The organism is Microlunatus aurantiacus, from assembly GCF_039536605.1.
GTDB classification, from domain to species: Bacteria; Actinomycetota; Actinomycetes; order Propionibacteriales; family Propionibacteriaceae; genus Microlunatus; species Microlunatus aurantiacus.
Map to the genome: position 1 here is coordinate 1 of NZ_BAAAYX010000023.1, position 46155 is coordinate 46155.

56 protein-coding genes are annotated in these 46155 nt (G+C 69.1%); 29 read left to right on the plus strand and 27 right to left on the minus strand.

The window, feature by feature from the left end; translation table 11 throughout:
• Positions 1-261 (plus strand): TOBE domain-containing protein (locus ABD714_RS20670; protein ID WP_344814351.1); only part of this gene is annotated, 261 nt, incomplete at its 5' end.
• Between the two features lie 542 nt (positions 262-803).
• On the opposite strand, the gene ABD714_RS20675 is transcribed toward ABD714_RS20670, so the two are convergent.
• On the minus strand, positions 804-1565 hold the full coding sequence (locus tag ABD714_RS20675; RefSeq protein ID WP_344814352.1) for a DUF3105 domain-containing protein: 762 nt from the start codon (positions 1563-1565) through the stop codon (positions 804-806).
• A gap of 34 nt (positions 1566-1599) precedes the next feature.
• Here ABD714_RS20675 and ABD714_RS20680 point away from each other — a divergent pair, with 34 nt between their 5' ends.
• Entirely contained in the window at positions 1600-2025 is a 426-nt protein-coding gene (locus tag ABD714_RS20680) for an STAS domain-containing protein (RefSeq protein WP_344814353.1), read from the plus strand.
• Between the two features lie 47 nt (positions 2026-2072).
• On the opposite strand, the gene ABD714_RS20685 is transcribed toward ABD714_RS20680, so the two are convergent.
• The 3 genes from ABD714_RS20685 to ABD714_RS20695 are packed head-to-tail and all read right to left on the minus strand — an operon-like array spanning position 2073 to position 4053.
• Positions 2073-2996: a cation diffusion facilitator family transporter gene (locus ABD714_RS20685; RefSeq protein WP_344814354.1), complete on the minus strand. Its 924-nt coding sequence runs from the start codon at positions 2994-2996 to the stop codon at positions 2073-2075.
• Positions 2993-3652 carry a methyltransferase family protein gene (locus ABD714_RS20690; protein ID WP_344814355.1) on the minus strand — a complete coding sequence of 220 codons (660 nt, stop codon included), beginning with the start codon at positions 3650-3652 and terminating at the stop codon, positions 2993-2995. Before ABD714_RS20690 ends, ABD714_RS20685 begins: the two co-directional genes overlap by 4 nt.
• Positions 3649-4053 carry an ArsR/SmtB family transcription factor gene (locus tag ABD714_RS20695; protein ID WP_344814398.1) on the minus strand — a complete coding sequence of 135 codons (405 nt, stop codon included), beginning with the start codon at positions 4051-4053 and terminating at the stop codon, positions 3649-3651. Before ABD714_RS20695 ends, ABD714_RS20690 begins: the two co-directional genes overlap by 4 nt.
• A gap of 197 nt (positions 4054-4250) precedes the next feature.
• Here ABD714_RS20695 and ABD714_RS20700 point away from each other — a divergent pair, with 197 nt between their 5' ends.
• From ABD714_RS20700 to ABD714_RS20720, 5 genes are all read left to right on the plus strand, one after another.
• On the plus strand, positions 4251-4994 hold the full coding sequence (locus tag ABD714_RS20700; RefSeq protein WP_344814356.1) for a DsbA family protein: 744 nt from the start codon (positions 4251-4253) through the stop codon (positions 4992-4994).
• Complete coding sequence (locus tag ABD714_RS20705) at positions 4991-5635, plus strand: vitamin K epoxide reductase family protein (protein WP_344814357.1); 645 nt, start codon at positions 4991-4993, stop codon at positions 5633-5635. Before ABD714_RS20700 ends, ABD714_RS20705 begins: the two co-directional genes overlap by 4 nt.
• Before the next feature lies 1 nt (position 5636).
• Entirely contained in the window at positions 5637-6266 is a 630-nt protein-coding gene (locus tag ABD714_RS20710; RefSeq protein WP_344814358.1) for a TlpA family protein disulfide reductase, read from the plus strand.
• A gap of 9 nt (positions 6267-6275) precedes the next feature.
• Positions 6276-7037, plus strand: coding sequence for a cytochrome c biogenesis CcdA family protein (locus ABD714_RS20715; RefSeq protein WP_425562428.1), 762 nt, complete (start codon positions 6276-6278; stop codon positions 7035-7037).
• A 408-nt stretch (positions 7038-7445) separates the two neighbouring features.
• The gene (locus ABD714_RS20720; RefSeq protein ID WP_344814359.1) at positions 7446-7805 is read left to right on the plus strand and encodes a hypothetical protein; all 360 of its coding nucleotides are present in this window, start codon (positions 7446-7448) and stop codon (positions 7803-7805) included.
• A 194-nt stretch (positions 7806-7999) separates the two neighbouring features.
• Here the strand turns inward: ABD714_RS20720 and ABD714_RS20725 are convergent, their stop codons facing one another.
• The 3 genes from ABD714_RS20725 to ABD714_RS20735 all read right to left on the minus strand — a co-directional run bounded on the left by ABD714_RS20725 (position 8000) and on the right by ABD714_RS20735 (position 9183).
• On the minus strand, positions 8000-8170 hold the full coding sequence (locus tag ABD714_RS20725) for a hypothetical protein (protein ID WP_344814360.1): 171 nt from the start codon (positions 8168-8170) through the stop codon (positions 8000-8002).
• A 90-nt stretch (positions 8171-8260) separates the two neighbouring features.
• The gene (locus tag ABD714_RS20730; RefSeq protein WP_344814361.1) at positions 8261-8860 is read right to left on the minus strand and encodes a hypothetical protein; all 600 of its coding nucleotides are present in this window, start codon (positions 8858-8860) and stop codon (positions 8261-8263) included.
• Positions 8842-9183: a PadR family transcriptional regulator gene (locus ABD714_RS20735; RefSeq protein ID WP_344814362.1), complete on the minus strand. Its 342-nt coding sequence runs from the start codon at positions 9181-9183 to the stop codon at positions 8842-8844. The genes ABD714_RS20730 and ABD714_RS20735 overlap by 19 nt, the downstream gene beginning before the upstream one ends.
• Before the next feature lie 88 nt (positions 9184-9271).
• Here ABD714_RS20735 and ABD714_RS20740 point away from each other — a divergent pair, with 88 nt between their 5' ends.
• Together ABD714_RS20740 and ABD714_RS20745 are read left to right on the plus strand one after the other, a co-directional pair.
• A complete protein-coding gene (locus ABD714_RS20740; protein ID WP_344814363.1) occupies positions 9272-11458 on the plus strand; it encodes a PEP/pyruvate-binding domain-containing protein in 2187 nt (728 codons plus the stop codon).
• Positions 11459-11662: 204 nt separating this feature from the next.
• Entirely contained in the window at positions 11663-11989 is a 327-nt protein-coding gene (locus tag ABD714_RS20745; RefSeq protein ID WP_344814364.1) for a thioredoxin family protein, read from the plus strand.
• Positions 11990-12118: 129 nt separating this feature from the next.
• On the opposite strand, the gene ABD714_RS20750 is transcribed toward ABD714_RS20745, so the two are convergent.
• A complete protein-coding gene (locus ABD714_RS20750) occupies positions 12119-12295 on the minus strand; it encodes a type 2 periplasmic-binding domain-containing protein (RefSeq protein ID WP_344814365.1) in 177 nt (58 codons plus the stop codon).
• Between the two features lie 246 nt (positions 12296-12541).
• Between ABD714_RS20750 and ABD714_RS20755 the strand changes: the two genes are divergently transcribed.
• Both ABD714_RS20755 and ABD714_RS20760 read left to right on the plus strand, forming a co-directional pair.
• On the plus strand, positions 12542-14029 hold the full coding sequence (locus ABD714_RS20755; RefSeq protein ID WP_344814366.1) for an alkaline phosphatase: 1488 nt from the start codon (positions 12542-12544) through the stop codon (positions 14027-14029).
• A gap of 73 nt (positions 14030-14102) precedes the next feature.
• On the plus strand, positions 14103-14651 hold the full coding sequence (locus tag ABD714_RS20760) for a hypothetical protein (RefSeq protein ID WP_344814367.1): 549 nt from the start codon (positions 14103-14105) through the stop codon (positions 14649-14651).
• A gap of 108 nt (positions 14652-14759) precedes the next feature.
• Here the strand turns inward: ABD714_RS20760 and ABD714_RS20765 are convergent, their stop codons facing one another.
• The 3 genes from ABD714_RS20765 to ABD714_RS20775 form a co-directional block, all read right to left on the minus strand.
• Complete coding sequence (locus ABD714_RS20765; RefSeq protein ID WP_344814368.1) at positions 14760-14963, minus strand: hypothetical protein; 204 nt, start codon at positions 14961-14963, stop codon at positions 14760-14762.
• Between the two features lie 300 nt (positions 14964-15263).
• Positions 15264-16652 carry a phenylacetate--CoA ligase family protein gene (locus ABD714_RS20770; protein WP_344814369.1) on the minus strand — a complete coding sequence of 463 codons (1389 nt, stop codon included), beginning with the start codon at positions 16650-16652 and terminating at the stop codon, positions 15264-15266.
• Entirely contained in the window at positions 16645-17289 is a 645-nt protein-coding gene (locus tag ABD714_RS20775) for a class I SAM-dependent methyltransferase (RefSeq protein ID WP_344814370.1), read from the minus strand. The genes ABD714_RS20770 and ABD714_RS20775 overlap by 8 nt, the downstream gene beginning before the upstream one ends.
• Positions 17290-17341: 52 nt before the next feature.
• Here ABD714_RS20775 and ABD714_RS20780 point away from each other — a divergent pair, with 52 nt between their 5' ends.
• The 10 genes from ABD714_RS20780 to ABD714_RS20825 all read left to right on the plus strand — a co-directional run bounded on the left by ABD714_RS20780 (position 17342) and on the right by ABD714_RS20825 (position 26236).
• The gene (locus tag ABD714_RS20780; RefSeq protein ID WP_344814400.1) at positions 17342-17719 is read left to right on the plus strand and encodes an ArsR/SmtB family transcription factor; all 378 of its coding nucleotides are present in this window, start codon (positions 17342-17344) and stop codon (positions 17717-17719) included.
• The gene (locus ABD714_RS20785) at positions 17716-19719 is read left to right on the plus strand and encodes a heavy metal translocating P-type ATPase (RefSeq protein ID WP_344814371.1); all 2004 of its coding nucleotides are present in this window, start codon (positions 17716-17718) and stop codon (positions 19717-19719) included. The genes ABD714_RS20780 and ABD714_RS20785 overlap by 4 nt, the downstream gene beginning before the upstream one ends.
• Entirely contained in the window at positions 19716-20225 is a 510-nt protein-coding gene (lspA, locus tag ABD714_RS20790; RefSeq protein ID WP_344814372.1) for a signal peptidase II, read from the plus strand. Before ABD714_RS20785 ends, lspA begins: the two co-directional genes overlap by 4 nt.
• A complete protein-coding gene (locus tag ABD714_RS20795; RefSeq protein ID WP_344814373.1) occupies positions 20222-20911 on the plus strand; it encodes a hypothetical protein in 690 nt (229 codons plus the stop codon). Before lspA ends, ABD714_RS20795 begins: the two co-directional genes overlap by 4 nt.
• 56 nt (positions 20912-20967) lie before the next feature.
• Complete coding sequence (locus ABD714_RS20800; RefSeq protein WP_344814374.1) at positions 20968-21528, plus strand: TlpA family protein disulfide reductase; 561 nt, start codon at positions 20968-20970, stop codon at positions 21526-21528.
• On the plus strand, positions 21525-22289 hold the full coding sequence (locus tag ABD714_RS20805) for a cytochrome c biogenesis CcdA family protein (RefSeq protein ID WP_425562429.1): 765 nt from the start codon (positions 21525-21527) through the stop codon (positions 22287-22289). Before ABD714_RS20800 ends, ABD714_RS20805 begins: the two co-directional genes overlap by 4 nt.
• Positions 22290-22312: 23 nt before the next feature.
• On the plus strand, positions 22313-22654 hold the full coding sequence (locus ABD714_RS20810; protein WP_344814375.1) for a hypothetical protein: 342 nt from the start codon (positions 22313-22315) through the stop codon (positions 22652-22654).
• A gap of 131 nt (positions 22655-22785) precedes the next feature.
• Positions 22786-23886: a tyrosine-type recombinase/integrase gene (locus tag ABD714_RS20815; RefSeq protein ID WP_344814376.1), complete on the plus strand. Its 1101-nt coding sequence runs from the start codon at positions 22786-22788 to the stop codon at positions 23884-23886.
• Positions 23883-24167, plus strand: coding sequence for a helix-turn-helix domain-containing protein (locus ABD714_RS20820; RefSeq protein ID WP_344814377.1), 285 nt, complete (start codon positions 23883-23885; stop codon positions 24165-24167). The genes ABD714_RS20815 and ABD714_RS20820 overlap by 4 nt, the downstream gene beginning before the upstream one ends.
• A 917-nt stretch (positions 24168-25084) precedes the next feature.
• Entirely contained in the window at positions 25085-26236 is a 1152-nt protein-coding gene (locus ABD714_RS20825) for a hypothetical protein (RefSeq protein WP_344814378.1), read from the plus strand.
• A gap of 61 nt (positions 26237-26297) precedes the next feature.
• On the opposite strand, the gene ABD714_RS20830 is transcribed toward ABD714_RS20825, so the two are convergent.
• Positions 26298-26564 carry a metal-sensitive transcriptional regulator gene (locus tag ABD714_RS20830; RefSeq protein WP_344814379.1) on the minus strand — a complete coding sequence of 89 codons (267 nt, stop codon included), beginning with the start codon at positions 26562-26564 and terminating at the stop codon, positions 26298-26300.
• Entirely contained in the window at positions 26564-26974 is a 411-nt protein-coding gene (locus tag ABD714_RS20835) for a DUF302 domain-containing protein (RefSeq protein WP_344814380.1), read from the minus strand. Before ABD714_RS20835 ends, ABD714_RS20830 begins: the two co-directional genes overlap by 1 nt.
• Positions 26975-27123: 149 nt before the next feature.
• Here ABD714_RS20835 and ABD714_RS20840 point away from each other — a divergent pair, with 149 nt between their 5' ends.
• The 6 genes from ABD714_RS20840 to ABD714_RS20865 all read left to right on the plus strand — a co-directional run bounded on the left by ABD714_RS20840 (position 27124) and on the right by ABD714_RS20865 (position 31778).
• A complete protein-coding gene (locus ABD714_RS20840) occupies positions 27124-27447 on the plus strand; it encodes a rhodanese-like domain-containing protein (RefSeq protein WP_344814381.1) in 324 nt (107 codons plus the stop codon).
• A 5-nt stretch (positions 27448-27452) separates the two neighbouring features.
• Entirely contained in the window at positions 27453-28964 is a 1512-nt protein-coding gene (locus tag ABD714_RS20845) for a rhodanese-like domain-containing protein (protein ID WP_344814382.1), read from the plus strand.
• Positions 28961-29323, plus strand: a complete 363-nt coding sequence (locus ABD714_RS20850; protein WP_344814383.1) for a rhodanese-like domain-containing protein — start codon at positions 28961-28963, stop codon at positions 29321-29323. The genes ABD714_RS20845 and ABD714_RS20850 overlap by 4 nt, the downstream gene beginning before the upstream one ends.
• A gap of 50 nt (positions 29324-29373) precedes the next feature.
• Positions 29374-29973, plus strand: a complete 600-nt coding sequence (locus tag ABD714_RS20855; RefSeq protein ID WP_344814384.1) for a rhodanese-like domain-containing protein — start codon at positions 29374-29376, stop codon at positions 29971-29973.
• Positions 29970-30755 carry a sulfite exporter TauE/SafE family protein gene (locus ABD714_RS20860; RefSeq protein ID WP_344814385.1) on the plus strand — a complete coding sequence of 262 codons (786 nt, stop codon included), beginning with the start codon at positions 29970-29972 and terminating at the stop codon, positions 30753-30755. The genes ABD714_RS20855 and ABD714_RS20860 overlap by 4 nt, the downstream gene beginning before the upstream one ends.
• Positions 30756-31229: 474 nt before the next feature.
• Positions 31230-31778 (plus strand): protein-S-isoprenylcysteine O-methyltransferase, encoded by a 549-nt coding sequence (locus tag ABD714_RS20865; protein WP_344814402.1) that lies wholly within the window; start codon positions 31230-31232, stop codon positions 31776-31778.
• A 165-nt stretch (positions 31779-31943) separates the two neighbouring features.
• On the opposite strand, the gene ABD714_RS23105 is transcribed toward ABD714_RS20865, so the two are convergent.
• The 6 genes from ABD714_RS23105 to ABD714_RS20890 form a co-directional block, all read right to left on the minus strand.
• On the minus strand, positions 31944-32324 hold the full coding sequence (locus tag ABD714_RS23105) for an ATP-binding cassette domain-containing protein (protein WP_425562430.1): 381 nt from the start codon (positions 32322-32324) through the stop codon (positions 31944-31946).
• On the minus strand, positions 32321-32617 hold the full coding sequence (locus ABD714_RS20870; RefSeq protein WP_425562431.1) for an ArsR/SmtB family transcription factor: 297 nt from the start codon (positions 32615-32617) through the stop codon (positions 32321-32323). The genes ABD714_RS23105 and ABD714_RS20870 overlap by 4 nt, the downstream gene beginning before the upstream one ends.
• A 100-nt stretch (positions 32618-32717) precedes the next feature.
• Entirely contained in the window at positions 32718-34121 is a 1404-nt protein-coding gene (lnt, locus tag ABD714_RS20875) for an apolipoprotein N-acyltransferase (protein WP_344814403.1), read from the minus strand.
• Between the two features lie 9 nt (positions 34122-34130).
• A complete protein-coding gene (locus ABD714_RS20880) occupies positions 34131-34253 on the minus strand; it encodes a hypothetical protein (RefSeq protein WP_344814386.1) in 123 nt (40 codons plus the stop codon).
• 155 nt (positions 34254-34408) lie between these two features.
• A complete protein-coding gene (locus tag ABD714_RS20885; RefSeq protein WP_344814387.1) occupies positions 34409-34753 on the minus strand; it encodes a hypothetical protein in 345 nt (114 codons plus the stop codon).
• On the minus strand, positions 34746-35132 hold the full coding sequence (locus tag ABD714_RS20890; RefSeq protein WP_344814388.1) for an ArsR/SmtB family transcription factor: 387 nt from the start codon (positions 35130-35132) through the stop codon (positions 34746-34748). The genes ABD714_RS20885 and ABD714_RS20890 overlap by 8 nt, the downstream gene beginning before the upstream one ends.
• Before the next feature lie 229 nt (positions 35133-35361).
• Here ABD714_RS20890 and ABD714_RS20895 point away from each other — a divergent pair, with 229 nt between their 5' ends.
• A complete protein-coding gene (locus tag ABD714_RS20895) occupies positions 35362-35964 on the plus strand; it encodes a cadmium resistance transporter (RefSeq protein ID WP_344814389.1) in 603 nt (200 codons plus the stop codon).
• A gap of 638 nt (positions 35965-36602) precedes the next feature.
• Here ABD714_RS20895 and ABD714_RS20900 read toward each other — a convergent pair.
• Entirely contained in the window at positions 36603-37298 is a 696-nt protein-coding gene (locus ABD714_RS20900; protein WP_344814390.1) for a DedA family protein, read from the minus strand.
• A 1631-nt stretch (positions 37299-38929) separates the two neighbouring features.
• Entirely contained in the window at positions 38930-39391 is a 462-nt protein-coding gene (locus ABD714_RS20905) for a cupin domain-containing protein (protein ID WP_344814391.1), read from the minus strand.
• 64 nt (positions 39392-39455) lie between these two features.
• Between ABD714_RS20905 and ABD714_RS20910 the strand changes: the two genes are divergently transcribed.
• Complete coding sequence (locus ABD714_RS20910) at positions 39456-40055, plus strand: TetR/AcrR family transcriptional regulator (RefSeq protein ID WP_344814392.1); 600 nt, start codon at positions 39456-39458, stop codon at positions 40053-40055.
• A 252-nt stretch (positions 40056-40307) separates the two neighbouring features.
• On the opposite strand, the gene ABD714_RS20915 is transcribed toward ABD714_RS20910, so the two are convergent.
• The 6 genes from ABD714_RS20915 to ABD714_RS20935 all read right to left on the minus strand — a co-directional run.
• Positions 40308-40529 (minus strand): DUF2188 domain-containing protein, encoded by a 222-nt coding sequence (locus ABD714_RS20915; protein ID WP_344814393.1) that lies wholly within the window; start codon positions 40527-40529, stop codon positions 40308-40310.
• A 547-nt stretch (positions 40530-41076) separates the two neighbouring features.
• On the minus strand, positions 41077-41436 hold the full coding sequence (locus ABD714_RS20920; RefSeq protein WP_344814394.1) for an EAL domain-containing protein: 360 nt from the start codon (positions 41434-41436) through the stop codon (positions 41077-41079).
• A gap of 399 nt (positions 41437-41835) precedes the next feature.
• Positions 41836-43158 carry a hypothetical protein gene (locus ABD714_RS20925; protein ID WP_344814395.1) on the minus strand — a complete coding sequence of 441 codons (1323 nt, stop codon included), beginning with the start codon at positions 43156-43158 and terminating at the stop codon, positions 41836-41838.
• A complete protein-coding gene (locus ABD714_RS20930) occupies positions 43155-43802 on the minus strand; it encodes an alpha/beta fold hydrolase (RefSeq protein ID WP_344814396.1) in 648 nt (215 codons plus the stop codon). The genes ABD714_RS20925 and ABD714_RS20930 overlap by 4 nt, the downstream gene beginning before the upstream one ends.
• A 435-nt stretch (positions 43803-44237) precedes the next feature.
• Complete coding sequence (locus ABD714_RS23110; RefSeq protein ID WP_425562433.1) at positions 44238-44678, minus strand: DUF6247 family protein; 441 nt, start codon at positions 44676-44678, stop codon at positions 44238-44240.
• A gap of 712 nt (positions 44679-45390) precedes the next feature.
• Positions 45391-46155: hypothetical protein (locus ABD714_RS20935; RefSeq protein WP_344814397.1), on the minus strand; the 765-nt coding region annotated here is incomplete at its 5' end.

Genomic DNA, 46155 nt, shown 5'->3' on the forward strand with positions numbered 1-46155 from the left:
ATCACGATCATCCTCCGCCCCGAGCAGATCCGGCTCACACCACCCGAACTCGACGGCACGGCGACTGGCTCCCCCGCCACCGGTGTCGTCCGCTCCGTCGACTACTACGGCCACGATGCGCTGATCGAGCTCGAGCTCCTCCCGACCTCCGACAGGGTCCAAGCCCGACTCACGGGGACACCCGTCCCCGCAACCGGCACCCGAGCCGCTCTCCACGTGCACGGCCCAGCCCAACCGTTCCCTCACCTCAGCCAGAGCTGAGGCCGCTGCCCCCCGAGCCCGCAGTTGAGCTACAGGCGGGTTCGTGGTCCGACCGTTCAGCGAGCACGGCGGCCTAGCCTCCGCCCCTCTTGCGAGGTCGGCGGCCGTCGATCACCTAGATGCGCGGCAGGGTCGGATCCGGCTCGGGCGAAGGGCGCTGAGTTCAAAGCCGGCTGCGAGGCGCTGCTGGCGGGCGGGGAACGCGTTCGTCGGCGCCCAACCTGTCAGAGTCCCTCTGGCCTTGGTGGCCGTCCACCGAGACTGTGCTGGACTGTGGAAGTGGGTAGGGCGCGGACCTGGATCCGTGACGTCCCTACGCATCGCGGACGACCAAGGCTTGCCCGATGAGTATCGGTTCGACGGACGACTGACTTCGAATCTGACAGCCCTGATGTTCACTTCCTCGGAGGTGTTTGGTGCGGTGTCAGTTGGTGATTCGTTCGCCTGCACTTCTCCGCCGGACCTTCTGAGGGGAAAAGACTTTTGCGAGATCGCGCTGGGGCCCAAACCTGGTCGGGCGGGACGGCGCCGAGCTCGGTGGCTCAGGCGCCGTTGGGTTCGGGTGAGCTGGTGGCGGGGTAGGTCTGCAGGAAGGAGCCGACGGCTGCGCCGCTGACGGTGGCGCAGGCCTGCTGCACGCCTTGTTGGAGGGTCGTGTCAGCGGGTTGGGCGGGGTCGGCGGTCCAGTGGGCGAGGACGAGATTCTTCCCGGCGGGGAAGGCGCCGTCGGCGGTGGTCCAGGGGGCGGCGATGAACTTCTGGGTGGGGTCGTAGTCGGAGGCGGTGAACGTCTTGGCCACGGCCTGCAGGGCGTCGACGTCGCCTTGGGGGGCGTCGGGGCGGTACCAGGCCACCGTGTAGCCGTGTTCGAGGTTGTGGACCAGGGTCGCCACGGCGGGTCGGTCGTCGACGGTGTAGAAGCGCTTGCTGAACGGGGCGGGTGAGGCGTAGTGCGGTCCGGAGGCGGGTGGGGCCGGGTCGTAGGTGACGGGGGTGCCGTCGGCGACGTGATTCTGGTTGCCGGAGGCTGGGCTGGTGGCGACCGGGTCACAGCCGGCGTCGGACTGAGCGACGCCGAGGTCGGCCAGGGCGGTGTTGCTGGCCCGGCTGTCTTGGATCACCAGATACACCGGGTAGGACAGCAGCGCCGTCGCCAACACGACGCAGATGGCCACCAGGGCGGCGGTCCGGCGGCGCTGCCCGGCCCGGTTGGCGACGTCGGCGGCGGCCAGTTGATGGCGGCGGCTGTTCGGGGCGGCACCGCCGGGTGTGCGGCGAGATGTCGGCTTGTCCGGTGGGGCCACGGGTTTCCTCTCCTGGGCGGGCTGCACTTCACCAATGGATGAGCGGCCCGCAGTCTATTCCTGGGGCACGGTGGGGTTGACGGCGTTAAGACAGGTGGGGAGTGCATTGGATGATGCCCACCCGGCGTGTTTGTTTCGGCTGGGGTTGGGAGGATCGGCGGGCACATCGGCGGCTGTTCAGGTGGTGAGGATCGATGTCGACGGCCTGGACGTGATTGATTTCTTCGGTGTCCGGGCCCTGGCCGACATCGCGGAGATGGCCCGGCTCCGCGGCGCCCCGGCAACTGTGATCGGCATCCAGCCTGATGTCGCCCTGGCCGTGGTCGAGCTCGGTCTGGGTGCCGCCTCGCTGAACACCGCCGTCGATCTCGACGATGCACTGAGCAGCTCATCACTCAAGCCCGAATCGCTGGATAGCAAGCGACAAAGGTCAACTCCACCGCAGTGGAGCGGGACGTGAGCTGCGGTGGCCGAACTAATCGGGAATTAGCCGGAGGTTCGTTGAAGTCAGTCGTGGTGGGCGGGTTCGTGGGCTTTGTGGCTTTCGGGTTCGAGTTGGAAGGTGCAGTGGTCGACGTCGAAGTGCTCGCCGAGGCATTCGCCGAGTCGGTCGAGGATTTCGCCGGTGCGGCCTTCGGCCAGCCAGGTGGCGTCGACGACGACGTGGGCGGACAGGACGGGTACGCCGCTGGTGATGGTCCAGGCGTGCAGGTCGTGGACGTCGGTGACGCCCTCGATGTCGAGGATGTGCTGGCGGATCTGGTCGAGGTCGATGCCGCGGGGAGTGGCTTCCAGGAGCACGTCGATGACGTCGCGGAGCAGCGAGAACGCGCGCGGGATGATCATGACGAAGATCAGCACGGAGGCGATCGAGTCGGCACGGGTGTAGCCGGTGACGATGATGGCCAGGGCGGCGACGATGACGGCCAAGGAGCCGAGCAGGTCGCCGAGGACCTCCAGGTAGGCGCCGCGGAGGTTCAGGCTCTCGTCCTTGCCGCCCCGCAGGATCAGCAGCCCGGCGGTGTTGGCGATGGCGCCGATCACGGCGACGGTCAGCATCAGGCCGCTGGAGATCTCCACGGGCTGGTTCCAGCGTTCGATGGCGCGGGCTAGCACCCAGACCGCGATCCCGGCCAGGAGCAGGCCGTTGATCATCGCGGCCAGCACCTCGACCCGCTGCAGCCCGTAGGTGCGGGCCGGGGTGGCGGGCCGGGCGGCCAGGGTGGCGGCGATCAAGGCGATGACCAGGCCGGTGGAGTCGGTCAGCATGTGTCCGGCGTCGGCCAGCAGCGCCAGCGACCCCGAGGCCAGGCCGCCGATCACCTGCGCGACGAACACCGCGGCGGTGATGGCCACCACCAGGACCAGACGGCGGCGGTGCCGGCCGGTCGCGGTGACGGGGGCGTGGGAGTGGCTGTGGCCGCCGGTCATGACCGCCCCCGGGAGGAGTGCGGTGTGGATGCAGCCGTGACGTCGCGGAGGCGACCCGCACCGGGCACGAACCGGCCGGCCTCGGCCGCGTACGCCGGGTAGGCGGTGTCGTGGCGGCGCAGCAGGTAGGGCTCTTCGACCAGCCGGGTCTGGATCTGGCAGGCAGCGGTCATCAGTACTGCGCCGAGCAGGGACAGCCAGGTCGGGGCCATGGTCGCGGTGCCGGCTTGGATCATCATCAACGCGGTGAAGATCGGGTTGCGGACCAGCCGGAACGGGCCGTCGGTGACCAGCGCGGTGGTCTCGGCCTGGTCGACGCCGATCCGCCACGACCGGCCCATCGCCTGCTGCGCGGTGACGCCCAGCTGCACGCCCGCGGCGGCGGCCAGGGCGCCGAGTCCGGCCACCAGGAGCGGGATATTCCAGACGGGCAGCAGCCCGGCGGTGGCCAGCCAGGGCGCCACCAGCCCGATCACCACGGCCGCGGCGAACCCGATCCCACCGACTCGGGCGGACGGGTCCTGGGCCGCGCCGCGGAAGCCGTTGAACCCGGTCGATCCGGTCAGCCGGTACTGCCGCCAGCTCCGCCGGATCAGCAGCAACACAACCGCGGCCGCGTACAGCAGGCCGGCGGCGGGAGCGGCCCACTCGTTCATCGTGAGGTCGCTATCGCGTCCGCTGGCTCGGGCAGCGTCGCCTCGCCGGCGGCGGCCGGGTGGTGGTTGCTGGGGCACAAAGTGACCGCGTCACCGGTGACGGCCAGCAGCCGCTCGGCGGCCGCGAGCAGCCCCATCAGCTCGTCTTCGACGGCCAGGGAGTACATCGAGGCTCGTCCGACGGTGCGGGAGGCGATGAGTCCGCAGTCGCGCAGGCAGGCTAGGTGGGCTGAGGTGGTGCTCTGCGCCAGACCGAGGTGCGCGGTGAGATCGACGACCCGGTGCTCGCCGAGGGCGAGATGCCGCAGGATGGCAAGCCTCGCGGGGTCGGCCAGGCTGCGGAACAGGTCGACCGCAGCGGCGGGTCCGGTTTCGGCGGAGGCGTCGGCTTCCTCGGCCAGCTCGTTGCGCCAGCGGATGCGCAGCCCTATTCATCGTCACGTAACGATGACATCGGATTTTGGCGGATCTGTCAAGATCGCCGTAGGACGATGAGACATTCTCCGACTGGAGGCTGCAACTGCTGTAGGCAACTAATCGATGGGCGCATCCGTTGACCCATCGCCGCATCTGACACTGAAGGAGTCGACTCACCGTCATGGCCAGCCGACACACGAAGAACTCTCGTCCCGACCAGTCGAGCAGGCGGGCCCGGCTGGCCGCCCAGCAGCAGGCCGCCGCCCGGTCGAAGAAACGGAACCGGATCATCACCGCCGTCGCGGCCGGGATCGTGCTGCTGCTGATGGCGATCGGTGTGATCCTGCAGGTGCGGTCGCGGGGCGGTGAGACGCCGACATCGACGGCGGCGGATGTGACGGTCCGGGACGAATCGCACCGGCTATCGGATGTGCCCGACGGCAAGGTGACGTTCGTGGAGTTCCTCGACTTCGAGTGCGAGGCCTGCGGGGCGGCGTTCCCGGCGGTGGAGCAGCTCCGTGCCGCCTACGGCGACCGGGTGTCGTTTGTGGTCCGCTACTTCCCGCTGGACGGGCATTTCAACGCGCAACGGGCCGCGCGGGCCGTCGAGGCCGCCGCGCAGCAAGGCCAGTTCGAGGCGATGTACAAGAAGATGTACGAGACCCAGTCCGAGTGGGGTGAGCAGCAGGTCCCGATGGACGACCGGTTCCGCCCGTACGCCCAAGACCTCGGCCTGGACATGGCCCAGTGGGACATCGACTACGCCTCCGACGCCACCAAGGCGCGGATCCAGGCCGACCTCGACGACGGCAAGGCCATGGGCGTGACCAGTACCCCGACGTTCTTCGTCAACGGGCAACGGCTGGAGCCGAAGTCTTACGACGAGCTCACCACCGCCCTCGACCAGGCCCTGGACCAGCAGTGACCCGCACAGCTTCCGACGTCACCGCCGACGCCCACCTGGACACCGCCGATCTGGACCGGACCTCGGAGGTGGTGGCGACCCGGACGGTGGCGTGGGTGCTGCTCGTCGCGGGGCTGGTTGGGTTCGCTGCCGCGTTCGTGTTGGCGGTGGAGAAGTACTGGCTGTTGACCAACCCGTTCTACACCCCGTCCTGCAGCATCAACGCCACCCTGTCCTGCGGTCCGGTGATGAGCTCGCCGCAGGCGGCAGTGTTCGGTTTCCCGAACCCGTACCTGGGGATCGCCGGGTTCGCGGTGGTCGCCGCCACCGGGGCGATGCTGCTCGCCGGCGGCCGGCTCGCCGGCTGGTACACGGCCGGCCTGCAGGTCGGGGCGGTGCTCGGCTCCGTGTTCGTGGCCTGGCTGATGGTGCAGAGCCTGACCGTCATCCACGCCCTGTGTCCGTACTGCATGGCCGCCTGGGCGGCGACGTTCGCGACCGTCTGGTACGTCACCCTCACCAACCTGGACCGGGTCCGCCACCGCCTCCCGGAGTCCCTGGACCGGGCCGTTGGTGTGGCCGGCCGTAACCACAGCGCCATCCTGGCCGGCTGGCTGCTCATCGTCGCTGTCCTCGTCGTCGTCACCGCCTGGCAGTTCTGACATGCGCATCCCACCCTGGCGGACCTCCGCCCTGCTCACCGGTCGGGTCCTGGCGGCTCTGCTCACGACCCTGCTGCTGCTCAGCGCCTGCGGTCGGGAGGAGGTGGACGTGGTGACCCGGACCGGCAGCCGTGAGCTCGGCGGTACCGGCGACACCGCGCAGGTGAATAAGGCGCTCACCTGGATCCCGGTCGCTGACCGGCAGCTGGCGCCCGTCGCGTCGGGTCCGGCGTTGAGCGGCACCGGGACCGTGTCGACCGGCGGCTACCCGGGCAAGGTGGTCGTCATCAACGTGTGGGGCTCCTGGTGCGGGCCGTGCCGGCTCGAGGCCAAGGACCTGGCCGAGGCCAGCGAGAAGACGGCGAAGACGGCCGCGTTCGTCGGCCTCAACATCCGCGACACGAGCCCCGACGCGGCCCGGGCGTTCGTGCGGGCCTTCGGCATCGGCTACCCCCACATCTACGACCCGAACGGTGAGCAGCTGGTCCGCTTCGCCGGCACCCTCCCCCCGAACGGGATCCCGACCACGCTGCTCATCGACAAGAAGGGTCGGATCGCCGCCCGGATTGTCGGCGTGGTCGATCAGACGACCCTGCTCGGTTTGATCGACGACGTCGCCCAAGGCAAGTAGCAGACCGCGATGCCGTTCGAGATCGCCGATTGGATGCAGAACGCCGTCACCGGATCGATGATCATCGCGCTGCCGGTGGCGCTGCTGGCCGGGATGGTGTCGTTCTTCAGCCCCTGTGTGGTGCCGCTGCTGCCCGGCTACCTCGCCTACGCCAGCGGCATGGGCGCCGCCGACCTGGTCGCCGGCCACACCCGACCCGGCCGCACCCTGGCCGGTGCCGCCCTGTTCGTCCTCGGCTTCGCGACCGTGTTCGTCGCCGCCGGTGTCATCTTCGGCACCGTCGGACAAGCCCTGGTCACCTACCAGACCCAGATCAGCAGGACCGTCGGCGTCGTCACCATCGCCATGGGCCTGGTCTTCACCGGCCTGCTGCCGATCGGCCGCCGGGAGATGCGGCTGCAACGGATGCCGGCTGTCGGACTCGCCGGCGCACCACTGCTCGGGATCGTGTTCGGGCTCGGCTGGACCCCGTGCATCGGCCCCACCCTCAGCGTCGTCTTGTCCCTGGCTCTGACCGAGGCCAGCGCCAGCCGCGGCGGACTGCTCGCCTTCACCTACGCGCTCGGCCTCGGCATCCCGTTCCTCATCGCCGCCGTCGCCTTCGCCAGAATGACCCGAGCCGTCGACCTGCTCCGCCGCCACCAACAGACCCTGCTCCGCCTCGGCGGCGCCGCCATGATCGCCGTCGGCATCCTGCTCGTCACCGGGCTGTGGGACCGGGCCACCGCCGCGCTACGGCAATGGGCCGCGCAGTTCACCACCATCCTGTAGCCGATAGCAGTCACCTTTCAATGTCGGAGGCGTCGACGATCGCTGCAGGACCGCCCGCCGTCTGCCTGTCCCTCGGCTTCGTCCCAGGGGAAACGTGGTGGGTTACGTCCGGTCCTCAGCGTGTTCGTCGTGGAGGACGGACCCAGCCCGAACCGTCCTCAAGCACTTGAAACGGTGACTCGACGTCATTCGCGCCACGCTTCGACGCCCTCCCGGAGGCGAGCCCGGCGATGACGAGGGCGGGGATCGAGTCGGCCCACATCCAGCCGAGCATGGCGTTGAGTACCAGGCCGATCAACGGTGGCTGCCTGCCATGATCGCCTGGTCCCATCCGCAGCGGAGGGACCTGTCCAATGAACTGGCTGGAGCGTCGGAGCCGTCGCGGGCGCGGGTTGCTACGGAGCGATCGTGGCCGCGTCGACACTAGCGGGCACGTCCTCGCTGCCGGCCGGGAAACTGACGCTGCTGGCCACCAACCTGGTCTACTACGGGACCCACGTCTTCGCCTACTCGATCGGTGACTCTGATCTAGAGCACCAGCACCTCCACCGGGTCGCCGCCCACCACGCCCGCGTTGGGGCTCCGATGATCAGCGCCGCGTTCCTTCCCCTGATCGTGGCCCTGGTGCTCGAAGCTCTCGGCGTCCACCATCAGCAGGCAACCAACATCGGTGTGTTCACCGCGGCCGGGCTGTTGGTCGTGGTGGCGCTTCCGGCGCCTATCTGCACGGAGTGCGTGGCTGGGGACTGGTGTGGATCACGCTCCTGATCGTGGCGATGACCGCAGTGCTCGTCGTCGCCAAGGTCTGGCTCACGCATGACCTGTGAGCACTCACCGAGTCCGGCACAGTGATGGCCACCGCGACAGGTGTTCACACGCCGTCGGCCCTGGAGAGGGTGTCCTCGGTGTCGGCCTGTCCGAGAATCGACGCGTCGGGCGGCTGGGCTCGAATCGACTGACCGCTACCGGTGACGCCACGGCACGACCCACCGGAACGGCATCAAGACAGGGCGCTTGCACCAGCACGTCGCGCTGCAGCCACACCGCATGACACCCGCCTGCTCCATCAAACGACTGACCGAGGCCAGCAGCAGGTAGACGCCGGCGATGGCACCAAACACGCGGTAGAACATGGCGTCAGTGTGGACCCACCGACGCCATCAAGCGCAACAGCGAGATCCGCAGTCACCGAAAGACGACTGTTGAGTGAGACGACCGGCCTGCTAGGAAGCTGGCGGAGTTGGCTCGTGTACCAGGTATTCGGCGCCGATGAATACCGCACCGATGACGCGTAGCGCGCTGGCGGCGAGGGCGGCGGGAACGATCCAGCCGGTGATGGTGGCGTAGCCGAGGACGGCCGCGCCTGCCAGTAGGTCCAGTGCGATCAGGATGGCGGCCCCGAGGATCACGCGGCGCTGGCCTTGCCGATAGCGGTTCCGTTCGAGCATGGCGCGTGCGAGCAGGCTGACGACCAGGACCAGGGTGACGCCGAAGAGCAAGCGGAGGGTTCCTGACAGCGGCCATAGCCATGCCTGTTGGGTGATCACAGTGGTGGCCCAGATTGCGCCGACCAGTGGCCCGGTGACCAGCAGGGCTGCGGCGTGCCGCCGCCAGGGCGCGCGGCAACACAGGGCGCGGCTGATGATCTCGGCGTCTCCGAACTCAGCGACGGCGGCCTGCGCCGCCAGGTGCGGGTCCGGCTGCTGCGTCAGTTGGACTTGGTAGGTCTCGTGCAGCCCGTCGGCGATCTCGGCGAACAGCGCCGGCGGTAGCCGAGACGCCAGCGTCTGCAGCTGGGTGGTGATCAGCGGGTGGTCGGCCATGGCTCCGCCCCGAGGACGGCTGACATGGCCGCAGCGAAGGCGGTCCAGCCACCGCGTTCCTCGCCGAGGGCCCGGCGGCCGCGGGCGGTGAGCCGGTAGACGCGACGACGCCGGCCCTGTTCCGGGCTGGACCATTCACCGCTGATCAGGCCGGCACGCTCCAGTCGGTGCAGTGCCGGGTAGATGGTGCCGGTCGGCAGGTCGAACGCGCCGTCGGTGAGCTCACGCAGACTCTCCCGGACGGCGTAGCCGTGCCGCGGTCCGGCCTCCAGGGCGGCCAGCAGCAGCCCGTCCAGGTGGCCCTTCAACACCTCCGCCCTCATGCGTAGCAACCCTACTCTTCCACGGCGATCCGCAGTAGCATCATGTTGCGTAGCGTTGCTACCTATAGTGTGATCGTGGAGGCGTCGTGTGATCATCGATCTGGCCTCGTCGATGGCGGCCGATCCGGCCGTGGCCGGATCGAAAGCGGCCCGGCTGGCGGTCGCGCTGGCCGCGGCGTTTCCGGTCCCGGCCGGGTTCGTGCTACCGGTCGGCGAGCACGCCGAGGATGCGGACCTGGTAGCCGCTGCCGCAGCCGTGTCTGGTCGGCTGGCGGTGCGGTCCTCGGCGGTGGCGGAGGATCTGGCGGGGGCGTCGTTCGCCGGGATGTATGAGTCCTATCTCGACGTGGCCCCAGGTGGGGTGCCGGAGGCGGTGCGCGGCTGCCGCCGGTCCGCCGACACCGCCCGGGTGGCGGCCTACCGGGCCAGCGACGCCGAGTCGGATGCTGCCAGGTCGGGGATGGCCGTGCTGGTGCAGGCGATGGTCGCGGCGGAGGCGTCCGGGGTGGCGTTCACCGCCGACCCGCTGACCGGCGACCGGGACGTTACGGTGATCACCGCGGTCACCGGGTTGGCCGAGAGCCTGGTCGGCGGCGAGGTGACGGGTGAGTCGTGGCGGGTGGGCGGCGGTCGGGCGTCCACCCCTGGGCCGGCGGAGGTGCTGACGACTGCGCAGGCAGAGGCGCTGGCCGCCACTGCGCGCCGGCTGGAGCAGCTGTTCGGCTGTCCGCAGGACGTGGAATGGGCCATCGTCAACGACACGGTGCAGGTGATCCAGGCCCGGCCGATGACGGCGCTGCCCGACTCGGTGACCTGGACCCCGCCCGGGCCGGGGCTGTGGGCGTGCAACTTCCGGCTCGGTGAGTGGCTGCCGGAGCCGGTGACCCCGCTGTTCGGCGACTGGCTGCTGCCCGCCTTCGACGCCGGCTTTCGCGCGGCCATGCAGGACACCGCCGGCGCGACCGTCTCCTTTCCGTACGGGCTGGTGCACGGCTGGTACTACGCCACCCCGAACCCGCGGATCGTTGAGATCCCGGCGGCGGTGCTGCGTTCCCGCGGCCGGCTGTTGCGGTTCATGCTGAACACCGTCGTGCTGCCCAGCCGGCGACCCGATCTGGCCGACCAGACACTGGACCGGCTCTACCGGGACTGGCGAGATCGGCTGCTGCCCGCCTACCACCGCCTCGCCGACCTTCAGGTCGACGATCGCCCGGTAGAGGAGCTGCTGTCGCTGGTCGAGCAGGTGGTGCACACGGCCGGCTACCACTTCTGGTATCTCGCCGTGGTCGGCGGCGCCGCCTGGAAGATCGAGCGGGCCCTGCGACGGTTCATGGGCCGACACCAGCTCGACAGCTACCACGCTGCCCGGCTGCTCAGCGGCCTCGCGTCCGTCCGGACAGCCCCAGCCCCCCACGCGGTGCACAGCCTCGACTGGTTCCATCCGACCGCCGGTGAGAGCACCGTCGCCCGCGCCCAAGCTCCACCGGGTGAAGGCCCGTCGTCACAGTCAATGGTCGAGCGCCGCCAGCTGCAGCAGCGCTGCTCCGACCAGCTCCAAGGGAGGCCACACCTGCTGACGGGGTGGACGACTCTGCTGGCGCTGGCCCAGAGGTACGCCCGGATCCGGGAGGAACAGGCCGAGAAACTCACCCTCGCATGGCCGCTCCTGCGGGCCTGCGCCCGACGACTCGGGGAGGCCTTGGTAACAGCCGGCACCCTCGACGACCCCAGTCTGGTGTTCTTCCTGACCCGCACCGAACTGGACCGCCCGACACCACTTACCGACCCCGCGCGTCGACGGCGGCAGCAATGGCAGCGGCAGCGACGGCTCACCCCACCCCTCACCGTCGGCACGCCGCCCCCGCTGATCGGCCGCCACCTCGCCGACACCGTCGGCGCCGGATCCAACGGCGGCACCGACGACAACCAGCTCCGCGGTCAGCCGGCCAGCCCGGGTCGCGCCACCGGGCCGGCCCGAATCGTTCACGGCCTCGACGACTTCACCAAGGTCGCCGCCGGCGACGTCATCGTCGCGGCCGCCACCACCCCCGCCTGGACACCCCTGTTCAGCCTCGCCGCCGCCGTCGTCACCGACCGAGGCACCGCCGCCGCCCACGCCTCCCTCATCGCCCGCGAATACGGGATCCCTGCCGTCGTCGCCACCAGCAACGCCACCCACCGCATCCCCGACGGCACCCACATCACCGTGGACGGCAACCGAGGCATCGTGTCGATCGACGACCCTCAACTCAATGGGCGAGCCGGTCCACACTGAGAGCATGACCAGAGCCCACTGCAGAGTCTGAGCCGCACTGCATGAGGAGAGCGACGTACGACGACGGGTGGTCGGTTACGCGGCCTGCGGGATCCGCACTGACAACCCACCCTGAGCATGGCCGACCTGTACCACTACGGCACCCGGCACATCGCCCACCACCAGCGGCGGTTGACGCTGCAGAGCCCAAGGCATTCTGGATAGATGGAGATCGATCTGCTGGTGACACCTGACTGCCCCCATCGAGAAGCCGCCGAAGATCTGCTGCGTACCGCGTTAGCCGACGTGGGCCTTCCGGCCCACCTTCGTGTGCTGACCGTCACCGACGCCGACGACGCCGCCCGGTACGGGTTCGCCGGGTCGCCCACGTTCCGCGCCGACGGCGCAGACCTGTTCCCCGCGGCACGCGAGCCGGCGGGCCTCAATTGCCGCATCTACCCGACCGGGTCCACGCGGGGCGGGCTCCCCGACCTGCCGGATCTGCGGAAGGCGCTGAAACGCGCCGCCAACCAGGGACAAGCCAAGCGTTGACAAAGCCACGCCAGCCCTTGTTGGTACGTCCTGCACGTGGTGGCCGATGAGGCCGACGCAGCCATTGCCGCCGTTGACCTTGGCCGCTTCGATGGCGTTCTTGTTCGCCTCGCCGTAGCTCAACCTCATCTAACCGACAGCACCGCCGTGCACACCCTGAATGGTGGCGTTGTCGTCCTCTGAGGGGCGGTAGTCGGTGCGGTTGGCGGGTCCCCACATCGTCTTCGGCTGTGCCACCGTGCGGCACGTGGCGCAGGTGTTCTCCGGGTTCACCTCCACCGACAGTCCGTCGTTGGCGATGACCACCTCGATGTATCGACACCTGCCATCTTGCAGGCCGCGATCTCCTTATCCTTATTGCCCGCTGAGCACACCGCGGGCAACACCGTTGGGCACCGACCGTTGCGGCTGGACGCCCCCCCCGATTAGGCTGCGCGGCGCAGAGCATTCACCTGGCCTTCATGTTGTGTGCATCGGCCCGGGTCGAGATCTGGCTACCTTGACCCGGGTGCCAGACAGCACGGCGAGGCAGACGACAGGGCGGAGCAGAGCATGCGGGGACGCAAAAGGATCGCGGTCGCGGCGCTGGTGAGTGCCGCGGCGTTGATGGCCACCACCGTGGCCGGGGCCCAGGCAGCCCCCGAGCGGTACAGCGGTGGACGGGCCAAGAACGTGATCTACCTGCTGGGCGACGGGATGGGCCGGACGCATGTGACCGCGGCGCGCGAGCGGTACTACGGCGCGGCCGGCAACCTGAACATGGAGCGGCTGCCGGTGGTCGGGCAGGTCCGCACCTACGCGGTGGAGAAGAACTCCGGTCAGCCCGGCGCCGCAGATTTCGAACCCAACTACGTCACCGACTCCGCCTCGTCGGCCACCGCCTGGGCCTCGGGGGTGAAGACCTACAACGCCGCTCTGGGGGTCGACGCCAAGGGCCGGGTGGCGCCGACGCTGATGGAGCTGGCCAAACGAGCCGGGTACCGCACCGGCAACATCGCCACGTCGGAGATCACCGACGCCACGCCGGCCGGGCAGATGAGCCACGCCCTGGCGCGTGGTTGCCAGGGGCCGACGTACTCCGCGGCCAGCTGCCAAGACACCGAGATCACTGGCACGCCGCTGCCGACCACCGACGTCCGGGTCACCCCGATCGCGGACCAGATCGCCCGCAACGGCACCGCCGACGTGATCTTGGGCGGGGGCCTGTCGCGGTTCGACGCCGCCGACGAGCAGGCCCTGCTGGGCCAGGGCTACGACGTGCTCGGCTCACCCACCAGCCAGACCGTCGCCACCCGGACCGATCTGCAAGGCACCCAGAGCCGGAAGATCTTCGGTCTGTTCAACCGCGGCAACCTGACCGTCGAGAAGTACAAGCGGGAGATCCCGACCGCGCCCCAGGCCGCCGAGCCGTCCTTGCCGGAGATGACCCGCAAGGCCATCGGTCTGCTCAACAGCCGCAGCCGGAACGGTAAGGGCTTCTATCTGCAGGTGGAGGGGGCGTTGATCGACAAGCGGTCCCACGCCAACGACGCAGCCCAAACCCTGGAGGAGATGAAGGCCTTCGACGACGCGGTCGCCGCAGCCGTCGACTTCGCCAGGCGCGACGGCAACACGTTGGTGATCGTCACCGCCGACCACGAGTGCGCCGGCTTCAACATCGTCGAGCAGGGCAGCTTCACCAACGCTGAGGCGACCCGACCGCCGGGGAACACCGATTCCGGCAACCCGGCGAACAACTCCATCCCGACTCGTCCCTCGAACGCCAAGGACCCGGCCCGCTCCACCGGCCCCATCAACGGGTCGGGCTCGACGAACCCGGCGAACTTTGCGCCCGCCACCTTCCGGACCGCCGACGACCCGGCGTCGGTCCAAGACGGCAGCCCGGAGGCGAGTCTGTGGCTCAGCTATCTGTCCGGGAACCACACCGGACAGGATGTGCCGCTGTACGCCTACGGTCCACGCGCCAAAGACATGGCCGACAGCATCGACAACACCGACCTCTTCGACGTCGTCGGCCGCGCGCTCCGCGTCACCCGCTGACCTCCGGTAGGCGCCACGACTCGTGCGGGCGGACCTGAACGCCGGTCGCACCAACCGCGGAAAGGGAGCGCCCGTGACCAGTCGACCCTTCGCTCGGCCCTTGACTGGCCCCTTAGGGTGGGCGCTCGTCGTCGGGGTGCTCCTCCTCGCGGGCATGGGCGGCTGCGCCGTGGCCGGCAGCGAGGACGACCTGGGCGATCCCCAGGCAGCGGCCCGAACCACCTTCCCCGACCTTCCACCCGCTTCCGGCGATCCAACGTTGCCGAGTCTCACCACCCTGCGGCCTGCTCCCGGCACAGTCGCCGAGGCGCCTGGACCCTTCGACGACCGCTTCCACTTCGAGCAACTCAGCTTTGACGGAACCACGTTGAGCGGCGCCGCCACCATCACCAGCGACGTCAGCGCCGTCCTCGAATTCGAGGCGCTCGCCGGCTTCTACAACCGCAACGGCACGCTCATCGGCACCGCCCGGTACGTCTATCACCTGGACGGGAGCTCTGACGATCACGACCAGGAAGGCGCCGCCGATCAGACCCACGCCTTCCGCATCCAAGTACCACCCGAGCTGAAAGGCGTCGCAGTCGCGGCCGCCGTCGGGGTTCCCGTCCTGGTGAATGAGTAACAACCAAGCGACCGTCGTATACGGAGATGGTGGAGCGGTCTGAGTCGCTGGATCGCCTGCGGTGATGTTGATCGGTGCTAGCAGGGTGGGGCTAGTCGTGGTGGGCGGTCAGGCGATCCCGATGGCCCGCACGGTGGCCTTCTCCCACCGCTCGGGGTCGTTGCGGTTGAACTGCCCGGCGATCGCCACCACAGACAGCACCTCGATGACCGAGTCCAGTGCGAACCCGATCGGCGCCGTCGACGAGGCGAGAACGCCGGCCGTGGTGGCGATGACCGCCTCGGTCACGTTGTGGGTGATGGCGAACGCCACGATGAAGCGGACCTGGTCGGTGCAGCCGCGGTCGCCGCTCAGCGGTCCAAGCGCGGGCGGGGCCGGTCTGAGAATGCCGAGCTTCGGGGTCGCACGCGGTGTTGACGTGGGGGTCGGTGACGTCCTTGGTTTCGTGGCCTGCCGGAGGAGAGGGGCAGCCGGTCGCGGCGCTGCAGGCGGGGCGGCAGCGGTGCTGATGACAACGTCGGCGCCCGCCCCACCCCTCCCGTAGGCTCAGACCCGTTTCCGGTCAGCTCACAGCCCGCGAGTCCCACTTCCAACGAAGTACGACGAGGACCCTTACGGGGGGGTGGTGGGCTGCGTGAGCGGGATCAGGCTCCGGTATTTGCCGCCAGAAGTGGGTTGCGGCGTCTGATGGTCCTGGGAGAGGGTGACGTGGCTGAGGCCTTGGTCGTCGAGCAGTCGGCGCAGTGCTGCGGCGAGGGCGTTCCAGGTCGGGTCGAGCTGTGCGTCGGGTCTGGTCCGTAGTCGGACACTGAGCTCGGTGGGTGAGGTTTGGACAATCTGTGCCTGGTCGATGCCTGCCGTCTGGTCGATGAGGGTGGCGAAGGCCAGTGCGGGGACCACCGCCGGGTCGCCGTTTTGCCGGGGGATGGTGAGGAAGTCGGCGGTGCGGCCGTGCACCCGGACGGCGGGGAAGGGTAGCCCGCAGGGGCAGGGGTCGGGGCGTTGCATGACCCGGTCGCCGAGGTCGTAGCGGAGGATGGGCTGGATCCGGTTGGCCAGGTTGCTGATCAGCACCGTGTCCGACAGCTCACCCGGCAGCACGGGTTGGTGGTCGGCGGTGACCGGCTCCACGATGACCCAGTCGCTGTTGACGTGCAGCCACCGCTCAGGGCAGCTGAAGCTCAGGAACGGGCATTCGGTGGCGGCGTAGCTGGAGACAACTGCGGCGGTCGGGAAGGCCGCTTCGATGCGGTCGTAGTCGGCGGGCGGTAGACCCTCAGCAGCCAGGACGATGACGGCGGGTCGGATGCGGAGGCGACCGGCGTGCTGTTCGCCGGCCAGTAGCGCGGCGATGCTGGCGTAGGGGGTCAGGATGGCTGGCTGCACCCGGTTCAGCTGGTCGACGAGCTCGGGCAGCGGGCTGTGGACCGACATCACCGAGATCAGGCGGCGCCGGACCGGGCTGCTGCGCAGCCGGGCGGCGGCAACTGCGGAGGCGAAGTGGCCGCCGGTGGCCATGACCATGGCGATCCGTCCGCCGCCTCGCAGCACGCGGGCGAGGTCGGGTCTGCTGAGCCAGTGGGTGAGTGCCCGCAGCATGACGACGCCGGCGACGCTCAGGCTGGTGTGGTCGAGCAGGAACAGGCCCCGGGTGCCGGTGGTGCCGGAGGTGGTGGTGAGGGTGTAGCGGCCGAGGAAGGGCTGCCCGATCCGGCGGGGGTCGTCGGCGAAAACCTGCACGGTGTCCGCGGTGACGGTGGGGTCGGTGACCCAGTCGTCGAACTCGGCCATCAGGGTCGGCTTGTCGACCACCGGCAGCAGCGCGGGATCCTCGATCCGGTCGGGCAGTCCGCGGTAGCGGGTGCGGTAGGTCGGTGAGGTGCGCCGGGCGAAGGCGACCAGCTCGGCGAGCCGTGTCTGTTGCCGGCGGGCCAGGCCGGCGGGTCCTTCATGCTGCGCCCGCCGGGTGTCGAGGACCAGCTGCAGCGGATGGTCACGCATCGGTTTCCCCGCGGGTGGTGAGCCGGGTGGCGGCGCCGAGAAGGTAGTCGCCGCCGATGTAGGTGCGCCACATATCGCCGACGTCGAGGCCGTGGCCGGCCAGCTCGGCGAGGAACTCCCCGGCGGTGAACCGGTCCTCGGTGGGGTGGTCGAACAGCTTCTGGTAGCTGGGGCGGGCCAGCGCGGCGGCGGTGACCTCGGTGAAGAAGAACCGGCCGCCCGGTTGGAGGACCCGTGCGACCTCGGCGAGGGCGTTCCGCCACCGGGGGATGTGGTGGATCACGGCGAAGTCGAACACGGCGTCATAGTGGCCGTCCTGCCCGCCGTCGAAGGCGGCGAAAGCCGCGGCGAGGTCGGTGGCCGAGCCTTCGGCGAGGTTCACCCGGCCCTGGTAGCGGGCCAGCCGGCCGGCCGCCTTGGCGATCATCGCCGGGTCCAGGTCGACCGCGTCCACGGTGGCGGCGCCGAACACGTCCAGGATCAGCTTGGTCCCGTAGCCAGGGCCGCAGCCCAGCTCAGCGACCCGGGCACCCGGCGTGCGGCCGCCGAGGGAGGAGAGCCGGGCCACCTCGAAGCGCTGCACCAGGCGGCGCGGCGGTGAGTCGATGAGTCGCGACTCCATCCGGTTCATCAGCATCGCAAGCCTCCCCTGTCAAACCACGGTACTGCAATGTTATTCTCCCGCGGTGATGATTTCGACGGAGGGGCTCCCGCTGACCTCGGACCCGGTCGGAGCGGCGGCAGCGGAAGCGTTGTTCCATGGCTTGGCGGACCGGACCCGGCTGCAGATTGTGCAACGACTCGCGCGGGGCGAGGCCCGAGTGACCGACCTGGTGGCCGAGCTGGCACTTCCCCAGTCGACGGTGTCCAAGCATCTGGGCTGTCTGCGGGAGTGTGGGCTGGTGGCCGGTCGCCCGGAGGGCCGGCAGACCTTCTACTCCCTGACCCGACCGGAGCTGTTTACCCTGCTCGAGGTCGCCGAGTCGCTGCTGGCCGCCACCGGCTATGCCGTCGCCCTGTGCCCGACCTACGGCGGAACCGACGGCACCGGCGAGGCCGGCCGATGAGCGAGGACTGCGGACCCGCCGACGACGAACCACGCCGCCTGACCACCGTCGACGCCGACGATGAGCACGACGACGACGAGGACGGCGAGCCGGAGCGGCTGTGGGAGGTCAGCGAGCTGCGGTTCGCCGCCGCGGCGGGGGTGTTCCTGCTGGCTGCGCTGGTGGTCGACTGGCTCGCCCCGGCCCGGACCACCGAGGTCCTGCTGCTGCAGGTGGTCGGGCTGCTGCTCGGGGCGTCGACGTTCGTCCCGTCCACGCTGCGCCAGCTGGTCAAAGGCAAGATCGGTGTCGGCACGCTGATGACGATCGCTGCCGTGGGGGCGGTCGCGTTGGGTGAGGTCGGGGAGGCCGCCGCGTTGGCGTTCCTGTACTCGATCAGCGAAGGGCTGGAGGAGTATTCGATCGCCCGGACCCGCCGGGGCCTGCGGGCGCTGCTGGACCTGGTGCCCGCCCAGGCCACCGTGGTCCGGGACGGCGCCGAGCTGGTGGTCGCCCCTGCCGACCTGCGGGTGGGGGACACCATGCTGGTCAAGCCGGGGGAGCGGCTGGCCACCGACGGCACCATCGGTGCCGGCCGCACCGCGCTGGACGTGTCCGCGATCACCGGGGAGTCGGTACCGGTGGAGGCCGGCCCCGGCGACCCCGTGTACGCCGGCTCGATCAACGGCACCGGTGCCTTGACCGTCACGGTGACCGCGGCGGCCGCCGACAACTCCCTGGCCCGGATCGTGGCGATCGTAGAGACCGAGCAGGCCCGCAAGGGTGCCAGCCAGCGCCTCGCCGACAAGATCGCCCGGCCGTTGGTGCCGGGGGTGATGGTCGTCGCCGTCCTGGTCGCCGGCTTCGGCGCACTGCTCGGCGATCCGCTGCTGTGGCTGGAACGGGCCCTGGTGGTGCTGGTCGCCGCCTCGCCGTGCGCCCTGGCCATCGCCGTGCCGGTGACCGTGGTGGCCGCTGTCGGCGCCGCCAGCCGGCTCGGCGTGCTGGTCAAGGGCGGCGCCGCCCTGGAGGCGCTGGGCACCCTGCGCACGATCGCCTTGGACAAGACCGGCACGATCACCCGGAACGCCCCAGCGGTCGTCGACGTGGCCACCGCCCCGGGTGTCGACCGGGACCAGGTGCTGGCGGTGGCGGCGGCGCTCGAGGCCCGCAGTGAGCACCCGTTGGCCCGGGCCATCCTGGCCGCAGTGGACCGGCCGGGCGACGCCCACGATGTCGAGGCGGTGACCGGGGCGGGCCTGACCGGCACCGTGAACGGACGGCCCGCCCGGCTGGGTCGGCCCGGCTGGGTCCCGGCCGGCGCGCTGCAGGAGGCGGTCGGCCGGATGCAGCACGCCGGGGCCACCGCGGTGCTGGTCGAGGTGGACGGGGCAGTGATCGGCGCGGTCGCGGTCCGCGACGAGCTCCGCCCCGAAGCCGGCGAGGTGGTCGCCCGGTTGCACGGATCCGGCTACCGGGTGGTGATGCTCACCGGCGACAACCACGCCACCGCCGCCGCGCTGGCCGCTCAGGCCGGCATCCCCGCCGACGCCGTCCACGCCGACCTGCGCCCCGAGGACAAGGCCCGCATCATCGGCGACCTCCGCGCCCGACAGCCCACCGCCATGGTCGGTGACGGCGTCAACGATGCCCCGGCGCTGGCGACCGCCGACGTCGGGATCGCGATGGGCGCCATGGGCACCGACGTCGCGATCGAGACCGCCGACGTCGCCTTGATGGGGGAGGACCTGCGCCACCTGCCGCAGGCCCTGGCCCACGCCCGCCGCTCCCGGGCCATCATGCTGCAGAACGTCGGACTATCGCTGGCCATCATCGTCGTGCTGATGCCGCTGGCCCTGCTCGGTGTCCTCGGCCTGGCCGCCGTCGTCCTGGTCCACGAGATCGCCGAGATCATCGTCATCGCCAACGGCGTCCGCGCCGGCCGAGCCCATCCGCTGCCCGAGGCGCCCGTCCCGTCCGCGACGGCGCCGCTGGTCGCAGCTCCGCGTCAGCTGCCGTGACCACCCGCCCTGACGTCGCGGCCCGCTCGCCGACTGGGCTCCGGATCAGGCTGTTCGGCACGGCCGTCGTGATTGCCGCCGCCGACCTGGCGGTCAAGGCCGCCGCCGCCCGGAACCTGCCCGGGAGGGGCACCGTCGACCTGCCCGGCCCGGTGGACCTGCGGTTGCTGTTCAACCCCGGCGCCGCGTTCGGACTGGGCGCCGCCCTACCGGCGGCAGCGATCGTCATTATCACCGGGCTGGTGGTCGCCGGGGTCGCCATCTTCGCCTGGCGGATGGCGCCGACGCTCGGCCGGGTCGCTCGAGTGGGCCTGGCCTTGGTGCTGGGTGGAGCGGTCGGGAACGTGACTGACCGTGCCCTCGACGGTGTGGTCACCGACTACCTGCACACCGGCTGGTGGCCCACCTTCAACCTCGCCGATGTCGCCATCGTGACCGGCGCAGGCCTGATGCTGCTGCACAGCTTCCGGCGGCCACCCAGCACCCAAGAGGATGCACCGCCGTGAATGCCGCCGTGGCCCGGCCTAGGACCATCCCGGCGGACCGGGATCGTAAGATCCGACCCCAGGCAGGGACGTCACTTCCCCGGCGGCCGGTCAGGAGTCTTCCGGTCATCTCAGCACCAAGGTTCGGCTCCTGGCGAGCCGTCGCGGCCCTGGTCCTCACCGTCGTCCTCGCCGGCGTCTCAGCGGCGTGCACCCCCGCCCCGGTCGACCGGGCCAAGGAGCCCAGCCCGGCTGCCGGTGCGCCGGTCGAGCTCGACGGCACGTCGCCGCCGCCGTGGCCGGCGCCCAGCGACGTCGCCGCCCGGGTCGCCAGTGCCGGGCTCGACCTCGGGCCGATGGGCACAGCGGAGCACTACCACCCGCATCTTCGGATCCTCATCCACGGCGAGGAGGTGCCGGTGCCGGGCAACATCGGCGTCGACCCCTCCACCGGCGCCATGTCCGCCCTGCACACCCATGAGCCCGACGGCACCCTGCACATCGAGGCCGACACCATCGGCGAGGTCTTCACCCTCGGCCAGCTGTTCACCCAGTGGGGGGTCAGGCTGACAGCCACCCAGATCGGCGGGGTCCGCACCGAGACCGGCCAGGACATCACGGTCACCAGCAATCGGCGGCTCGTCGCCGGCGACCCTGGCAACCTCCGGCTTCAACCCGACCAACAGATCGTGCTTCAGCTGCCATGACGACCCGGGTCACGCGTGCGGGAAGCGGCCTCGGCAGGGCCCGGTCCAGTTTTCGAGTGGTGGGCGTGCTGGCGGCTGCGCTGCTGATTGCCCTGGTCACCGGCTGCGCCGCAAAGACCCCGCAGGAGCAGACCGAGGCCGGGTTCATCGGGGGACAGGCGCTGACCCGCTTCGCCCCCGAGGAAAGGCTGCCGGCACCGATCGTGGCCGGCCCGGCACTCAGCGGCCGCGGCACGGTGACCACCGCCGACTACCGGGGAAAGGTGATCGTGCTCAACGTCTGGGGGTCCTGGTGCGGCCCCTGCCGGAAGGAAGCACCCGACCTGGTCGAGGCCAGCAAAGACACCGCCGCAACCGCCGCGTTCGTCGGCATCAACATCCGTGACTCCAACCCCGACACCGCTCGCGCGTTCGTCCGCGCCTTCCAGGTGCCCTACCCCCACATCTACGACCCCGACGGGGGGACGCTGGTCAAGTTTGCCGGCACCCTGCCCCCCAACGGGATCCCCACCACCCTGATCATCGACAAGCAGGGCCGAATCGCCGTCCGGGTCGTGGGAACCGTGACCCGGACCTCCCTGGTCGACATGATCGACGACATTGAGCGGGGCCGATGATCCCGCTCGACCCGGCCGGCTGGGCCCAGGCGGCGGTCGGGGGGTCGATGCCTCTCGCCCTGCCGGTCGCCTTCTTCGCGGGGCTCGTGTCGTTCCTCTCCCCGTGCGTGGTGCCGCTGCTGCCCGGCTACCTCGCCTACGCGACCGGCATGACCGCCGCCGACGTCGTCGCCGGCACCGCCCGGCGCGGGCGGATGCTGGCCGGCGCCACCTTGTTCGTGCTCGGCTTCGCCGCCGTCTTCGTCACCGTCGGCGCAGTGTTCGGTGTCGTCGGCGGCACCCTGCTCGCCCACCAGCAGACCGTCAACCGAGTCGTCGGGGTCCTCACCATCGGGATGGGCCTGATCTTCGCCGGCGTCATCCCGCTCGGCCGCCGCGAGCTCCGCCTCACCCGCCTGCCCACCGTCGGGGTCGCCGGAGCACCTCTCCTCGGTGTCGTGTTCGGACTGGGCTGGACCCCCTGCCTCGGCCCCACCCTCAGCGTCATCCTCGCCGTCGCCCTCACCGAAGGCAGCGCGACCCGCGGCGGACTGCTCGCGTTCGCCTACGCGGTCGGCCTCGGTGTCCCGTTCATCGTCGCCGGCCTCGCCTTCACCAAGATGGCCCGCACCATCGGTTTCCTGCGGAACCACCAACAAGCGCTGCTCCGCGCCGGAGGGGCGCTGATGGCCACCGTCGGCCTCCTCCTCCTCACCGGCCTCTGGAACAGCCTGACCGCCACCCTGCGGCAATGGACCTCACAGTTCACCACCTTCATCTGACCTGACCTAGCTGATGGGAGAGAATGGCGATGGCTCCACCTGACTCCAGCCAGGAGACCCTGCGCAGCCGGGGCCTCCGGCTCGCCTGGTTCATCGTTGTCTGGGACATCATCGAGGGTGCCGTCGACGTGACGGCGGGAGTGCTGGCCGGATCGATCGCACTGGTCGCCTTCGGCCTCGACTCCGCGATCGAGGTCTTCGCCGCCCTGGTAGTGATCGGGCAGCTGCACGGCCGGACCAGCTACGGCACGGCGCTCAAGCTGATTGCCGTCAGCTTCTTCGTCCTCGCCATCGTCATGGTGCCGAATCCCGGCTTATTGCATCTGCTGAGAATTCACGCTGCTTCGAATCTTGACCAAGCGTGAACAGACCGTGTCGTCAGCGTCACTCCTGCGGTCAGAGACTACCGGTGCCATACGACTCTGACTAGGGGTCTTGACGTCTGATTCGCATCAGGTGAATGATTCGTTCGTCTAGTTCAGGGCTTGGAGGCGTCGTGGAGGCTGGTGATGGACCGCCGTTTTCGGCGCTGTCGCTGGTTCCTGTGTCGGTCTCGCAGTTGCATCCGCAGGATGCTGCGTGGGAGGCGATGCTGTCCGGCTGGGCGGCTCAGATGAGGTCGCGGGGACTATCACCGGCGACGATCGAGCCCCGGCTGGGTTCGGTGCGCCGGTTCATGCTGTTCACCGGGGAGTATCCGTGGCAGTGGTCATCTGCTGATCTCGACGAGTGGTCGACTGATCTGCTTCAGGGGCGACGGGTGAGTAAGTCGACGCTCCGTACCTACCACGGCGGTCTGCGCCTGTTCTGTGACTACCTGGTCGACCCTCGCTACGGCTGGGCCGAGCGGTGCCTCGACCTTTTCGGCACTCACCCGGTGCAGGTGTGCCATGAGTGGAACACGCTGCCGCACGTGATCGACCAGGAGGCCAGGCCGGGAGTGCGCCCGCTGACTCGGGATGAGATCCAGGCCCTCTTCGATCATGCTGACAATCAGGTCGAGCTCGCCCGCCGTTCGGGTCGGAAGGGGTGGCTGGCCGCCTGGCGGGCCGCGACATGGCTGAAGATCATCTACGCGTTCGGCCTGCGACGTCGGGAGGTGGCGATGTTGGACATCACTGATTTCTGCCGCAACAGTGAGGCGTCGGAGTTCGCCGAGTTCGGCATCTGCCAGGTTCGTTACGGGAAGGCGATGCGCGGCAGTCCACCGCGTCGACGGTCGGTGCTCGCGGTTTGGCCGTGGTCGTCAATGGTCTTGGCGGAGTACTTGGAGCATGTCCGGCCGGGCTACCCGGGGGCGGACGGGCCGGCGCTGTGGCCGACCGAGCGTGGTGGACGAGTGTCGGTGGACTACCTGACCCGCCGCTTCGCGACCTGGCGGGATGATCTTGGTTTATCGCCCGAGCTCCATCCGCATTGCTTGCGGCACTCGTATGTGACGCATCTGGTAGAGGACGGCTGGGACCCGTTCTTCGTGCAACAGCAGGTTGGTCACCGGTGGGGGTCGACGACTGGTCTCTACACAGGGGTGTCGGGTGACTTCAAGAACCGCACATTGCGGACCGCTCTGGATCGGCTGATGGGAGAGAACACGTGAAGCGGCGAGAAGTTGGTTACGAGTGGCGGTTGCGGCAGGTAATGGCAGCCAAGGGCTTGTTCTCCACCAGTGATCTTCAACCGCTATTGGGCGACCGAGGTGTAGTGCTGTCGGTCGCGCAGATCTATCGGCTGGTCGCGCAGCCGCCGGAACGGCTGAACATGCGGGTTCTGGCCGCCGTCTGCGATGGATTGGGCTGCACACCGAATGACCTGATCGAGCCGACCGTGGTCACCACCTCCGCGAAGGCCTCGCGCCGGAAGCCGGCGTGGCGGCGCTGAGAGCGCGGTGGAGGCGGCGCGGCGTCCGACCCGGATCCAGGTTGTCCGCCCGGACTAGGGCTGCGAGGACGCCGCGACTGCGGGGAACTCCGGAGGAGAACCATCAGGTCCGCACGCGATGGATTCTCGACGCTGTGGCCGCTGCCGACCCAAGCCTGCCGGAGTCTGTGGTCGTCGAGATCATGGACCGGCTAGCGCCGACTCGGTATGGACGCGGCGTGATCGCTGCCGATCTCTACAGCAGACCCGATCGCCTGCTGTCCGGCGACTCCGAGTGTCGTACCTCCACCCAGCGACTCATCAAGCTGCTCGTCGAGGCAGGGTCGACACGCATCCGTCGACCCCGCTGCACATTGTGCCGCCGGCTCAGGGACCTCACCCGCCGTCTCGAGGGAGGCGGCATGGTCTGTCAGCTGTGTGCGCGGCTCCTGAGTGTGGAGAGGTGCAGCGGCTGCCACCAGCCGCGATACCCGCAGGCGCGGCTGGGCGATGGTCGTCCGCTCTGCAACACCTGCTGGCTCCGCGCTCAGGAGACAACGTGCGGCACCTGCGGCCGAAGGTGCCCGGGCCGCCGATCGGGGCCACCGGTCTGTCAACGCTGTCGGACGTATCCGACCGAACCGTGCACCCGCTGTCACCTGGTCCGGCGGGTGAACACCAGGCTGGGCGGCGAAGCACTCTGCCGCAAGTGCGCCCGCCGTCCGCACCGCATTTGTGCGCAATGTCGGTACCCGCGGGCACATGTCGACCACGACCCGGGCTGCCATGTCTGCGCCAGCCCTGACCCCATCCGCTGCCCACTCTGCGGAGACGACCGGTTCGCCTTCCGAATCGGACCGCACGGCTGCTTCCGGTGCCTCTTGCTCCGCCGTGTCGAGGACCTGACTACCGGCGCGGTCGCGGCACGGGTCAGGCAGTTGCGCAAGTTTCTCGACGCCATCACTCACGCGGCCGACCCAAGTCGAGCACTTGACTGGCTTGGTAAGACCCGCAATTCGACGGGACGGACGGTGTTGCTGGACATGCTGCACGGACGGGTAGCGATTGACCACGCTTCACTGGATGCGGCTGCCGGCGCACAACGTGGCCGCGCCACCTCGGTGGAGTTCCTGCGCAGACTGCTGGTCGCCAGTGACGTGCTGCCCAGCCGCGACGAGCACTTGAGCCGACTCGAACGCACGATCGCCGCCGAGCTAGCACGCTGCCATCCCGGCGACGCCATGATCCTGCAGCAGTACGCCACCTGGCGCGTGCTTGCGACGACCCGGTCCCGGATCCGTGCCGGACGGTCCAGCCGGGCTGTCGTTCCACCCGCCCTGGCGAACTTCGTGGTCGCGGCTCGATTCCTGGCCTGGCTTCGTGAGCACCATCTTCAGCCTCAGACGCTCACTGCGACGGCCGTCGAGTCTTGGCTGGGCGACAGCGCCTGCTACCGCGACGTGTTGGCCGTATTCCTGCGCTGGGGCGCCCAGCGGCATCTGGTTCCCCGGGTCGGGGTGACTGCTCTGACGACTTGGCCGCCACGTCACTTGGCGCCGGCCGCCAACCAGCTCGAGGCGCTGCGCAACCTCCTCGTCGATGTGACCGTGCCGGCGCAGGACCGCCTCGTCGGCTGTCTGGTGCTGCTCTACGGGCAACCGCTGACCCGGATCTGTCAGCTTCGTCTCACCGACGTCAACGTCTTGTCCGAGACGACCAGCCTCCGGCTTGGCGGCACGGCAGTCGAGTTGCCGCCTCGAGTCGCTGACGTTCTCCGCGAGGTGATCGCCGACCGAACTCAGCGGACAACGCCGGGCGTCAGCCACGGCTTGGTCCCGCAACCAATCTGGGTGTTCCCCGGCCGACCTGCCACCCAGCCGGCCAGTGCCGAGTCCCTTCGCCGCCGGCTAGCCAACGTGGGCATCACCTCTGTCCGCAGCGCCCGCAACACCGCGCTCATCACCCTGGCCCGCGAGGTCCCGCCCGTCGTCTTGGCCGACCTCCTCGGCTTGTCGGTCGGGGCCGCTGTCCGCTGGCGCGACCTCAGTGGAGGCACGTGGACCTCCTACACCGCACAGCGTCCCCGCTAGCGGGGATGCGAGTCCGGCGGAGCTATCGCCGTGACGAGATTGGCCCGCGCCTCTTGCCTCTTCACGCCAGGGAGAGGAAGAGCTTCTCCATCTTCTGAGTGTCGAGGCTTTCGGCTCCGCCTTCTTCGGTGAGGCACTGCTTGAGTCCGGTGGCGATGATGGCGAAGCCGGCACGGTCGAGGGCGCGGCTGACGGCGGCGAGCTGGGTGACGACGGCCTCGCAGTCCTGCCCCTCGTCGAGCATGCGGATGACCGCGTTGAGCTGGCCTTGGGCGCGCTTGAGCCGGTTGGACACGGGCCGGACAGTGGTGGGATCGAGCTGCACCATCACATGTCTCCGGGTGATCGGGTGGCAAGACTGTTCAGGGCCGCAGTGAGCCGCTGGGTGGCGTCGTCGGCCACGCCTTGCAGCGCGGGGTTGTCGGTCATGGCCACCATGGTCTGGGGGTCGACCGCCTCGACCGCGGTGGTGGACGCGTCGACGGCGCGGACGACGACGTTGCATGGCAGCAGCAGCCCGATCGACGGCTTGGCCTGCAGGGCGGCTAGCGCGAGCGGTGGACGGCAGGCACCCAGGATCACCTGGGGCGGCACGTCGGCGTCAAGTTTGGCCTTCATCGTGGCCGTGATGTCGATCTCGGTGAGGATCCCGAACCCCTGAGCGTCCAGGGCGGCCCGGACCTGAGGGACGACGGTGTCGTAGGGCTGCTGGACGGTGGTGCTGAGTGCGTAGCCCATGTCTTCTCCTTCTGGCGATTAACGAATACCCGTTGGGGTATAGCACTGCCAGGCTAGCCGGCATTCCCGCCACGGGTGTTGGGAATGTTCGCGACGTCGTCTAACGTTACCCCTGTATACCCCCTGGGGTATCGAGAGAGGAGAACTGCATGAGAGACGTCACCCTCGACGACTTCGCCGCCGCGCACGCCACCGGCAGTGCGCAGGTGGTCGATGTTCGCGAGCCCGCCGAGTACGTCGCCGGTCATGTGCCCGGCGCCACCTCCATCCCGATGGGCCAGCTGCCAGACAGGCTGAACGAGATCCACCGGTCTGAGCCGGTGTTCGTGATCTGCCAGTCCGGTGGCCGCAGCTCGGCCATGACCGACGTGCTGCGGCACCACGGCTTCGACGCCCGCTCCGTCGACGGCGGCACCGCCGCCTGGACCGCCAGCAACCGGCCGGTCGACACCGGCGCCCCGAACAGAAAGTGACCGAGATGACCAGCCCCACACCCAGCGGCCCGAGCCAGCAGACCCCGACGATCATCCCGATCGAGACCCCGACCCTGGGCGACCGCAGCTACCTCGTCCACGACGGGCAGGTGGCGTTCGTGGTCGACCCGCAGCGCGATATCGACCGCGTCCTCGACCTGGCCGCCGACGAGGACGTGCGGATCAGCCACGTGTTCGAGACCCACATCCACAACGACTACGTCACCGGCGGCCTGGCCCTGGCCGAGCGCACCGGCGCCGCGTACTTCGTCAACGCCGCCGACGAGGTCGCCTACGACCGGACCCCGATCTCTGACAATCAGGAAGTGCCCGTGGGTACCTCGATGGTGGTGCGGGCCCTGGCCACGCCCGGGCACACGTTCTCCCATCTCTCCTACGCTCTGACCGCCGGCGGTGAGCCGGTGGCGGTGTTCACTGGCGGCTCCCTGCTCTACGGCGCGACCGGACGACCCGACCTGCTCGGGCAGGAGCACACCGATGACCTGGTCCACGCCCAGTACGCCTCCGCGCACCGGCTGGCCGCCGAGCTACCCGATGCCACCGAGGTGTTCCCGACCCACGGCTTCGGCAGCTTCTGCTCCGCCACGCAGTCGGAGGCGACCGACTCCACCATCGGGGCGGAGAAGCACAACAACCCGGCCCTGACCGCGGACGAGGAAACCTACGTCGCCGAGCTGCTGGCCGGACTGGACGCCTACCCCGCCTACTACGTGCACATGGCGCCGGCCAACACCGCCGGACCGACCGCCCCGGACCTGTCGCTGCCGGCGATGGCGCAGCCGGACGAGCTCCGGCGGCGGATCGAGGCAGGGGAATGGGTGGTGGACCTCCGCCACCGCACCGTCTTCGCCGCCGGCCACGTTCCCGGCACGCTGAACTTCGGCATCGACGGCGGCTTCGCCACCTACCTCGGCTGGCTGATCGAGTGGGGCACACCCCTCACCTTGCTCGGAGAGACCGAAGACCAGGTCACCAGGGCCCAGCGGGAACTGGTGCGGATCGGCATCGACCGGCCCGCAGCCGCCGCGACCGGCGGGCCGCAGGACTGGACCGACCGACCCCTCACCTCGTTCCGGCAAGCCACCTTCGCCGACCTCGACCAGGTCCGCCACCACCGCGACGTCGTCATCCTCGACGTCCGCCGGCAACCCGAGTTCGCCACCGCCCGGATCAACGGCGCCCTGAACATTCCCCTCCACGAACTGCCCAAGCGCGTCCACGAAGTCCCAGACGCCGCCGAGGTGTGGGTGCACTGCGCCGGCGGCTACCGCGCCTCCGTCGCCGCGTCCTTCCTGTCCGCGGCGAACCGGCGCCTGGTCGCCATCGACGACACCTTCGACAACGCCAAGCTCACCGGCCTGCACCTCATCACCTCCGACGACCACACCACTGCAGACGGGGACGGGACTGGAGACGGCAGCCCCGGGGAAGGGACCGGACCTGACGACGGATCCGGGTCCGACGACACTGTCAACCAGATCAGGACCCAGTCGTGATCGGCAAACTCACCGGACTGTTCCGCCGTCCAGCCGCGCTCACCGCCACTGCGGCACAGAAGAAGGTGAGCAACGGAGCCGTGCTGCTGGACGTCCGCGACCTTCCGGAGTGGCGGGCCGGGCACGCCCCGCAGGCTCGCCACCTACCCCTCGGCGACCTGCGCGACCGGCTGACGGAGCTGCCGAAGGACACACCGGTCGTCGCCGTCTGCCGGTCCGGGCGCCGATCCGCCATCGCGGCCCGACTGCTCACCCGCCACGGCTACACCGCCAGCAACCTCACCGGCGGCATGCACGCCTGGGTCGCCGCCGGCCTGCCCGTCGTCACCCAGAAGAACCGGCCCGGTCAGATCATCTGACCCCGCCGCCGCCCCAAAAGCACCGACAACCACGCTCACGGAGATCACCCATGCCCACCTCTGCCCCCACCGAATTTGCCCCCACCGAGGTCGACCCGACCACCCTCATCGACTGGATGAAGGACCCCGACGCGGTCACCGTTCTCGACGTCCGCAGCCCGGCCGAGTTCGAGACCCGCCACATCACCGGCTCCTACAACCTGTCGCTCGACCTCGTCGGCGAACATGCCGCCCAACTCGCTGGCCGGCTCGACCGCAAGGTCGTCCTGGTCTGCCAGTCCGGCGTCCGCGCCGGCCAAGCCCAGCAACGCCTCGCCGGCACCGGCATGGACAACCTCCACGTCCTCACCGCCGGCGTCACCGGCTACTCCGCCGCCGGCGGCCAGGTCGTCCACGGCCGGCCCCGGTGGTCGCTCGAGCGCCAAGTCCGCCTCGTCGCCGGAGGACTCGTCGTTGCCGGGGTCGTGGCCAGCCGTTGGGCGCCGAAAGCCGCCGGGCTGGCTGGCGCCGTCGGAACCGGACTGACGATCTCAGCCCTCACCGACACCTGCACCATGGGCCGGGTCCTCGCGGCACTGCCCTACAACCGTGGAACACACACCGACGCCCAGCAGCTGCTCAACCAGCTCCCAAGCGCTGCTCGGTCGTGAGCACCGCGCTGCTGGTCGCGGCGGTCCTCGGCCTGATCATCGGCGCCCTCCTCGGCCTCCTCGGCGGGGGCGGCTCGATCCTGGCCGTCCCCGCTCTCATCTACGGAGTCGGCCAACCGCTGGCGGCGGCCGTGCCGACAGCGCTGCTGGTCGTCGGCATCTCCTCCGCCGCCGCCGTCCTCCCCCGCCTCCGCCAAGTGCAGTGGCGCCTCGCCGCCATCTTCGGCGCCACCGGCGCCGCCGCCGCCTTCGGCGGGACCGCGGTCAACCGTCTCCTCGACCCAGCCGTCGTCCTCCTCGGGTTCGCCGCCGTCATGGTGATCGCTGCGCTGCGCATGCTGCGCAGCTCCGACGACGCCGGAGGGTCCTGCGCCCTGCCCGGTGGCGGGGTCAACTGGCGCAGCTGCCTACCCAAAGCTGCAGCCTCCGGTGTCGTCGTCGGCTTCCTCACCGGGCTCTTCGGCGTCGGAGGCGGCTTCCTGATCATCCCCGCCCTCACCCTGCTGCTCGGTCTGCCCATGGCCACAGCCGTCGCCACCTCCCTGGTCATCATCGTGATCAACTCCGCGGCCGGGTTCACCGCCCACCTCAGCGACAGCCCCATCGACATCGGCATCGCTGTCGCTTTCACCCTTGCCGCAATCCTCGGCTCACTCGCCGCCGGACACCTCGCCCCACGACTCCCCGGTGAACGGTTGCGTAGATGGTTCGCCTACCTCGTCCTCGCAGTCGCCGCCTACGTCATCGCCCAGACCGTCATCAACCCCGGCGCCGTCACCTAACCCGGCCGACCCGTGCTGGAGCCGAACCAAGACGCCACCCGGGGCCCAGTCGGGGGTTCACACAACCACGGCATCAGGTTGACAGCTTGGGACATCCGCTCGCAGCGGGTCTAGACAGCATTCACGTAGTTGGAATAAGCCGGGTTACCGGTTGTCGCCATCGCCCAGCGCCGTACCGGTGAGGCGCTGCAGAACCAGGTCCTGGTCGCCCAATCCAAGGAGACCTGGATCTCCAACTACCTGTCGATCAGCGTGCTGATCGGTCTGGGCGCGAATGCCCTCCTCGGCTGGTGGTGGGCCGACCCAGTGGCCGCCCTGGTCATCTCCGCCGTCGCCGTTCGTGAGGGCCGGGAGGCCTGGCGGGGGGCGCGGGAATCGAGCCGGTAAGCATTTTCCGCGCCGTCCCAGCGGCTCCGGCCTCCCTCAGCCCCTGAGGCCTACAAGAAAGTGCGTCCTGAAGAGGGGAACGTGATCATGGACCAAGATATGTTCAAGGCTGTCTACCTCGCCGGGTTCATCCTGATCTTCGCCATTCGCCTTCCTTATTGGTGGATGGCGCGAGGCGTCCCGGTGGTCACGGACCGCAAGAAAGGATCAGAGAAGGTCCTTCTTGCCACCCTGTCCGTGGGGGTTGGCGTGCTCCCACTGGTCTATGTGTTCGCCCCGTTGCTGCGCGTTGCCGACTACCGGCTGCCGACCTGGATGGGCTGGATGGGGGCGGTGGTGTTCACATTCGGTCTCTGGATCCTCTGGCGCGCCCACGCCGGTCTGGGGCGGTATTGGTCCGATTCCCTTCAGCTGCGGGAGGGGCAACAACTCGTCACCAGCGGCATCTATCGCCGGATCCGGCACCCGATGTACGCGTTCGGTTGGCTGCTGGCGATCGCCCAGGTTCTGTTGCTGTGGAACTGGATTGCGGGCTGGTCCGGCGTCGTGGCTTTCGCGCTGCTCTACTTCCTCCGAGTGCCGCGCGAGGAACAGATGATGATCGACCAATTCGGGGAACACTATCGAGCCTACTGAGCAGGACTGGGAGAGTGGTCCCACGCCTGGCCTTGAGGAGCAGAGGCAAGTCGATCGCAGGTTGAGTTGGTACCTGGGCTGCCGTCTGTAAATCCTGCAGCGTCGGCGGTAGAAGACACACGGCTTGCTGCTTCCGTCGCTTCGTGACCGGAAGGTGTCAGGCGGTCAAGGTGCGGGGAACGCTCGGGCAGCATTCTGGACCTGGAGAGCGCTGCTCGGGTGGTGCTGGTTACCGGAACGGGCGTACCCATCAGCCGCGCTTGGACACTGCCCGCGACGCTGACCACGGCGTGGTCCGCAGATGCGGCGGGACGAACGTCCGCTCATCGCTTGGCACACGATCCCCGACGCAGACCCGCCGGACTCGTGGCGGAGATAGCCGGCGACCAGGCGCGGCAGCGTCGTCTTGCCGCAGCCGGACGGGCCTAGGACGGCGGTCGTCGAACCGGCCGGGACATCGAAGCCGACCCCTTCGAAGACTGGAGTCCCGTCGGTACCCGGCCCGGAGCCGGTGACCGTGAGCGCACGCATCTGAAGACACCTCATCGCGACAGCAGCCCGGCACCCGGCTCGCCGGATCGAGGCAGGCCCTTGCCCTGGTCGACGGCCAGGGCCACGTCCACCAGCGCGGTGAGCGCGTGGGCGAGATGCTGATCGGACATCTCGTACCGGGTCTGCCGTCCCTCGGGCTCGGCCACCACAATCCCGCAGTCCCGCAGACAGGTCAGATGATTCGACACGTTGGAACGGGTCAGCCCCAGCTCCCGAGACAGCACTGCCGGATAGCTCGGGCCGTCCAGCAGGGTCAGCAAGATCCGTGATCGAGTGGGATCAGCCATCGCTCGGCCCAGCCGGGTCGTCACATCCAACCGCGAGGTTATAGTCAGCACACGCTGACTATACAGTTTCCACTGACTAGAGGGGTAGGCACCTCTGCGGTCAGCGCACCTCGGAGGGGGCTGAGTGGCGGTGTCGAGGTTGGCGCAGTGTCAGCAGGCAGGCGAGCAGCCCGGCCACTGCGAGTCCGCGGTCGAGCCATGGCGCGACCAGCACTGCTGGGGTGAGCGAGCTGCGTAGTGGGAGGGCGGTGACCAGGCTGGCGGCGGTGAATTCGTTGGTGCGTTGCACCACCCGGCCGCTGCGGTCGATCACTCCCGACACCGAGTTGGTGGTGGCCACGGCGATCTCCCGGCGGGCTTCCATCGCCCGGGCCCGGGTGATGGCGAACTGTTGCTCGATCTGGCCGGTGCCGCCGTAGGTGGCATTGTTGCTTTGCACCACCAACACCTCCGCGCCGGCCCGGAGGGTGCCGTACACGGTGCGGTCGTAGGCCAGCTCGAAGCACATCACGTCCCCCACCACCACATCGCGGCCGCCGGCCTGCACCGGGAGGACGCCGGGTTCGGTGCCGGGCACTGACTGGGCGCCGACCTTGGACAGGATCGGCAGCAGCGGCAGCAACTGCTTACGGAGCGGGATCCATTCCCCGAACGGCACCAGGTTTTGTTTGTGGTAGCGGGCGGTTTCTCCGCGGTCGGGGTCCCACCACAGCGCGGTGATCTGCCGCTCGCCGGCGCCGGGGCCTTGGGTGACCGCGCCGACCATGATCGGGACGCCGGCCACCTCGGCGGCGTTTTGTACGGTCTGCCGGGTGACCGGGTCGCGGTACGGGTCGATGTCGGTGGAGTTCTCCGGCCACAGGACGAAGTCGGGGACCGGCACCAGCCCGAGCCTTGCTCGGGTCATCAGCGCGACCGTTTCGGCGAGGTGGTTGGTGGTCACCGTGCGGGCCCGGCCCAGCGCCTCGATGCCCCGGCCGGGCACGTTGCCCTGCACCACCCCCACCTGCAGCTCCCCGGCCGCCTCCGGCTGAGGGTCGGTCTGCCACTGCCGCAGACCGGCGCCGGCCCCGACCAGCAGAACCAGGACCGCGGCGACGACAGCCAGCCGCCGGATCCCGACGGCGGTGGTCAAACCCCGATGCCGCAGGGTCAGGACCAGCCACGCGACCAGCTGACCGGCTAGCGCGACCAGGAACGACACCCCGGCCACCCCGACCAGGGGCAGGAAACCGGCCAGCGGGGTGTCCACGGCGGCGTAGGCGATCCGGGTCCAGCCGAACCCGCCGAACGGCACCCGGGAGTAGGCGTACTCGACCCCCACCCAGCAGCAGGCCGCCAGCACCGGCCAGCCGCGTAGCCGGGTGACCAGGCTCAGCGCGGCCCCGAGACCGGCGAAGAACAGCGCCTCCACCAGCACCAACAGGGCCGCGACCCACACCCCGAGCACATGCACCCAGCTGATGGTGACCGCAAGGAAGGCGACCCCGAACAGGTACCCCAGGCCGAGGCCTCAGCGGACCGGGACGCCCCGCACCGCCAGCGTCAGTGCGGGCAGGGCCACCAGCAGCAGCGGCCAGAGGTTGTAGGGCTGGAAGCTCAAACCCAGCGCCGCACCCGCTACCACCGCGGTCAACGACCGCGCCACACCCGCCGGACTCGAGGCAACCGCGGCGCCGGATCTGGCCTCCACCACGGCTGAGTTCGCCGAGGAACGCCGCGACCCGCCAGCGGGGTCGTTGACCCGGTCCCAGGGTCCGGCCCAACGGCGCGCCGGTTGCGTCCGGCCAGTCATGCTCGAGGTCCGGGCTGGTGTTCCCCGGTTCGGTCGGCTGCCCCGCGGTGGGGGATGACGGTGCGCAGCAGCCGACGCAGCGTGGTCGGGACGAAGGCGTGAACACCGAGCAGTAGCGCGATCACCTGCACCAACACGCGATCCACGGTGCGGCCGGGCGCAGCCCAGCCGACGATCACCGCCGTTAGCACCAACAGCCCAGACAGCGCGGCGGACCGCAGGTCGGTGACCTCCCAGAGCCGCTCCGGCTCGCGTTCCCTCTCCTCGACTGGCTCCTGTCCGGCGGGTTCGGTGGCCTTGACCGGCCGCTGCTCGTCGCCCCAGCCGCCGGCCTCAGTCAACGTCGGCCTGCGCCCTCACAGTGTGCGGGTCCGGGTTGCCGTAGACCGGGCACAACGCGACCGCCGACCCAGTGGCCGACAGCACCGTCTCCGCCGCGGCCAGCAGCTGCAGCAGCTCCGGCTGAGCCAGCCGGTAGAACACCTGCCGTCCCTGCGGCCGGCCAGCCACCAGACCGCAGTCCCGCAGACAGGCCACATGCGTCGACACCGTCGACTGCGGCAGGACCAGCGAGGCCATCAAGTCCACCACCCGCGCCTCACCGCCGGCCAGCCGCTGCACGATCGCCAGCCGGGTCGGCTCGGACAGGCTGTGGAACAAGGCGGCCGCCGGCGTCAGCGCACCTCTCGAGGCCGGACCGATGTCCAGAGCGGTCGTCACCACGGCATAGTATCAACGTCAACCGATGGGATCGAGGAATACTGATGTTGATGACCCGGGCGGAGACGACACGGGTGGACTCGCCGCCCCGGTCGGTGCCTGCAACGCTGGTACGAGGCACGGGTGGTGCTCAGGATCGGCGGCCAGCTGCCGCCCTTGCGCTCGGCGTCGCGGTCATACCGCCCGGTCCACCCACGGCCGCAGCCGATAGCCCCGATCCGAGGACCTCATGACCATCGTCGCAACACTGCTGCAGGCCGCCGGCCTGTTCCTGGTCACCAACATCGACGACATCATCGTCTTGTCGTTGTTCTTCACCCGCGGCGCCGGGCAGCGCGGCACCACCGCCAAGATCACCGCCGGCCAGTACCTGGGCTTCGGCGCCATCCTGGCCGTCGCCGTCGCCGTCACCCTCGGCGCGCAGGCCTTCCTACCCGAATCGGCGATCCCCTACTTCGGGCTGATCCCGCTGCTGCTCGGGCTCCGCGCCGCATGGCAGGTCTGGCGGCGCCGCGGCGACGACGATGACGACGAGCTCGCCGAGGGCAAGACCGTCAGCGTTCTCACGGTGGCGGCGGTCACCTTCGCCAACGGCGGGGACAACATCGGGGTGTACGTGCCGGTGTTCCTCGCCGTCGGCACCGCCGCCGTCGTGGCCTACTGCGTCGCCTTTTTACTCCTGGTGAGCGTGCTCGTGCTGGCCGCCCGCTTCATCGCCACCCGCCGACCCATCGCCGCCGTCTTGGAACGCTGGGAACACATCTTGTTCCCGCTCGTCCTGATCGGGCTCGGCCTGGTCATCCTCATCGAAGGCGGCGCCTTCGGCCTATGACCCCGCGCCGTCCGGCAGCGGCGCGTCGGCATCGGAGGCCGCCTTCCTGGGCCAGCCGGCAGGAGAACGGAGACACGATGCGAGCTTCTTCCTCACACAGCGCCAGGTGGACCTACGTTCTTCACTCCGTGTGTGGTGGCGTTGGTGCCTGGATACCTCGCGTACGCCACCGGCATGAGCGCGGCCGACATCTCCGGCGCCGGTCGCCGCGACCGCGGGCGCCGGGTTGTTCGTGGCCGGCTTCGTGGCCGGCTTCGTCTTCGGTGTCGTCGGGCCGTGGCTGACACTGATATCAGACGCTAGGCACCCCGGCTGGTCGGGATCTTGACCATCGGCATGAGGCTGATGTTCTCTGGGCCATCCCGTTGGGCCGCCGCGTTCCGGCTGCAGCGACTGCCCGCTGTGGGTCTGGCGGGAGCTCCGCTGCTCGGGGTGGTGTTCGGCCTCGGCGGGACCCCTGCCTCGGCCCGACCCTCGGCGTGGTCATCTCGCTGACCGTGACCCAGGCCTGCCGGTGGCCAGCGCGCCCGGAGCGGCGGCAGGAGCTGCGGCGCGTTGTCCGGGATGGTCCCGTCGAAGTCCGCTTCCCCGAGGGCGTAGACGGAGGAGCAGTTCGCCGCGGGTGGGGCTGAGTCGATCTACAGCTCGGTGGGTCCGGTGGCCGCCGCACTCAGCGCGGCCTTGGTCCGTCGCTTGTGCAGCAGGTACTCCAGCAGCATCGGGATCACCGACACGAACACGATCAGGAGGAGGGCCGCGTCGAGGTTGTGCTGGATGACCGGGATCCTGCCGAGGTGGAAGCCGAGGACGGTGATGCCGCAGGCCCACAGCACGCCGCCGATGGCGGTGTAGGTGATGAACTTGCGGAAGTCCATCCGGCCGACGCCCGCGACCAGGGTGACGAAGGTACGCACGATCGGCACGAACCGGGCCAGGATGAGGGCGCGGTTGCCGTACCGCTCAAAGAACACGTGGGTCTTGTCGACGTAGGACTGCTGGAAGACCTTGCCCATCACGCCGGTCCGGGGCTTGAACAGCGGCGGACCGATCAGCCGGCCGATCCAGTAACCGCAGACGTTACCCAGCACGGCGGCGATGGTCAGCACCACACAGACGAAGACGAGGCTGTGGTCGATGATGCCCATCGAGGTGAACAGGCCGACGGTGAACAGCAGCGAGTCCCCGGGCAGGATGGCGAACAGCCCGCACTCGGCGAAGATGACGAACGCGACACCCCACAGGGCGTACGGTCCGAAGAACTGGATCAGGAACTCGGGATCCATCCAGGACGGCAGCAGCATCGGCGTCAGCAAGGCGGCGTCGAGCGTGGTCATCGGGTCGAGGATACCGTTCGGCCTCGTGGAAACCCCAGGAAACGGCCACGTGAGCCTCGGCCCGCTACCAGAGGGCAAGGGGACCACGGGGTGGGACGGCGAGCTGGTGGCCGACGTGGACCGACGCAAGTCACCGAACGCGATCTGCAAGTGCACCTCCACCCCGTGTCGCCTCCTCGCCGCGATGCTCGCCGACGACTGCGCAAGCATCGGCGGCGACAACCTGCCCCGGATCGGTGCCACTGGAGACCGAGCGGCTTCCTGTCGGATTGGTCGGGTCCAGGGGTGGTAGAGGGCGATCGTAGTAGCGGCCAAGGCGGGCGACGTTTACGGTCGTCTCGACCCAGTACGGCAGTCCGCCACGAGTTCAGGGACGAGCACTCGATGAAGCACGGCGTCGACGTCGAGCCGGGCCGCGTCGCGGGCGTCGTTGGTATTCAGCGTGACGGCGGCGCCGTCGCGATCCGGCTGGCCACCTGGCCCATGTTGCGGAACAGTCGGCCAGTAGATCGGAACGGCTGCTAGGCGCGGGCGGCGATTCCACGATAGGGGCGGCGAGCGCTGCCATGCGCCGGCAGTCGGCTCCGATCTTGATGCCGGACACCTTGCCGATGTCCGCTCTCGAGACCGTTGAGGATCCGCACCGGTCCGGTGGCAAGCCCGAACTGGACGATCGACCAGACCTCGCGGCGAGTGGCCAAGATCAGGGCGGGGTGGGCGTACAGGGACCCCACCTCCTCGGTGGTGCCAGTCGCGTTGTCAGCGGCGACGGCTGCAACTGCAACCGCGTTCAGGGACCCGGCCGGGGTCTTCGGCGATCAGGTAACACGCCCGCACACCGGCCGGGTCGGCGTCACGTTGTCGGAGGTGCCGATCCCAGCCAGCGGCTGAGTCCTCCGGGGTCCGCGATGCCTGCCGCCGATGCCAGGCGGCCGGTGGGATGTGGCCGCGATGCGCCCGCAGGCAGCCACGTCGTCATCAACTCACCCAGCATCCGGGACGTGTTAGATGCTCGCCAGTGACTGAGTCGCCCGAAGTTTGAACTGGTCAGTCGGGAGCCGTCATTCTCGCTACAGACAGCGTGATGTAGTCATCCCCGTCGTCGGTGTCCTCGGCTTCCACGGGGCAACCGGTCAAGGCGGCGAGGATCAGGGCAGCTAGGACCGCTGCGGCCGCGCGTCGTCGAAGGCTCATACCGGCATCTTCGCAGGATGGATCTCGCTGCGGGTGGGGGGCCGGCCCGCAATCCGACCGTCTACCGGTGCAGTCACGGCCGGCGGAGTCTGGAGCCGTTGGTGCGAGCGGCTCCCTCCCAACATCTCCGTCGGAAGAGTGGCGACCCAGTCCAAGGACGTCGTGGGGCCGGTGTCGGTGCCGGTGTCCGACAAAAGGCGACCGGGAACTCCGAGACGTCATGGACGGATCAGCCCAAGTGACTTGAGTCAGTGGGCTGACCCCAGCTGGGTGTCGTTGTCGCCATGGCTCATCTGCTCCTGGTTGGGCCGCGACCAGACGTGACCGGGTGGGATGTGCGTCACCTTCCGTGCCGGCGGAACTGCCAGTCCGTTTCGTCGATGCCACGGGGATCGTCGTTCGGCGCCACACCAGGAGCATGCGGCGCTGCCGACAGCTCAGAACGGCGGCGGGCCGAGGATCTCGATCGCACCGGTGGCCTCAGCGGCCGCACGGATCCGGTCGAAGTCGACGGGCGTGGGGTGGTCCTCGCTGGCGTGCCGGTAGAACGCCTCGCCGGCAGCCGGGTTCTGGAAGGCCAGCATTCTGGCGGTCGGCGATGTGACCATGAAGGCGTGCGGGACGCGGCGTGGGAACATCGCCAGCCCGCCCGCGCCGAGCGTGGTTTCCTCGCCGTCGATATGCAGCAGGATCTCGCCCTCGAGCAGGTAGAACGTCTCATCCGCATGGGGGTGGAGGTGCAGCGGAGTCACCTTCCCCTGCTCGAGTTGGTCCTCGAACATGAAGAACGCAGCACCGCTCTCTGCCCCGGTGACCTTCCAGGTGAACGTCCCACCGCCGCAGAACCAGGCCTGCTCGCCCTCACCCTGCTGCCGGACCGTGGCGGTCAGCGTGTCCATGACGTCGCCCCTTCAACGTTATGGGACTTATGTCCCATAACGACATTAGGGTACCGTGAACGCCATGTCAACGGTCTACGAGGAGTTCGGCCGGACCCGGCAGAAGGCACGCACCCGCAGCCAGCTGATCGCCGCGACCAGGGCACTGATCGCGGCAGGGACGGCCTCGCCGACCGTCGAGCAGGCGGCCGAGGCGGCCTCGGTGTCGCGCACCACCGCCTATCGCTACTTCCCCAGTCAGAAGGCCCTGCTGATCGCCGCACACCCCGAGATCCAGACGTCGTCGCTGCTGCCCGACGAGCCGGGCGACGACCCCGTGACCCGCCTCGCCTTGGCCATCGAGAAGTTCGTCGACCTGGTGCTGGAGTCCGAGGGGCAGCAACGGACGATGCTGCGGCTCTCACTCGAGAGCGACGCCACGGACCTTCCGCTGCGGCAGGGCCGGGCGATCGGCTGGTTCGTGGATGCGCTGGCTCCGCTGGAGCCACGGCTCGGAAAGGCGGACATCTATCGGCTGGCGGTGGCTATCCGCAGCGCAGTTGGCATCGAGTCACTTGTGTGGCTCACCGACATCGCCGGTCTGTCCCGGGAGGAGGCTGCGCGACAACTCCGATGGACCGCGCAGGCGATGCTCGCCCATGCCCTCGCTGAAGGGCTGCCCTAGAGGATCGCTCACGGCACGTGGTTCATCGACCACGCCGACTCGGGCGGATTTGCCGGCTGCTATAAAACAGCCGTGCGCATGCCGTTGGTCGTGCGAGGACGCATGGCGCCGTAGGGGACCGTGTTGCGGAACGCGGTGCTTCAGGACCGGGCCCTGGCTCTGGCCGGGTCCGACAGACACCCATCGGGGCGGTCACCGCAAGGGCTTTCGGACTGGCCTTTGACGGTTTCAGGGGCCGGTCGCACGGCCTGGCTATCCGCGGATGTTGCGTGGATCGTGCCCGTAGCTGTTGCGTTCGGCAATCTGCCCGTTCTCGTTCTTGATGATGTGCTCAACCAGCCGGTCCATCGCGTACCGACGGCCGGCGGCTTGGGCCTCCTCTTTGGTCGGGTGGTCGCTCAGCACCTGACCGCCCTCGACCCGGTTGTGCCAGGCTCCGTCTTGGTGGTACGTCTCCACATCACCCTTGGGCATCGCGCCTCCTCCGTCGACTTGCTCCCATCGAAGCAGACTTAGATTGGGCACTCGGCGACGCCCCTTGCACGGTCGTGGCGGGATTCGTGGACCCGGGAATACCGGTGCGCCTCGTGCGTGGCGACTGCTGCTGTCTGGTGCAGGACCCCCGGGCCTCACCCTTTCGCCGCTACGAGGGCCACTCGCCGAGAGGCGTCTGCCAGGCGGCTCGACATCGCCGCTGTCGCCTGTGGTGATCGGTGAGCGGTCAGCCTCAAAATACTCGGGCCGACTAACGGCCGACGGTCCGACCAGACGGGCCCAGTCCGCTCACCGCAAGGGCACCCTTCAGCGAGACGGCCCGGTGAGGCTTGCGGCGTACCTGGATCGTTGTCAGCCGGCGGCCCAGTCCCGGACGGCGCGGTTGTGATCACGCTCGGCCGGGGTGGTGGCCGGATCCGCGGGCTGGAGTGGTGGCCCAGCGGCCGCAGCCGAGGTTGTGCGGTGCTCCAGCAGCCCGGGATACGTCGGCGAAGGGGGTGGGTTTGTGCACGTGGTAGCCCTCTCCCTAGGTGCATCCCCATTCCCGCCGCAGCGCCAAGGATTGTTTGTCCTCGACTCCTTCGGCGACTATTTCGAGTCCGAGGGAGGTGGCGAGCTGCAGCACGGAGCGGACGATGGTCTGGTTCTTGGGATCGGTCGAGAGTGTCTTCACGAATCCCTGGTCGATCTTCAGCGTGGAGATCGGCAGCTTCTGCAGGTAGGTGAGGGAGGACTGGCCGACGCCGAAGTCGTCGATCGCGACTCCGTACCCGTGGTCGCGTAGCGTCTCGATCAGCCGGCGGCACTGTTCGGGGTCGGCCATGATGGCGCTTTCGGTGATCCCACCTCGACCAGGTCCGGTGGCAGCCGGTATGCGTCGCGACACTGCTCGAGGACCTCGAGCAGGCTGCGGTCGGTCAGGTTGCGGACTGAGAGGTTGATGGAGACGCGGCCCCCAGTCGGCCGGTGCGGCGCCGATCCCAGACTCGTGCCGGTAGCCGGTAGCCGAGCTTCAGGACCGTCAAGGTGGCCTCGGGGGCGTTGTCGTTGTTCTCGATCGGCCAAGTCCCGAATTTCAGCAACGGCATCCGATGCTGTCCCAGAGACGGTTGGTTCGGTGTAGTCGGGGGATGTCATGTCGTGATCCAACTTGATCCGATCGGGTTCTTGGTGACCTGGCTTTCGCCCTCGCCAGCGGTCGGCCTTGCCGACGAGGTCGAAGGACCACGACCGGTCCCTACGGCGTACCGGCCGACCCTCGGCTCGGCGATTCGGCGCGGCTGATTCAGGTGATGGTCAGGCCGTTGGTACGGAGCTGGTCCAGTGCCTGGTCGACGGGTAGGGGCGACCACAGCCGTCGTGCGGGGGTCAGCTGTTCGAGACGGGTGTCGTAGCGCCCCATGAACGCGATGTCGTGCGGGAACTTCTCGGTGGTCAGGCCCGGGAACCGGGCCGTGACCCCGTGCCGGGCCAGCACCTGTGACCAGTCGGCAGGGGTGGCGATGCCGGGGGAGCGGGCGCCGTGCTGGAAGGGCAGCACGTACGCCTCGTCGAACGGCTCGGCCGTCTCCAGGTAGGTGGCCAGGCTGTCGAGCGCCGGGCGTACCGAGAAGAAGGTCCAGAACGGAACGGCGGCCTTGGTGATGGTCAACCAGGGGTCCGCCAAGATGAACGAGGGCACGATCAGCCGCTTGTCGTTTTCGCCACGCTCGCGATACCAGCGGCGCATGAGGGTGGCGACAGCGGCGGACGGTGCTTGCGGACCGTGATACCTGATGGTGACCAACGGGTGGCCGTGAGTAGCGCACCAGGCGGCGACGGCCGCGGTGAACCCGGGCTCGGCGCCCCACTCGGCCTCGGGTGCGGTGTCGTCGGGTGTGGGGGTGTGCGCTCGACGGAGGTAGTCGTCGGGCTCGAGCCCGCCCTGGGCGCCGGGTTGGAACAGGTACTGGTCGCTGACCCGCACCACGGGCCAGGTCGAGGTGTCGTCGACGATGATCACCGGAGCGCCCGGTTGCAGCCGCTCGGACAGGAACCGGCGATACCCGAGCGGCAGCGTGCGCCACTTGACTCGGAAGTACGCCATCCGTGCCGCCATCAGCTCGTCCTGCATCTGGTCGTGCATGTGGTGCACCACGACGTCAGGGTTGGCGGCGGTCAGGGTCGGTGCGTGACGGATGCCGAAGCGCAGCGCAGCGTCCAGGTCGTTGACGTCGGCGTTCCGGCGTACGGGGACGAGCAGGGTGCCGGGGAGCCAGGGGATCTGAGCGGCGGCGGCGAGCTGGGTGAGGGCACCGTTGCTCGAGCCGAGGAGGACGGCGGGATAGCGACGGGCGGGGTAGGCGTCGGCGAGCCACTCGGCGACGGTGGCGAGGTCGACGCGGGCGAGCTGGCTCTCGGTCAGGCCCTCGCCGGCGCCGATCCGGGCGTAGACGCGTTGCAGCAGTGGCCACGGCAGCTGTCCGCCGACCCGGGCGCCCAGGCCGGCCGCCCGCCCCTGCCCGAGGTTCGGGAATGGTGATCCGTTCAGGGCGGCCACGGTCGCGGCATGCATCGCCGACGCGGAGTCGAAGGAGGCGATCGTTTGGCTGGGCGGCAGGGCGCTCATGCGGCGAGCTCCGAGACGAGGGTGACGAAGCGGCCGGCGTCGCCGATAGGCCAGGAGTGGGGAGCGTCCGGCACCAGGAGCAGGCGGCCACCGACGCGTTCGGCCAGGTCCACGGCGTAGGAGTGTGCGGTCAGCTGATCGGCCTCGGCGTGCACGATGGTGATCTTGGCTGCCACCTCCGGCAGGACGTCCTCGAGTCGTACTCGGACGGCGGAGCTGAAGCCGCGGAAGATCCGTGGTGCCCCGGCGTGACGCCAGTCGCCGATCTGCTGGGAGAGCGGTGGTGAGTCGGGATGATCTTCACCCTTCAGCCACGCCGCCAGGAGGCGCCGGTGGCTTCGCTTCGCCGGGTCGACCGTCGGACTCACCAGCAGCAGGTGCTCGACGCGCCGGCCGGCGACCGCGGCCGCGACCGCTGCCGCCTGGGTGCCCACCGATAGCCCGATCAGGACCGCGACCGGACGGTCGTCCTCACGCAGACGCCGGCCCAGCTGCCGTCCGTACAGCTCCAGATCGGCCGGCACCGTCCGCCATGCCGGTGGATCCAATAGCTCCGCGTCCAAACCGGCCGCCCTCAAGGCACCGACGGCCAGATCGGCGTAACCCCGAACGGCGAGACCGGGAACGACAAGCACTCTGCGCACGCGAGCATCCTCACACCCACCGTGCTCGGCGGCGACCGGTGGTGGACCTACGCTCACATTGCAGCACCCAGGCCGGCACCGTCGGCTCCAGGCAGGTGTCGGCGCACGAAGGTGGTGAGGCCGGCCATCTCCTCGGATGCGACGTTGTGCCCGATGTTCGAATAGACCTTGGCCCGATCCCCGGGGCGAGCCGAGACGCCCATCCTCGGGGAGCGACGTCTTGAGCTGGCTCGATCAGCAGTCCGGCAGCACGAGCTGCTGATGGAGCCTGGGAGAAGCCGATGATGCCGATCGAGCTGTATCCGACCAACTTCATACCGAACTGACGAAGTCCGATTAGAAGGAATGAGTGGCTCGGGTGACGCTGACTGAGCGAACTCACTGCTTCTGAGCCGTTGATCAGGTCCTCCTTGCCCGTTGGGAGCTGGTGGCGTCTCACGACGCTCCCCGACACGTGGTTGCGCAGCCACACCACCATGGACGCAGGTCGAACCCCATGGTCTCGTCCATGCGGATCTGCTGTGTGTCTCGGCGGAACAGGTCGTGAAGTGGCGTCTGGAACTTCCAGCCATCGCGTCCAGTACACCGGCATTCGCTCGCCTCTAGCCCGTTCGGGCCTGGACGCCAGCCGTTGAAGTCGCCAGATCGTGCCCTGTCGATCATCGCCCGCTCGTTGTCTGCCAACGGGTTGCCTCGAACAGCAGCGATCCGCCACCAGCGGTCCAATGCGATTTCAAGCGGGGCTGTTTCGACGGCACCGCCGGCTTGCTCGGCGGCTGCTGCAAAGTCGCGCTCGAACTCGGCGCACTCAAGGTGACACCTCGGCCAGCAGGGCGCGGATCGCCGGTCCGGAGCGGGCCACGACAGTTGAAGCAGAACTCATGGGTCCCAGTATCCCGCAAGGCGGGACGGCCTGGTGAGCGATGTCCCAGAGGCTAGCTCCCGGTTTGATCCCGGCGCCAGCGCCCTGTCATACGGCGGCTTATCGGCTCACGCCCCTCAGCAACTTCCCGCGGTGCTCAGATTCAACGGCCGACTTACGGGTCCGTGCGGCGTTGAAAGGCGATATAGGGAACGCCCTCCGATTCGAACCCGGGCTTCCAAACCGCTCGCTCGTACACCGTCGCCCTTCGGCCAGGGATATGGTACGGAAGGATTTCGGACTCGCGGGTTTCCGCTGGTAAGAACTCTCGTACCTCGTCGTCAAGCGGCGCCGGCAGCGTCACCCACTCCAGCATCCGCCAAGCCTTCGGAATCTGCCGACGCTCACCTTCGTGAGGTCCGTTAAGGAAGACAGCGGTCACCGGAGCTGTCTGACCCAGCATGTTCGAGAGCATCAATCCCCTTCCAACTGGCCTAACGTCACCACAGACGCGAACCCTTCTGTGTTTAGTGTTGCGCTCCCACCCAGCCCACCCCCTCAGGATCACCTTTGTCGCTCACTGCGCCAGGGTCAAGCGCTCAGAAGCAGCCGACCTGCTTCGCATGGCCATAGGCGCGCTCGACCCTGCACTCGCTGGGATGTCGACATAGGAGGCTGACGGACAGCAACCCGCCTCGTGTTGGATCACCGTCCTGCAGTGGTGGCCTACGCGGGGGTGATGCCCAGTCGAAGTGCCGCTTCCCGCAGCGACGTCCAGTCGCCAGTCCTCGCAACGAGCTGCTCGAGCTTGGGTTTGAGGTCGTAGTCGCCCCAGAAGGGGGTCGATGTGTTCGTCATGAGGTGGGTTAGGAAGCGTCCGACCGCGACGGGGCAGGCGCCAATGAGCTCGTTGGAGAGGCGGCTCGTCGACTCGCCGTACGGGGCGAGACCGGCATGGGTGGCTGTCACCAGCGTCACTGAATCGACGAATTGCTCGGCCGGGAGGTTGGTTGCCAGGACTGCCAACGCGTCTGCTTCAGATTTCGACAGTACGGTTGGATGGCTCTTGGTCCGCTGCCTCCAGTACTCGGCTAACCAAGTGTCCCAGACTGCCGCGACCGCGGCGGGGTCGATCTCGCCGAGCTCATTTCCAACCGCCTCGATCCATTGAGTCCGCTGGTCGGGCGAAGCCTTCGCTGTCAGTTGCTCCACCCATGACGCAGCCGGCGGCGATTGGCACTGCACTGCGATCGAGGCCAGAAGCCCTGCCCACCGTCGCATCTGGTCGTCGTCGAAGGCGTCTTGGTGTTTTGCCGTCTCAATCAGGCCCGCAAGCAAGCCGTTGGTAACGAGCCCGTCGTTCCAACGGGCGTTACTGAGGACTCCGTGCCAGAACGGCTCCGCAACCAGGGGCTCTGTCCAGTCACTTAGCCTCGATCCACCGATCGGCGTTGGTGGGCGGGTCTGTCTGAATGGTGGCGCTGCTTCTGG

What these genes read in the sequence shown, in the direction of transcription:
- ABD714_RS20895 (WP_344814389.1), top strand. Translation starts at nt 35,362, where the DNA reads ATGACCATCGTCGCAACACTGCTGCAGGCCGCCGGCCTGTTCCTGGTC.
- ABD714_RS20725 (WP_344814360.1), bottom strand. Translation starts at nt 8,170, where the DNA reads ATGTTCTACCGCGTGTTTGGTGCCATCGCCGGCGTCTACCTGCTGCTG.
- ABD714_RS20855 (WP_344814384.1), top strand. Translation starts at nt 29,374, where the DNA reads ATGCCCACCTCTGCCCCCACCGAATTTGCCCCCACCGAGGTCGACCCG.
- ABD714_RS20690 (WP_344814355.1), bottom strand. Translation starts at nt 3,652, where the DNA reads ATGAACGAGTGGGCCGCTCCCGCCGCCGGCCTGCTGTACGCGGCCGCG.
- ABD714_RS20915 (WP_344814393.1), bottom strand. Translation starts at nt 40,529, where the DNA reads ATGCCCAAGGGTGATGTGGAGACGTACCACCAAGACGGAGCCTGGCAC.
- ABD714_RS20805 (WP_425562429.1), top strand. Translation starts at nt 21,525, where the DNA reads ATGATCCCGCTCGACCCGGCCGGCTGGGCCCAGGCGGCGGTCGGGGGG.
- ABD714_RS20925 (WP_344814395.1), bottom strand. Translation starts at nt 43,158, where the DNA reads ATGAGCGCCCTGCCGCCCAGCCAAACGATCGCCTCCTTCGACTCCGCG.
- ABD714_RS23105 (WP_425562430.1), bottom strand. Translation starts at nt 32,324, where the DNA reads ATGAGGTGTCTTCAGATGCGTGCGCTCACGGTCACCGGCTCCGGGCCG.
- ABD714_RS20710 (WP_344814358.1), top strand. Translation starts at nt 5,637, where the DNA reads ATGCGCATCCCACCCTGGCGGACCTCCGCCCTGCTCACCGGTCGGGTC.
- ABD714_RS20845 (WP_344814382.1), top strand. Translation starts at nt 27,453, where the DNA reads ATGACCAGCCCCACACCCAGCGGCCCGAGCCAGCAGACCCCGACGATC.
- ABD714_RS20745 (WP_344814364.1), top strand. Translation starts at nt 11,663, where the DNA reads ATGGAGATCGATCTGCTGGTGACACCTGACTGCCCCCATCGAGAAGCC.
- ABD714_RS20685 (WP_344814354.1), bottom strand. Translation starts at nt 2,996, where the DNA reads ATGACCGGCGGCCACAGCCACTCCCACGCCCCCGTCACCGCGACCGGC.
- ABD714_RS20905 (WP_344814391.1), bottom strand. Translation starts at nt 39,391, where the DNA reads ATGGACACGCTGACCGCCACGGTCCGGCAGCAGGGTGAGGGCGAGCAG.
- ABD714_RS20730 (WP_344814361.1), bottom strand. Translation starts at nt 8,860, where the DNA reads ATGGCCGACCACCCGCTGATCACCACCCAGCTGCAGACGCTGGCGTCT.
- ABD714_RS20910 (WP_344814392.1), top strand. Translation starts at nt 39,456, where the DNA reads ATGTCAACGGTCTACGAGGAGTTCGGCCGGACCCGGCAGAAGGCACGC.
- ABD714_RS20775 (WP_344814370.1), bottom strand. Translation starts at nt 17,289, where the DNA reads ATGCTGATGAACCGGATGGAGTCGCGACTCATCGACTCACCGCCGCGC.
- ABD714_RS20700 (WP_344814356.1), top strand. Translation starts at nt 4,251, where the DNA reads ATGGCCAGCCGACACACGAAGAACTCTCGTCCCGACCAGTCGAGCAGG.
- ABD714_RS20840 (WP_344814381.1), top strand. Translation starts at nt 27,124, where the DNA reads ATGAGAGACGTCACCCTCGACGACTTCGCCGCCGCGCACGCCACCGGC.
- ABD714_RS20680 (WP_344814353.1), top strand. Translation starts at nt 1,600, where the DNA reads ATGGATGAGCGGCCCGCAGTCTATTCCTGGGGCACGGTGGGGTTGACG.
- ABD714_RS20870 (WP_425562431.1), bottom strand. Translation starts at nt 32,617, where the DNA reads ATGGCTGATCCCACTCGATCACGGATCTTGCTGACCCTGCTGGACGGC.
- ABD714_RS20810 (WP_344814375.1), top strand. Translation starts at nt 22,313, where the DNA reads ATGGCGATGGCTCCACCTGACTCCAGCCAGGAGACCCTGCGCAGCCGG.
- ABD714_RS20830 (WP_344814379.1), bottom strand. Translation starts at nt 26,564, where the DNA reads ATGGTGCAGCTCGATCCCACCACTGTCCGGCCCGTGTCCAACCGGCTC.
- ABD714_RS20835 (WP_344814380.1), bottom strand. Translation starts at nt 26,974, where the DNA reads ATGGGCTACGCACTCAGCACCACCGTCCAGCAGCCCTACGACACCGTC.
- ABD714_RS20715 (WP_425562428.1), top strand. Translation starts at nt 6,276, where the DNA reads ATGCCGTTCGAGATCGCCGATTGGATGCAGAACGCCGTCACCGGATCG.
- ABD714_RS20735 (WP_344814362.1), bottom strand. Translation starts at nt 9,183, where the DNA reads ATGAGGGCGGAGGTGTTGAAGGGCCACCTGGACGGGCTGCTGCTGGCC.
- ABD714_RS20770 (WP_344814369.1), bottom strand. Translation starts at nt 16,652, where the DNA reads ATGCGTGACCATCCGCTGCAGCTGGTCCTCGACACCCGGCGGGCGCAG.
- ABD714_RS20780 (WP_344814400.1), top strand. Translation starts at nt 17,342, where the DNA reads ATGATTTCGACGGAGGGGCTCCCGCTGACCTCGGACCCGGTCGGAGCG.
- ABD714_RS20865 (WP_344814402.1), top strand. Translation starts at nt 31,230, where the DNA reads ATGGACCAAGATATGTTCAAGGCTGTCTACCTCGCCGGGTTCATCCTG.
- ABD714_RS20755 (WP_344814366.1), top strand. Translation starts at nt 12,542, where the DNA reads ATGCGGGGACGCAAAAGGATCGCGGTCGCGGCGCTGGTGAGTGCCGCG.
- ABD714_RS20785 (WP_344814371.1), top strand. Translation starts at nt 17,716, where the DNA reads ATGAGCGAGGACTGCGGACCCGCCGACGACGAACCACGCCGCCTGACC.
- ABD714_RS20900 (WP_344814390.1), bottom strand. Translation starts at nt 37,298, where the DNA reads ATGACCACGCTCGACGCCGCCTTGCTGACGCCGATGCTGCTGCCGTCC.